Origin of the sequence: Aquimarina callyspongiae (assembly GCF_034322225.1) — a bacterium.
GTDB lineage: Bacteria > Bacteroidota > Bacteroidia > Flavobacteriales > Flavobacteriaceae > Aquimarina.
Genome location: NZ_JAXLPA010000009.1, coordinates 1 through 57,671 on the forward strand (window position 1 = coordinate 1; position 57,671 = coordinate 57,671).

General features: G+C 33.8%; 51 protein-coding genes (1 of these 51 running past the window's edge). 31 read left to right on the forward strand and 20 right to left on the reverse strand.

Annotated elements, in window-relative coordinates; all coding sequences use genetic code 11:
• The 6 genes from U0D62_RS24365 to U0D62_RS24390 form a co-directional block, all read left to right on the forward strand.
• The coding region (locus tag U0D62_RS24365; RefSeq protein ID WP_322289975.1) for a hypothetical protein at positions 1 to 1,167 on the forward strand (1,167 nt) is incomplete at its 5' end.
• A 90-nt stretch (positions 1,168 to 1,257) separates the two neighbouring features.
• Positions 1,258 to 2,325: a hypothetical protein gene (locus U0D62_RS24370; protein ID WP_322289976.1), complete on the forward strand. Its 1,068-nt coding sequence runs from the start codon at positions 1,258 to 1,260 to the stop codon at positions 2,323 to 2,325.
• Positions 2,326 to 2,339: 14 nt separating this feature from the next.
• The gene (locus tag U0D62_RS24375) at positions 2,340 to 6,770 is read left to right on the forward strand and encodes a beta strand repeat-containing protein (protein WP_322289977.1); all 4,431 of its coding nucleotides are present in this window, start codon (positions 2,340 to 2,342) and stop codon (positions 6,768 to 6,770) included.
• A 437-nt stretch (positions 6,771 to 7,207) separates the two neighbouring features.
• Positions 7,208 to 8,392, forward strand: a complete 1,185-nt coding sequence (locus U0D62_RS24380; RefSeq protein WP_322289978.1) for a gliding motility-associated C-terminal domain-containing protein — start codon at positions 7,208 to 7,210, stop codon at positions 8,390 to 8,392.
• 538 nt (positions 8,393 to 8,930) lie between these two features.
• Positions 8,931 to 9,545 (forward strand): matrixin family metalloprotease, encoded by a 615-nt coding sequence (locus tag U0D62_RS24385; protein ID WP_322289979.1) that lies wholly within the window; start codon positions 8,931 to 8,933, stop codon positions 9,543 to 9,545.
• Positions 9,546 to 9,839: 294 nt separating this feature from the next.
• Positions 9,840 to 11,285, forward strand: coding sequence for a hypothetical protein (locus U0D62_RS24390; protein ID WP_322289980.1), 1,446 nt, complete (start codon positions 9,840 to 9,842; stop codon positions 11,283 to 11,285).
• A gap of 2 nt (positions 11,286 to 11,287) precedes the next feature.
• Here the strand turns inward: U0D62_RS24390 and U0D62_RS24395 are convergent, their stop codons facing one another.
• Entirely contained in the window at positions 11,288 to 11,713 is a 426-nt protein-coding gene (locus U0D62_RS24395; protein WP_322289981.1) for a GNAT family N-acetyltransferase, read from the reverse strand.
• Positions 11,714 to 11,848: 135 nt separating this feature from the next.
• Between U0D62_RS24395 and U0D62_RS24400 the strand changes: the two genes are divergently transcribed.
• The 4 genes from U0D62_RS24400 to U0D62_RS24415 all read left to right on the forward strand — a co-directional run bounded on the left by U0D62_RS24400 (position 11,849) and on the right by U0D62_RS24415 (position 14,604).
• On the forward strand, positions 11,849 to 12,397 hold the full coding sequence (locus tag U0D62_RS24400; protein ID WP_322289982.1) for a ClpP family protease: 549 nt from the start codon (positions 11,849 to 11,851) through the stop codon (positions 12,395 to 12,397).
• A 40-nt stretch (positions 12,398 to 12,437) separates the two neighbouring features.
• Entirely contained in the window at positions 12,438 to 13,163 is a 726-nt protein-coding gene (locus U0D62_RS24405) for a M15 family metallopeptidase (protein ID WP_322289983.1), read from the forward strand.
• A gap of 59 nt (positions 13,164 to 13,222) precedes the next feature.
• Positions 13,223 to 13,687 carry a CAP domain-containing protein gene (locus U0D62_RS24410; RefSeq protein WP_322289984.1) on the forward strand — a complete coding sequence of 155 codons (465 nt, stop codon included), beginning with the start codon at positions 13,223 to 13,225 and terminating at the stop codon, positions 13,685 to 13,687.
• Positions 13,688 to 13,836: 149 nt separating this feature from the next.
• Positions 13,837 to 14,604, forward strand: a complete 768-nt coding sequence (locus U0D62_RS24415) for a M48 family metalloprotease (RefSeq protein WP_322289985.1) — start codon at positions 13,837 to 13,839, stop codon at positions 14,602 to 14,604.
• Positions 14,605 to 14,683: 79 nt separating this feature from the next.
• Here U0D62_RS24415 and U0D62_RS24420 read toward each other — a convergent pair whose 3' ends face one another.
• The gene (locus U0D62_RS24420; protein WP_322289986.1) at positions 14,684 to 15,067 is read right to left on the reverse strand and encodes an ankyrin repeat domain-containing protein; all 384 of its coding nucleotides are present in this window, start codon (positions 15,065 to 15,067) and stop codon (positions 14,684 to 14,686) included.
• Positions 15,068 to 15,610: 543 nt separating this feature from the next.
• On the opposite strand from U0D62_RS24420, the gene gpmI reads away from it, so the two are divergent.
• From gpmI to U0D62_RS24435, 3 genes are all read left to right on the forward strand, one after another.
• Positions 15,611 to 17,125 carry a 2,3-bisphosphoglycerate-independent phosphoglycerate mutase gene (gene gpmI, locus U0D62_RS24425; protein WP_322289987.1) on the forward strand — a complete coding sequence of 505 codons (1,515 nt, stop codon included), beginning with the start codon at positions 15,611 to 15,613 and terminating at the stop codon, positions 17,123 to 17,125.
• 502 nt (positions 17,126 to 17,627) lie between these two features.
• Positions 17,628 to 18,446, forward strand: coding sequence for a type I methionyl aminopeptidase (gene map, locus U0D62_RS24430; RefSeq protein ID WP_322289988.1), 819 nt, complete (start codon positions 17,628 to 17,630; stop codon positions 18,444 to 18,446).
• 96 nt (positions 18,447 to 18,542) lie between these two features.
• Positions 18,543 to 19,310, forward strand: a complete 768-nt coding sequence (locus U0D62_RS24435; RefSeq protein WP_322289989.1) for a class I SAM-dependent methyltransferase — start codon at positions 18,543 to 18,545, stop codon at positions 19,308 to 19,310.
• Positions 19,311 to 19,429: 119 nt separating this feature from the next.
• Here U0D62_RS24435 and U0D62_RS24440 read toward each other — a convergent pair whose 3' ends face one another.
• The 9 genes from U0D62_RS24440 to U0D62_RS24480 all read right to left on the reverse strand — a co-directional run bounded on the left by U0D62_RS24440 (position 19,430) and on the right by U0D62_RS24480 (position 28,001).
• Complete coding sequence (locus U0D62_RS24440) at positions 19,430 to 20,425, reverse strand: FAD:protein FMN transferase (protein ID WP_322289990.1); 996 nt, start codon at positions 20,423 to 20,425, stop codon at positions 19,430 to 19,432.
• Between the two features lie 7 nt (positions 20,426 to 20,432).
• Entirely contained in the window at positions 20,433 to 20,810 is a 378-nt protein-coding gene (locus U0D62_RS24445; RefSeq protein ID WP_322289991.1) for a Na(+)-translocating NADH-quinone reductase subunit F, read from the reverse strand.
• 52 nt (positions 20,811 to 20,862) lie between these two features.
• Positions 20,863 to 21,741 (reverse strand): DUF4846 domain-containing protein, encoded by an 879-nt coding sequence (locus U0D62_RS24450; RefSeq protein ID WP_322289992.1) that lies wholly within the window; start codon positions 21,739 to 21,741, stop codon positions 20,863 to 20,865.
• A 112-nt stretch (positions 21,742 to 21,853) separates the two neighbouring features.
• Positions 21,854 to 23,161, reverse strand: coding sequence for an NADH:ubiquinone reductase (Na(+)-transporting) subunit F (nqrF, locus tag U0D62_RS24455; protein ID WP_322289993.1), 1,308 nt, complete (start codon positions 23,159 to 23,161; stop codon positions 21,854 to 21,856).
• Position 23,162: 1 nt separating this feature from the next.
• Positions 23,163 to 23,882, reverse strand: coding sequence for an NADH:ubiquinone reductase (Na(+)-transporting) subunit E (nqrE, locus tag U0D62_RS24460; RefSeq protein ID WP_322289994.1), 720 nt, complete (start codon positions 23,880 to 23,882; stop codon positions 23,163 to 23,165).
• 79 nt (positions 23,883 to 23,961) lie between these two features.
• Positions 23,962 to 24,654: an NADH:ubiquinone reductase (Na(+)-transporting) subunit D gene (locus U0D62_RS24465; protein WP_322289995.1), complete on the reverse strand. Its 693-nt coding sequence runs from the start codon at positions 24,652 to 24,654 to the stop codon at positions 23,962 to 23,964.
• 3 nt (positions 24,655 to 24,657) lie between these two features.
• Positions 24,658 to 25,413 carry a Na(+)-translocating NADH-quinone reductase subunit C gene (locus U0D62_RS24470; RefSeq protein ID WP_322289996.1) on the reverse strand — a complete coding sequence of 252 codons (756 nt, stop codon included), beginning with the start codon at positions 25,411 to 25,413 and terminating at the stop codon, positions 24,658 to 24,660.
• 2 nt (positions 25,414 to 25,415) lie between these two features.
• Positions 25,416 to 26,642, reverse strand: coding sequence for an NADH:ubiquinone reductase (Na(+)-transporting) subunit B (locus tag U0D62_RS24475; protein WP_322289997.1), 1,227 nt, complete (start codon positions 26,640 to 26,642; stop codon positions 25,416 to 25,418).
• A 3-nt stretch (positions 26,643 to 26,645) separates the two neighbouring features.
• Positions 26,646 to 28,001 (reverse strand): Na(+)-translocating NADH-quinone reductase subunit A, encoded by a 1,356-nt coding sequence (locus U0D62_RS24480; RefSeq protein ID WP_322289998.1) that lies wholly within the window; start codon positions 27,999 to 28,001, stop codon positions 26,646 to 26,648.
• Between the two features lie 189 nt (positions 28,002 to 28,190).
• Between U0D62_RS24480 and U0D62_RS24485 the strand changes: the two genes are divergently transcribed.
• From U0D62_RS24485 to apaG, 3 genes are all read left to right on the forward strand, one after another.
• Positions 28,191 to 29,456 carry a type IX secretion system plug protein gene (locus U0D62_RS24485; RefSeq protein ID WP_322289999.1) on the forward strand — a complete coding sequence of 422 codons (1,266 nt, stop codon included), beginning with the start codon at positions 28,191 to 28,193 and terminating at the stop codon, positions 29,454 to 29,456.
• Between the two features lie 81 nt (positions 29,457 to 29,537).
• A complete protein-coding gene (locus U0D62_RS24490; protein WP_322290000.1) occupies positions 29,538 to 30,620 on the forward strand; it encodes a DUF3667 domain-containing protein in 1,083 nt (360 codons plus the stop codon).
• A gap of 1 nt (position 30,621) precedes the next feature.
• Positions 30,622 to 31,008 carry a Co2+/Mg2+ efflux protein ApaG gene (gene apaG / locus U0D62_RS24495; RefSeq protein ID WP_322290001.1) on the forward strand — a complete coding sequence of 129 codons (387 nt, stop codon included), beginning with the start codon at positions 30,622 to 30,624 and terminating at the stop codon, positions 31,006 to 31,008.
• Here the strand turns inward: apaG and U0D62_RS24500 are convergent.
• Positions 31,001 to 32,017, reverse strand: a complete 1,017-nt coding sequence (locus tag U0D62_RS24500) for a DUF6695 family protein (protein WP_322290002.1) — start codon at positions 32,015 to 32,017, stop codon at positions 31,001 to 31,003. The genes apaG and U0D62_RS24500 overlap by 8 nt on opposite strands.
• A gap of 75 nt (positions 32,018 to 32,092) precedes the next feature.
• A complete protein-coding gene (locus U0D62_RS24505; RefSeq protein ID WP_322290003.1) occupies positions 32,093 to 32,809 on the reverse strand; it encodes an NRDE family protein in 717 nt (238 codons plus the stop codon).
• A 179-nt stretch (positions 32,810 to 32,988) separates the two neighbouring features.
• Between U0D62_RS24505 and pruA the strand changes: the two genes are divergently transcribed.
• Positions 32,989 to 34,617 carry an L-glutamate gamma-semialdehyde dehydrogenase gene (gene pruA, locus U0D62_RS24510; protein WP_322290004.1) on the forward strand — a complete coding sequence of 543 codons (1,629 nt, stop codon included), beginning with the start codon at positions 32,989 to 32,991 and terminating at the stop codon, positions 34,615 to 34,617.
• Between the two features lie 213 nt (positions 34,618 to 34,830).
• On the forward strand, positions 34,831 to 35,292 hold the full coding sequence (locus U0D62_RS24515) for a GNAT family N-acetyltransferase (protein WP_322290005.1): 462 nt from the start codon (positions 34,831 to 34,833) through the stop codon (positions 35,290 to 35,292).
• Here U0D62_RS24515 and rsmG read toward each other — a convergent pair.
• Positions 35,289 to 35,918, reverse strand: a complete 630-nt coding sequence (gene rsmG / locus U0D62_RS24520; protein WP_322290006.1) for a 16S rRNA (guanine(527)-N(7))-methyltransferase RsmG — start codon at positions 35,916 to 35,918, stop codon at positions 35,289 to 35,291. The two genes, U0D62_RS24515 and rsmG, sit on opposite strands and share 4 nt — an antisense overlap.
• 138 nt (positions 35,919 to 36,056) lie before the next feature.
• Between rsmG and U0D62_RS24525 the strand changes: the two genes are divergently transcribed.
• From U0D62_RS24525 to U0D62_RS24535, 3 genes are all read left to right on the forward strand, one after another.
• Positions 36,057 to 37,160, forward strand: a complete 1,104-nt coding sequence (locus U0D62_RS24525) for a fatty acid desaturase family protein (protein WP_322290007.1) — start codon at positions 36,057 to 36,059, stop codon at positions 37,158 to 37,160.
• 20 nt (positions 37,161 to 37,180) lie between these two features.
• Positions 37,181 to 38,395, forward strand: coding sequence for a pyridoxal phosphate-dependent aminotransferase (locus tag U0D62_RS24530; RefSeq protein ID WP_322290008.1), 1,215 nt, complete (start codon positions 37,181 to 37,183; stop codon positions 38,393 to 38,395).
• Positions 38,396 to 38,875: 480 nt separating this feature from the next.
• On the forward strand, positions 38,876 to 39,157 hold the full coding sequence (locus U0D62_RS24535) for a hypothetical protein (RefSeq protein ID WP_322290009.1): 282 nt from the start codon (positions 38,876 to 38,878) through the stop codon (positions 39,155 to 39,157).
• Between the two features lie 13 nt (positions 39,158 to 39,170).
• Here U0D62_RS24535 and U0D62_RS24540 read toward each other — a convergent pair whose 3' ends face one another.
• Together U0D62_RS24540 and trkA are read right to left on the reverse strand one after the other, a co-directional pair.
• On the reverse strand, positions 39,171 to 40,667 hold the full coding sequence (locus U0D62_RS24540) for a TrkH family potassium uptake protein (protein ID WP_322290010.1): 1,497 nt from the start codon (positions 40,665 to 40,667) through the stop codon (positions 39,171 to 39,173).
• A 2-nt stretch (positions 40,668 to 40,669) separates the two neighbouring features.
• Positions 40,670 to 42,019, reverse strand: a complete 1,350-nt coding sequence (gene trkA, locus U0D62_RS24545; protein ID WP_322290011.1) for a Trk system potassium transporter TrkA — start codon at positions 42,017 to 42,019, stop codon at positions 40,670 to 40,672.
• 210 nt (positions 42,020 to 42,229) lie between these two features.
• Between trkA and ubiE the strand changes: the two genes are divergently transcribed.
• On the forward strand, positions 42,230 to 42,958 hold the full coding sequence (ubiE, locus tag U0D62_RS24550; RefSeq protein ID WP_322290012.1) for a bifunctional demethylmenaquinone methyltransferase/2-methoxy-6-polyprenyl-1,4-benzoquinol methylase UbiE: 729 nt from the start codon (positions 42,230 to 42,232) through the stop codon (positions 42,956 to 42,958).
• Between the two features lie 19 nt (positions 42,959 to 42,977).
• The gene (gene porT, locus U0D62_RS24555; protein ID WP_322290013.1) at positions 42,978 to 43,697 is read left to right on the forward strand and encodes a type IX secretion/gliding motility protein PorT/SprT; all 720 of its coding nucleotides are present in this window, start codon (positions 42,978 to 42,980) and stop codon (positions 43,695 to 43,697) included.
• Positions 43,698 to 43,699: 2 nt separating this feature from the next.
• Here the strand turns inward: porT and U0D62_RS24560 are convergent, their stop codons facing one another.
• Positions 43,700 to 44,434 (reverse strand): TrmH family RNA methyltransferase, encoded by a 735-nt coding sequence (locus U0D62_RS24560; RefSeq protein WP_322290014.1) that lies wholly within the window; start codon positions 44,432 to 44,434, stop codon positions 43,700 to 43,702.
• A gap of 37 nt (positions 44,435 to 44,471) precedes the next feature.
• Between U0D62_RS24560 and tamL the strand changes: the two genes are divergently transcribed.
• From tamL to U0D62_RS24580, 4 genes are all read left to right on the forward strand, one after another.
• Positions 44,472 to 47,051, forward strand: coding sequence for a translocation and assembly module lipoprotein TamL (gene tamL / locus U0D62_RS24565; protein ID WP_322290015.1), 2,580 nt, complete (start codon positions 44,472 to 44,474; stop codon positions 47,049 to 47,051).
• A 205-nt stretch (positions 47,052 to 47,256) separates the two neighbouring features.
• On the forward strand, positions 47,257 to 48,324 hold the full coding sequence (gene fbaA / locus U0D62_RS24570; protein WP_322290016.1) for a class II fructose-bisphosphate aldolase: 1,068 nt from the start codon (positions 47,257 to 47,259) through the stop codon (positions 48,322 to 48,324).
• A 65-nt stretch (positions 48,325 to 48,389) separates the two neighbouring features.
• A complete protein-coding gene (gene accD, locus U0D62_RS24575) occupies positions 48,390 to 49,247 on the forward strand; it encodes an acetyl-CoA carboxylase, carboxyltransferase subunit beta (protein WP_322290017.1) in 858 nt (285 codons plus the stop codon).
• Positions 49,248 to 49,527: 280 nt separating this feature from the next.
• Positions 49,528 to 50,523: an endonuclease/exonuclease/phosphatase family protein gene (locus U0D62_RS24580; protein ID WP_322290018.1), complete on the forward strand. Its 996-nt coding sequence runs from the start codon at positions 49,528 to 49,530 to the stop codon at positions 50,521 to 50,523.
• A gap of 76 nt (positions 50,524 to 50,599) precedes the next feature.
• Here U0D62_RS24580 and U0D62_RS24585 read toward each other — a convergent pair whose 3' ends face one another.
• Positions 50,600 to 51,424, reverse strand: a complete 825-nt coding sequence (locus U0D62_RS24585; RefSeq protein WP_322290019.1) for a hypothetical protein — start codon at positions 51,422 to 51,424, stop codon at positions 50,600 to 50,602.
• A gap of 165 nt (positions 51,425 to 51,589) precedes the next feature.
• On the opposite strand from U0D62_RS24585, the gene rpsO reads away from it, so the two are divergent.
• Complete coding sequence (gene rpsO / locus U0D62_RS24590) at positions 51,590 to 51,859, forward strand: 30S ribosomal protein S15 (RefSeq protein WP_034241373.1); 270 nt, start codon at positions 51,590 to 51,592, stop codon at positions 51,857 to 51,859.
• A gap of 230 nt (positions 51,860 to 52,089) precedes the next feature.
• Entirely contained in the window at positions 52,090 to 54,270 is a 2,181-nt protein-coding gene (locus U0D62_RS24595) for a polyribonucleotide nucleotidyltransferase (RefSeq protein ID WP_322290020.1), read from the forward strand.
• Positions 54,271 to 54,364: 94 nt separating this feature from the next.
• Here U0D62_RS24595 and U0D62_RS24600 read toward each other — a convergent pair whose 3' ends face one another.
• Positions 54,365 to 54,793, reverse strand: a complete 429-nt coding sequence (locus U0D62_RS24600; RefSeq protein ID WP_322290021.1) for a hypothetical protein — start codon at positions 54,791 to 54,793, stop codon at positions 54,365 to 54,367.
• 105 nt (positions 54,794 to 54,898) lie between these two features.
• On the reverse strand, positions 54,899 to 55,597 hold the full coding sequence (locus U0D62_RS24605) for an LA_2272 family surface repeat-containing protein (RefSeq protein ID WP_322290022.1): 699 nt from the start codon (positions 55,595 to 55,597) through the stop codon (positions 54,899 to 54,901).
• Positions 55,598 to 55,762: 165 nt separating this feature from the next.
• Here U0D62_RS24605 and U0D62_RS24610 point away from each other — a divergent pair, with 165 nt between their 5' ends.
• Positions 55,763 to 56,731 carry a helix-turn-helix domain-containing protein gene (locus tag U0D62_RS24610; protein ID WP_322290023.1) on the forward strand — a complete coding sequence of 323 codons (969 nt, stop codon included), beginning with the start codon at positions 55,763 to 55,765 and terminating at the stop codon, positions 56,729 to 56,731.
• Between the two features lie 171 nt (positions 56,732 to 56,902).
• A protein-coding gene (locus U0D62_RS24615; RefSeq protein ID WP_024772554.1) for a sigma-70 family RNA polymerase sigma factor crosses the window boundary here: on the forward strand, positions 56,903 to 57,671 show its 5' portion. It continues 95 nt past the right edge of the window; the window shows 769 of its 864 coding nt (coding positions 1-769); it begins with the start codon at positions 56,903 to 56,905; the stop codon falls past the right edge of the window.

The following is a 57,671-nucleotide window of genomic DNA, read 5'->3' on the forward strand; positions in this document are numbered from 1 at the left end:
ACGGGTGCAACCGGAGCAGCAGGTGCTGATGGAACTAACGGAACAAATGGTACTGATGGAGCGACCGGGGCAACCGGAGCTACTGGACCAACAGGCGCTACTGGAGCAACGGGTGCAACCGGAGCAGCAGGTGCTGATGGAACTAACGGAACAAATGGTACTGACGGAGCGACCGGGGCAACCGGAGCTACTGGACCAACAGGTGCTACTGGAGCAACGGGTGCAACCGGAGCTACAGGTGCTGATGGAACTAACGGAACAAATGGTACTGATGGAGCGACCGGGGCAACCGGAGCTACTGGACCAACAGGTGCTACGGGTGCAACGGGTGCAACCGGAGCAGCAGGTGCTGATGGAACTAACGGAACAAATGGTACTGATGGAGTGACCGGGGCAACCGGAGCTACTGGACCAACAGGCGCTACGGGTGCAACCGGAGCAGCAGGTGCTGATGGAACTAACGGAACAAATGGTACTGATGGAGCGACCGGGGCAACCGGAGCTACTGGACCAACAGGTGCTACTGGACCAACAGGTGCTACTGGAGCAACGGGTGCAACCGGAGCAGCAGGTGCTGATGGAACTAACGGAACAAATGGTACTGATGGAGCGACCGGAGCTACTGGACCAACAGGTGCTACTGGACCAACAGGTGCTACTGGAGCAACGGGTGCAACCGGAGCACAAGGTGACCCTGCAACGGATGATCAAACACTTTCTACCGATGGAACCCCTGGAAATGTTTCTATAAGTGGAGGAAATACTGTAAATCTAAATGTAGTAAGCACCGATGCTAATAATGAAATTACTGCTGGTACTGATAACGGAGCTTTCTTCGTTAGCCCTGTTAAATCAATGGGGAAAGTTTCAGGTAATGGAACTGCATTAAAAATATTAAACGCTACGGTTTCAAGATTAAACGAAGGAGATTATCAAGTTACATTTACTTCAGCAATGCCTGATGCAAACTACATTATCCAATTATCTATCACAGATTGTAATGGAGATTGTCCTGGGAATACTGGTGCTAATTATGATGATCCTGGTATAACTTATTACAACCAAACAACCACAGGATTTAGAGTTAATATTGGTGATAGTGATAATGGAACTAATCAAAAAGATGATATTGATTTAGAATTCATGTTTACAGTATTTGATTTTTAATTTATAAGAAATATTATATCACTTATCTTTTATTAATTCTATCAAATCAAATATTCAAAAATTGGAAGGGAAAAAGTAGAACATATCAAAATGAAAAGAATTTTAATTGGCATAGTAAGTCTTATTATTTCATTCTCCGGATATTCTCAAATTGATGCTAATTCATTAATGGGATTACCTACGGCTGCAGATTTAACAGAGATAAATGCTATTGTTAGCCCAAATATAGGATCCGTTGTATTTAATTTAAATGACAACGAAATATACCGATTTACTAGTACTGGATGGCAACTAAGCACGGATAATCAAACGCTTTCTCTCTCTGGTAGCACTTTATCTATTTCAGGGGGAAACAGTGTGGTTCTTCCCAATGTTACTACATTTTATACTGCTGATGGTACTTTGACAGGAACGCGAACCGTAAATGGAGGAGGAAATTCTTTAACTTTTAATAATTTAAACGCATTACAACTTAATGCTACAAATATTCAGGCATTTAGCAATCAAGCTTTTCAGTTAGGTTCTATAGGAAATGTAACTCAAATATCGGGTGCATCAGGCATACAGCTTCAAGATGATACTGCCGTCCAAGGAAATATTAGCGTAACAGGTAGTTTTACAGATAGTAGCGGTGATGCTGGTTCATTAAACCAAGTACTTTCTTCAACTGTTACGGGAACGAACTGGGTTGACGGATCAAGCTTCGATACAGATGATCAAACTGCTTCAGAAGTTAATTCTGATACTCCTATAGATGTAGATGGAGACGGTGCTACAGAAGCGACCGTTGAAGATGTTATACAGGATATTGCTCCTATAACTTCCAAAGCTGCTAGGATATTCTACCCTCCATCAATTGCTATCGATGCATCAACAATTGGGAATAACAGAACGGTAGATCTTTATCAAGAATATATTACTCAGTTTGGAACGCCAACTGCAGCAAGTAATGGAGCTCCAGCAGCGATACCGACTTATTCCAGAAGTGAATTATATTACTACGTGACTTTTGCAGATCCCGTAGTTTTTGGGCCTCCTGCCAATATTTCTATTGGAGGAACTGGAGATGGTGCTAATGAAGGTGTTATGACATATGATATTATTGCAACTCCTCCAGATTTTAATACTTTAATCAATGTTGTATTTGTTGTTAAATAATTAAGGTATTCCACATGAAAAACCCACGTTTTTTGACATATCGCATTCTTTTTCTTTTTGTTTTTATACCTCTACCCTTTATTAATGCTCAAGATACCTATTCTGATACTTTTAGTACTGTAGCTTATAATAATAGTGACGGAAATCAAGCCTGGACCACAAGTTGGATTGAAAGTGGAGATGATGGGACTCCTTTTGGAGGTAGAATATTTGTAAGTGGTTTCAATGATCTCGAAATTTTTAATATGGATGGACGCAGTATTAGTAGAACCATTGATTTATCTGCTTATTCCTCCGTTACTCTTTCTGTACAATATTTTTTAATTGCCGGAAATGAAGTAGTTGATATCGATTTATTTAATAATACTACAGGATTATGGGAAACTGTGTTAACCACTGGAAATGGATTTGGCACAACACTTACTCATACACTAACTGCTTCTCAAATCTCGTCAGGCTCTGCTATTCGGTTTATCTCTGGAAGTGGAAATTGGCAAAATTTTGAAACGGTAGCAATGGACAATGTTTTATTTACTGGAACTATTGCCAATCCTCAACTTTCGATTAGTGATGTTACTGTAAATGAAAATGCAGGCACTGCTAATCTAACAGTTAGTCATACAGGTTCAAGTACTTCTGGTAGTTTTACTGTAGAATACTCTACAGCCAACAATACAGCTACTCAACCAGGAGATTATACTGCAACGGGAGCTCCTGCTCCAACAATCACTTTTTCTGGAACAAGCCCTGAAAATCAAACGTTGACAGTACCCATATCAATTATTGATGATAATTTTGCAGAACCTACAGAATCCTTTTTCGTAAATCTTGCTAATGTTAGTGATCCTTCTGTTACCATTACAGATGGACAAGGAGAGATCACCATTACTGATGATGATAATGCTTCTATTGCAATCAATGATATAACAGTTAACGAAGCAGATGGAACAGCCACTCTAACGGTTACTCTATCTGGGGCTAGTGTTTCTGGTGGGTTTACCCTACCCTTTACTTTTGCTAATGGCTCTGCTACAGATCCAGCCGACTATACTGCTGCTGGTGCTACTGGTTCTCCTTTAACATTTACAGGAACTATTAATGAAACACAACAAATTACTATTCCTATAGTAGATGATACTGATGTAGAAGCAGATCATAACTTCTTTATTAATTTAGGAACTCCTAGTAATACCATAGTAACTGTAAGTGATAATCAAGGTGAAGTAACCATTCAAGATAATGATTCTGCTATAACTATTGATGATGTTTCGGTTAACGAAGCTATAGGAACCATGACATTTACGGTTTCTCATACAGGTTCGAATGCAGCTGGAAGTTTTACTGTAAATTTTGCCACTGCTGATAACTCTGCCTTAAATGGTCCTGACTATGTTGCTACAACAGGAACACTTTCTTTTTCAGGAACTGCTCCTGAAACAAGAACTATAACCGTCTCTATAGTTGTGGATGCTCTTGCAGAACCAACAGAAACATTTTTTGTGAATTTAAGCGGTATAAGTGATCCGTCGGTTGTTATTACTGACGCGCAAGGAATAGGAACTATTACTGATGTTATACCTGTAAATCAACCTTTAACCCTTTTTGATGAATTTAATGGTAGATACGACTATGCACTAACTGGAGGAACATTGAGAGACAGTGATGCTAATACTTGTTCTATTACTACCTCATCATCAAACACATTAACTACTACTATTCCAGGTACTGCAACAATAGAAAGAGCTTTATTATTTTGGGCGCATTCTGGTGCTACTCCTGACGTAAACGTCACTTTTGAAGGGCAAGCAATTACAGCTAACATTGTAAATCAAGCAACTTTCGGTACTCAACCATATTTTGGAATGGTTAGCGATGTAACCACTTTAATACAAGGTATTGCAAACCCATCTACTAATACTTATGATTTTTCAGGACTTACAGTGGATAATACAAATAACACCTTTTTTTATTGTGGAGGAAATACTACTTTAGGTGGTTGGAGTTTAATGATCTTTTATGAAGAGCTTAGTTTGCCCGCTGTTAGTATTAATTTGTACAATGGTTTTGATGGAGAACAAAATGCCACTACCAACTACACGCTAAGTGGATTCTTTGCGATAGGCTCTGTTGGTTCTAAAACTTCGATACTTTCCTGGGAAGGAGATCCTGGAACAGATAACAATGAAATACTATCACTTACAACAGGTTCTGGGACTAATATATTAAATGGAGATGGTGATAATGATGGAACTCCGAATAACCCATTTAATTCAACAATTTTTGATAATACCGTTGCTCCCATTGTTAATAATGTAAATGGTAGAGGAATAGATCTTGATACTTATGACATTTCATCCTTTATTGCTCAAGGAGAATCTACAGCTACTACTAACATTCAAGTAGGTGGAGATTTTGTTATTCTTAATGCTGTAGTTCTTAAAGTGCCAAGTAACCTTATGACAGGTACTGTTTTTGAAGATATTAATTACCCTGGTGGAGCTGGTAGAGATCTAGTTACTTCTTCGGGAGCAGGCGTTCAAGGAGTAACTGTAGAACTTTATAATAACTCTGGAGTTCTTGAAGATTCTGATGTTACTGATATCAATGGTCAATATAATATTGGAGGGATGGCCAATGGTGATTATAGCCTTAGAGTTGTAAACAACACCATTAATTCTACACGTGGCGGAGGTTCTACCTGTGTCTCTTGTTTACCAGTACAAACTTTTAGAAAAAATTTTAGTTCAAGTACCTTATCTAATGTTACCAATGAAATTGGTGGAGCAAATCCTTCAGCAGAAGATGTTGCTGCTGGTATATTGACAGGAGCTCAAACCATATCTAGTGTTTCTATTCTTGCAGAAGGAGCTGTAGATTTAGATTTTGGTTTTAACTTTAATACAATTGTTAATACCAATTCTGATGGACAAGGTTCCTTAGGGCAGTTTATTATTAATGCAAACGCTCTAGACGAAACAGGACTAGACATAGAAGCTAATAGTATTTTTAATCCAGCAGCTGGAGAAGATACTTCTATATTTATGATCCCTCCAACAGGAGACCCTCTAGGAAGGACAGCTGATACTAATTTTGGAAGTGGCTTTTTTGATATTAATCTTCCGAACAGCACACCTTTGAATGCCATCACGGGAGATGCCACTCACATAGATGGTAGAACTCAAACGGCTTATTCTGGAGACACTAATATAGGAACGGTTGGATCTGGAGGAACCACTGTAGGAACATCTGCTACTACTCTACCTAACTATAACCTTCCTGAAATCCAAGTTAGAAGTGATTTTGGAGATGTATTGCAATTGCAAGCCTCAAATGTAGTTTTACGTAATCTAGCCGTTTATGGTGGCAATAGAAGAGCCATTAGACAAGATTCTGGCACAGACAATCTAATAACTCAAAACCTAATGGGTGTTAATGCGTTAGGTGTTGTTGGGACTGTTGGTGTAGGTGGTTATGTAGATGATGGTTTTGAAATTAATGGAGGTGGTGTAACTTTGGATGGAAATTATATAGCATCCAATACAGATTTCGGAATCTCTATAAACGGCGGAACTTCAACAATTATTCAAAACAATCAAATTTCAAATAATGGTTTTAGAAATTGTGAATATAACATACGTGCAGTTAATGGAAGTGGTATTGTAATACAAAACAATCTTATTGATGGATCAGCTGCTTTAGGTATATTTGACGATCAAGGAAATATTACTATTACTGAAAATACTATAACTACAGCCGGTAGTGATAATAGCTGTACAGAAACCAGTGGAGTTCTATTAAATAATAGCAACACATCAGTTACTAACAATATCATTAATAATAATGGAGGCTCTGGGATCAATTTGACAGGGGGAAACACTTCTGGAAATCTTATTTCTCAAAATTCCATTTTTGCTAATGGAACCATTACACCATCATTAGGTATTGATATAAATAACGATGGCGTTACTATTAATGATAATGGCGATATTGATAACGGTCCTAACGGAAGTACTAATTTTCCTGTTTTTGAAACTGCTACAATTTCAGGAACATCCCTAAGAGTTGTTGGTTGGGCAAGACCAGGCGCTACTATTGAGTTTTTTGTGACTGATATAAGTCAAGGTACGGCTACGGCAGGTGATAATCAATTAGGTTTATCCCAGGATTATGGTGAAGGGCAAATTTATTTAGGCTCTGCTATCGAAGGGAGTGCTTCTGACGGTGACGCTACAGTATCAAATTATATTGACGCCGATGGTAATACCGATAATACTAATAGATTTGATTTTAGCATTACTTTACCCTCCAGAATACCTGTAGGTAGTATCATCACCACAACAGCGACAATATCCAATTCTACATCAGAATTTGGGAATTCATTCTCTTTAAGGGCGGCAACAGTAATTACCAATAGAAAGATTACTTACAGAGTAAACAGAAATTAAGGCGACTCGATTTTATTTCTTGTTTTTTAAAGAGTGCTATGTAACTTATTTAAAAACTCTCTTAATCCATAAAAAATCTCTACTATTTTACGCTCTCTATTCCTAATTGCCTGTGTTAAAGGTTTATCCAAGTAAATATCTCTAAAATTTAGCATAAATTATTAGCATAATTGTTATTTTATTCATTATTTTTCGTCTCAATACTGGAAATATCAATTTGAGCACCCAACAAATTGCATTTTTTATAAAAAAAGAATGAAATTTCCCGTAATTACTATAAACACATTATTTTGAATCGTAAACACAAAAACACCTTTCGTCGTCAAAAACAGGTCATTCACCGACATAAAACGTAATTCTTCTGAAAAAAACGCGTTTTGTTTTGTTTTTTTTAACTATATTAGCCGTATAAAAAATACTGTAAAACCATAATTGCAATGTTACCCCAAAATATCTCTTTTAAAAACCTATCCACATTTTTGTTACTGATTTCCAGTATAACCCTAATGTCACAAGAAGCTTTCCATAATTTTGGAAGTGTACAAATCCACGATCAAGGTCAAATCGGATTTCATGTTGACGTAATTAATGATGGAGATTTTGATCAAAATGTAGGATTAGCTGGTTTCTACAACCCAACTCAGAATATTACTGTTTCAGGTACTAACAGACCAATTTTTCATGATATGGAAGTTGATGTTCCTAATGATCTTATATTAGAAGTTGGAGTTGGAGTAAATAACTTTCAAGAATTTATTAATGGTAGAGTTCAAACGCCTAGAAATGATCTTAATGTATCTTTAGACTATATTAATGATGCTCCGTATTTGGGAGCAAACGATGATCGATTTGTTGACGGGTACGCATCTACAACTGGTGTATTAGATTTTACTTTTCCAGTTGGAGATGATTTTAGGTTAAGACCTATGCGAGTTGAAAACAATGCGGCAGTTAATACCGCTAAAGGAGCCTATTTCTTTGAAAACCCAAATTCACCTAATTACTTTTCTGGAAGTTTTGATACTAACAATTTTGGTGACTTACTATTTGGTATCAGTATATTTGAGTTTTGGGATTTAAATGGTGATGTAGAAACTTCAGTGACCCTAACCTGGGATGATAACAGTAATATCCCAACTCTAGTAGATGATCTAAGTGATCTAAGAGTTGTAGGTTGGGATGAAAATCTTGGTCAATGGGTTAATTTAGGAAACATTAGTACCACTGGAGATCTTAATAATGGAGAGATTACTTCATTACCTTTTGTTCCAGATAATTATGTAGTATTAACATTTGGTACTTCTAGTTCATTATTAGATGGTGATTTAGAAATATTTACAGCAATTTCTCCTAATGATGATGGTCTTAATGATACTTTCATTATTCAAGGATTAGCTCAATTTCCAGATAACGAAGTATTTATTTACAACAGATGGGGAGTTTTAGTATATCAACAAGATAAATACCACGAAGTACAAGATACATCTAGAGGATTTAGAGGAGTATCTGAAGGTAGAGTTACTATAGCTAAAAACGAAGAGTTACCAGTTGGAACTTATTATTATATATTAAAAATAAGAGGAGAAAAAGATAGAGCTGGCTACGTTTACATCAACAGATAAAACACTAATACACAGATAATAAGAAATTACTAGGATAAAAAAACAATGTTTTGTTTATCATTTTTTGATAAATACTAAACAGTTATTAATAAAATCCAAAAAAGGCGGAAAAAATATGTTAATTAACATGCTTTTCTCGCCTTTTTTGGGTTACATTAAGTAAATTAACTATATAAATATCAGGTACATATCCTCACCCCACATTGTATACCTGTCGCCCCAAAGTGAACCAATAAACATTTCTTTATTAATCACTTCTCTAGTATTATTTCGTAAGAAATCAATACATCTTTAAAGGTTATTAGACGTACGGCAATATCCTCGAAAGCTTACTACAATCGTCAATTTAAAGACACTTAGAAATAAGTATGTACTCTTATTCATTTGATTAAGGCCTCAAGTCGCATGCTACATCTAATATTAAAGAATCTATTATTCTTTAAATGAACTATTATTTACTTAAATCAACAATTTGTTTACTCATTATTTAGAATAAATTAAGAGACAGTACTCTGTAGAACCAATTCCCAAATTACCTATGAAACCGACTATATTATTAGCTTTGGCATGGCTTTTTATTGCCTGTGCCGCAGAAGATGACTACATCCCTTTAAACATCGAACAAGTATTTGTTGATGCTCCAGAAAAAACAATTCTCGTAGACATCATTTATGTTTTACCTTCTCACAATCCAAATCAAAATATTTATCAATTAAATGAACAGGAATTCATTAAAACTCTTAATGGTTCTTATTTTCATAGAAATGATATCGGTCTTGTTCTAGGAAATACTCTAAATCTTGTTAGTGATGAACTTTATGATTTAAAAGACAACAGAAATAATGAGTTAAGTACCTTTTTATCAGAAACCCAGAGTTCTTATCGTCCCGACAGATTAAATATATATATTATGAAAAGATCTAATACTATAGCTCTAGCAGGTTTGGGAAGTAATAAACGAGTACTAATAACAGACGAGCATATTCATAAAACAACCAGTCCTCACGAAATTGGCCACTCTCTTGGCCTACATCATACATCTACAGAAAGCAACATAATGTGTTTGGTTAATCCATATTTAAGAAGAAATTTTAATCCTTCACAAGTTGCACAAATGAAAAACCGCATCACTGAAATAAACGAAGCAGATTAGCCCCTTAATAATGTAACACCCGAACCTTAATTTTAATCAGCAAAGATTATAGGTTTTGGGTGTTATTTTTTTTTATTAAGACACTATACTACATCGATTTACATATAATTATTTATATCTATTAAACCTTCTTTATCAAGAATCTTTCTTCAATTAGATTTAAATAATTTAACAACACTTCAAAATCTATATATTCCCTCAAAAAAACCGTACAACGTTATTAAACAATGAATTAAATCGTCTTTTGCTAACTATTTTAACAAATAATTAGTAAATTCAAGAAAAAATACGTGTATGAAAAGATTATTACCCCTAATTTTAACCTTATTTTTTTCTAATATTTACGCTCAACTAGATGTCAATTCGGTTCTAGGTCTCCCCACAGCAGCTACCACTGTAGAAATGAACAGTGTTACCGGTGCTTCTACAGGATCTCTTCTTTACAACCTAGAGGTTGGAGGTATATTTGTTTTTGACGGCACAAATTGGGTCGGCGCTAGTAATGATAATTGGTTAGTAACTGGTAACAACGGACTACCAACTACTTCTTTTTTAGGTCACACCGATGATGTTGCCATGGAAATCAGGTCAAATAACTTACCTATACTACAATTCGGAAGAAGGCAAACACTTGGATTAGTTCAGGGTTTCCCTGATTATACTGATAATGATCAACCACTGGTACATGTAAATGGAAACGGTAGTACTTCAGCCCTTCAATTTGCTTCTTCAGGAGCATCCTTTTACAAGCCTATGTTTTTTACAACTACCAATGGAAGCTTTAGACTAAAAGGAAGTTCTGGAGGTACTGATTTATTCGAAATTGGATCGGCTGGTCCAGCAAATGATGGGCGATTAGAGTTTATTGTTGGAGATGATGGTCCTGAACCTATTATATTTAAACGTTATGATTATCGACGCGGGCAATTTAACCGTGAGTTTTTTAGAGTTCAAGGAAGTAATAATACTGCAGATGCCACAACCAGGTTTGGTATTAACTTAAACCCTCAAGAAGTACCTGTAGATAGTGATTATGATGACTCTTCTGTAGGTTTTAATATTGCCAATTCTACTCTGCAACTTGAAGGTTCTTTTTCTACTTCTATATTTAGTACTACAGGAAATTTAACTTTAACAGAAGATCACCATACTATTCTAATAACCGGAACTCATAACATCACCTTGCCAAATGCTAATACTTGTGAAGGAAGAGTTTATGTAATAAAAAACAGTACCAATAATAATAGAACAATTAGTACGTATGTCGATGTCACCAATACAAACCAAACAACAATTAATGCTCAGACCATATTACGCATTAAAAGTGATGGTACCAATTGGGAACAAGTTAATAATTCTGGTGGATCAGGAGCAGTTACTGTAGTAAGTACTGATGCTAATAATAGTATTACCTCAGGTACGGATAGCGGAGCGTTTTTTGAAAATCCAATAAAGGCTATGGGTAAGGTTGCGACAAATGGAACGCCCCTAAGAATACAAGGAGCTTCAGTTGTTAGAAATGGTGTAGGCAATTATACTGTTACTCTCAATACCGCACGAAGTACTGATGATTATATTATCCAATTAACGGTAAATGACCCAAGTGTTTTTCAGTCATCAATGCAAGTTACTGCACAAACCACTACAACATTCACTGTGCAAGCTTATGTAAGACTTAATTTCAATACTACTCTATTTATAGATGATGTAGATTGGTATTTTACTGTTACGGATTTTTAAATTTAAAGCTTTTTCACAAAGTGATGCGCCCATATTTCATATCCTTCATTAAGATAAAACTTATGTGAAGGATAATTAACCACATAACTATTTAACTCTGAAGTTTCACACCCTTTGCTTTTCGCATAGTCATATATCCAGGTAAACACCTTCTTCCCTATTCCTTTACCACGATGATCATCTTCAATATAAACATGATCAGGTTCGCAAGATCGTCCAGCATAATGTCTAGTCATAAACCATAATCCAAAAACACCAATCAACTTATCTTCAGAATACACTCCCCAACATTCATAATTCTGATCAAACATTTCATCAAAACGCTCAATTAATATTTCATCAGTAAGCTGATGATTCATTAATTTCTGAATCAAGGGTAATGCTTTAGGAAAATCTTGTTTTAAAATTTTGTGAAATGCTAAATCCATATGGTGATTTTCTGCAAAAATAATTATACATTTATCTCTACTATCAAAAGAATTCATAAAAATTAAAAAAGTGCAAAACATTAATATTTTAAGAAGTTTTCTACTTTTAAAATTATACTAATTAAAACCATTACAATGAAAGACAAATCAGGAAAAACACAAGATCTGATTGATAAAAAATTTCTAGAAGAACGCAGTGTTTTTCTATGGGGTCAAGTCGATGATAAATCTGCAAAACACGTAATCGATAGATTAATGTATCTAGACATGATCAATGACAATGAAATTAAACTATATATAAACAGCCCAGGAGGTTATGTTACTTCAGGATTTGCTATGTATGATACCATAAAAGCATTAAAAAGTCCGGTTTCAACCATCTGTACAGGTTTAGCCGCCTCTATGGGTTCTATTCTTTTAAGTGCCGGTGAAAAAGGAAAAAGATTTATTCAGCCTCACGCTAAAGTAATGATTCATCAACCTAGTGGTGGTGCAAGAGGACAAGCTTCTAATATAGAAATACAAGCTACAGAAATTCTTAAAACCAAAGAATTGAGTGCTCAGATACTTGCTGATAATTGTGGCCAGGATATAGAAAAAGTATTGAAAGATTTTAATCGGGATTACTGGATGGATGCACAAGAATCTCTTGATTATGGTATTATAGATGGAATACTTGAATAGGTAATTTCAACTAAAAGTAAAATCATTACTTTCGGTTAATATGTTAAGACGAAATTTTATAAAAATTAATGCTTTTGGGTTTATTGGCCTCTCTATGTCTTCTTTTTCATTATTTCAATCTCAATTTTCTAAAGATGATCTAATGGGAAAAAGTAATCCTACTCTTTATGGAGAAGGATATAAATTACGAAAAGAGGCCTTCGAAGCTTTTATAAAAATGAAAACCGAAGCTGCCAAAAATGGATTTAAGATTAAAGTCGTCTCCAGTTATCGCAATTATGCGCATCAAAATAGGATATGGGAACGTAAGTATAAAAAATTTACAGCAAATGGGTTATCTCCTATACAAACTATAAAAAAAATAATAGAATACTCTACAATTCCTGGCACATCCCGCCATCATTGGGGTACTGATATTGATATAGTAGATGGTAATCCTCCTCAACCTAAAGGGTTATTATTAGCAGAAAACTTTGAAAGCGATGGTCCATTTTGTAAGTTCAAAGAATGGTTAGATGCTAATGCTAATCACTATGGCTTTTATTTGGTATATACCGACAAAAAAGAAAGAAAAGGTTTCAAATATGAACCTTGGCACTATTCATATGCACCACTTTCAAAACCCTTATTGAAGTCTTATCAAAAACTCGATATTCAAACCGAGTTACAGAAGGCAGATCTAATGGGAAGTAATCATTTTACTAAGGATTTTATCCATAAATATATTGATGAAAACATATCTGACATCAACCCAAAATTATTATAATACATACTAAATTCGCTATATTTAAGTTAATATAAAGCAAACCCCAATTCAAAAATATAATGCTAAAAAGGTATTTCTTAGTGATAGTTTCCTGTTTGACAGTACTATCCTGCTCAAAATCCGATGATTCGGATACAATAGAATTTGTAAATGAAATTTCAGTGGCTGATGAAATTTTAAGATTAGTAAACGAACATAGGCAAGGTTTAGGTTTATCGGCCTTAGCAAAAAATCAAACCGCAGAAAATCTGGCAGTAGATCATACAAATTATATGATTTCAAAAGATCAAATTAGCCATGATCATTTGAGCTCGAGAGGAGAAGAATTAAGTAGTAAAGAAAATGCTACTGCTGTTGCAGAAAATGTTGCCAGCTCCTATCCTACCGCTGCTGCTGTTTTTGAAGGATGGCTTAACAGTTCTGGTCATAGAACAAATATTGAAGGTAACTATACCCATATAGGTATAGCCGCTATAAAGAATGGGCAAGGAAAATATTTCTATACTCAATTATTTTATCGCTAACCATGCATGCTTAACTATGCTTGTTAGCACTTTGCAGGTTTATTAAACCTACAATACCTCTAGTAGTTGCTTACTATAAGTGTTTCATACATTTTATTAGTAAGCAACTTTTTTATTTAGTAACTTTAAAAAGTAAAAAACAAGAATAAATGAGACGTGGTGGTTTAAAAATCAGGATTTTAATAGGACTGGCTATAGTTGCTTTTGCATTTATAAAAAAATGTAACAATAAAACCTTAAATCCATATACTCAACGAGTACAGAATATAAACATGACCAGCGATCAGGAAATCGCTATTGGATTACAAAGTGCTCCCGAAATGGCTCAACAGCATGGTGGATTATATCAGGATCAAAAGTTACAAGGTTATATCGATCAAATAGGATATAGGTTAGTGAGTTCAAGTATGGCAAAAAACACTCCTTATCGTTATGAGTTTCATTTATTAGCTGATCCCAACACAATAAATGCTTTTGCACTACCAGGTGGTCAAATATTTATCACATATGCCTTATATTCAAAATTGCAAAATGAGGATCAAATAGCAGGAGTTTTGGGTCACGAAATAGGTCATGTTTTAGGACGACACTCTGCAGAACGAATTGCAGAACACGAGTTCTGGAAAACTATATCAACAGGGGCATCAGTAGGTGCTGATGCAGGCGGAATTGTAGGTAGTATCGGTCAAAATGTATTATTAGGCAACGGACGTGATGATGAACTTGAAAGTGACAAGCTTGGAGTTCAATTTATGATCAATGCCAATTATAACCCAGAAGAAATGATTGGTGTAATGAAAATTTTGAAAGATGCTGCTGGTCCCAATAGAACCCCAGAATTTCAAAGTACACATCCTGATCCCGATAATCGTATAGAAAAAATTAGAGAAGCTATTAGAGAATATAAAGGACAATAAAAAAACTCTGTTTATGCGATCACAAACAGAGTTTACATACATCTAATGTTAAACCTGATATAAAATCAGGGATAAATTGCTATGACAATTCCTTAAGTAATGCCATTGCTTCTTTTGCGTTAGATAATTTTGCAAATTTCATTGCATTGTATCCTTGGCCATCTTTCGCTTTAATATTAGCTCCTTTCTTCACTAATAACTTGATAATATCAACACGATTATAACGAGCAGCATACATTAAAGGTGTCATACCTCTAGATTTCTCGTTTACATCGCTACCAAGTTCAATCATTTTTTTTACAGTGACTACATCCCCTTTTACTATTGCCATACAAAAGGTATTTACTTTTTGTACAGTTAGATCATAATTATGACTTTTAGAAGTCACCTTTGCTTCAGCATTTACACTAAACAAAGAAATACACATAACCATGGCTATCATGGCTAAAGCAGTTTTTTTCATAATACTCTTAATTTTACGGGTTAACTTATTGGCTTACTATAATAAAAGACTACACTACCCCAACTTTCGTTACCTTCAAAAATCCAAATAACAGAACTTTAACCTTTTCTAACATAATATTTTCATAAATCTGCAACAGATCTGGTATTACAAAAAAAAATCCATCTACCAATAGTTTGATAGATGGACTTTCGATTGATGACTAATTCTAAAAAGGAGTCATTTTTTTAAACTCCTTTCAAGAGAACATTTTTTATGTTTAATGATTAATAAATTGATATAACAAATGAATTACATTTTTATCACATAAAGCCAAAAAAAATCCAACAATAACTCATTTTTAACCTTATAAACGTATTAAAGTTAAGGATTTCACAAAATAAGTATCATAAAACTAAATGTAATCGCTTCAAATTAAAGGAGACACCTCATAACTTTTTTGGGTGCTTGTATACTATATTGTAATTTTGCCACTTGCTTTTTTGCATTAGGGGTATTAATCCTGTTGCCAACCAACCAAAAATTTTAAATTTCAGAAACATAATGAATAAAAAAGTTATACTAATGATACTTGACGGATGGGGCACTTCTCCAGATCCTAAAGTATCTGCAATTGATCACGCCAATACACCTTTTATTGATAGTCTATATAACACCTACCCAAATGCTTCATTAAGAACAGACGGTTTACACGTAGGATTACCAGAGGGACAAATGGGTAATAGCGAAGTAGGTCATATGAATTTAGGAGCAGGAAGAATTGTATATCAAGATCTTGCCAAAATTAATATGGCAATTAAAAATGACACTTTAAAAAACGAATCTGCATTAATTGATGCTTTTACCTATGCCAGGGATAACAATAAAAATGTTCATTTATTAGGATTAGTAAGTGATGGAGGCGTTCATTCTCATATTAATCATATAAAAGGATTGTTAGATGCTGCCAGTGCTTCTGGATTACAAAACGTATTTCTTCACGCTTTTACTGATGGACGAGACGTAGATCCCAAATCAGGAAAAGGTCATATCGAAGATATCCAAAACCACATGTCACAATCCACAGGAAAACTGGCATCTATTGTTGGAAGGTATTATGCAATGGATAGAGATAAACGATGGGAACGTGTAAAGCTTGCATATGATTTAATCGTTAATGGAGTTGGTGAAACTAGTAATGATGCTTCAAAAAGTATTCAAACAAGTTATGATAATGATATCACAGATGAGTTTATCAAGCCTATTATCATGCAAGAAAATGGAGTGCCAGTTGCAACGATAAAAGAAGGTGATGTAATTATATTTTTTAATTTTAGAACAGATCGTGGTAGAGAACTTACAGAGATGCTATCTCAAAACGATATGCACGAGTATAATACACATAAACTGCCTTTGTATTATGTTACCATGACCAATTATGATGAAAATTTTAAAGGTATACATGTAATCTATGATAAGGATAATATTACAGAAACCATTGGCGAAGTATTATCTAGAGCTGGTAAAACACAGATCAGAATTGCTGAAACAGAAAAATATCCGCATGTTACTTTCTTTTTCTCTGGAGGACAGGAAGAACCTTTCGAAGGTGAATCCAGAATTCTGCGTAATTCGCCAAAAGTGGCTACTTATGATTTAAAACCAGAAATGAGCGCTTATGAATTACGAGATGCTTTGGTACCTGAATTAGAAAAAGGAGAAGCTGATTTTGTATGCCTTAACTTTGCTAATGGAGATATGGTAGGACATACTGGAGTTATGGAAGCTGCTATAAAAGCATGTGAAGCAGTGGATATTTGCGTAAAAGATGTTATTACAAGTGGATTAGAAAATGGCTATTCTACCATTTTGATTGCAGATCACGGAAATTGTGAAACTATGGTTAATCCCGATGGATCTCCACATACTGCTCACACTACAAACCCTGTTCCTGTAATTCTAATTGATAACGATCAAATACAGATCAAAGATGGAGTATTGGGTGATATAGCTCCCACAATTCTAAAACTTATAGGAGTAAAACAGCCAGTTGCTATGACCCAGCATTCATTAATTTAATGAAAAACCTTTTTTAAATAAAAAAAGAGCAGTATCAAATGAAGATTGATTACTGCTCTTTCCTGCTCAACTTAACCATAAAAATCAATATAAAATAAACCAACTCTACCTTATATTTTACCTATATATAGCATAACTAGATGCTCTGGGGAGTTCTTTTAAAAAATTAATACAAATTCTAAAGTTCATTACTAAAATGGGGTATAAAAATTTCATGACATCTTGATTTTAAATTATATACACAAATTTATAGGTTAGATACACCTTTTTTTAAATTATTCGATAGGTAAATCGTTTTTGTTGTTGAAATGACTATTAGTGTAGATAAATAAATTTGCCTTTACATTGATTTATCAAAGAGTCTCTATAAAAATATGTTAACTATAGTTTCTGGAACACCTTATAAACATTCTTATGAGGATTAATACCATCCATTAGATTGAATCCTATATATTCTTTGTAAATTTGCTTTTCTTTAAAAAAGGAATAGTTTATTACGCCTATGATTATTACTAAAACACGTGAAGAAATAGAATTAATGCGAGAGAGTGCATTAATTGTATCCAAGACATTAGGAATGTTAGCTGCAGAAGTTAAACCTGGTGTAACTACATTACAATTAGACAAATTAGCAGAAGAGTTCATCAGGGACCATGGAGCTATTCCCGGTTTTTTAGGGTTATACGATTTCCCTAATACATTGTGTATGAGTCCTAACGCACAAGTAGTTCATGGGATTCCTAATGACACTCCACTAGTAGAAGGTGATATAATATCTATTGATTGCGGTGCTATTAAGAATGATTTTTATGGTGATCACGCTTATACTTTTGCGGTTGGTGAAATAGATCCTGAAGTAGAACGATTACTTAAAATCACAAAAGAATCTTTATATGTTGGAATTGCTGAATTCAAGGTTGGAAAACGTGTAGGTGATGTTGGATATGCTATTCAAAAATTTACAGAAGATGCTGGCTATGGAGTTGTAAGAGAATTGGTAGGTCATGGTTTAGGTAGAAAAATGCACGAAGATCCTGAGATGCCTAATTATGGTCGTCGTGGTAGAGGTAAAAAATTCATAGAAGGTATGGTAGTTGCTATCGAGCCGATGACCAATATGGGTACACATCGTATCAAACAACTACAAGACGGATGGACTATTCTTACGGCAGATGGCAAACCTAGTGCGCATTTTGAACATGATGTAGCGATTATTGATGGTAAACCAGAGATTCTTTCTACGTTTAAGTACATATATCAGGCACTTGGTATAGAGAGTGATGAAGAAGATGCTTTTAGACAAGAATTACTAGCTGTGTAACGTATCGTTTTCACAAAAGTTATTATATAAGAATGGATGTATTAACTCATCTATGTAAACTTTGCACTTACTAAGCATAATTGCCTTTAACAGTAAATGAAAAAACTCTTTAAATTCATATTAAATACAATACCGAGGCCGTTATTAATTCGATTAAGCTATGTTATCAGGCCTGTTATTGCTATTTTTTTAAGAGGAAAGAAGTTTACAGATCCTATTGATAATAGAAGTTTCTCCAGATTTTTGCCTTATGGCTACGGAAAACAACGTGATAACGTTTTATCTCCTTCAACACTTTCATTAGAAAGACACCGATTATTATGGCTTTATTTACAAAATGAAACCAGTTTTTTTAGTTCTCCTTCAAAAGTTTTACACTTTGCTCCAGAACAAGCATTTTATAAGCGTTTTAGAAAGCTAGATCATCTGGATTACACTACTACTGATCTCAATTCTCCATTAGCCGATGTTAAAGCAGATATTTGTAATCTCCCATTTAACTCAAATGAATATGATGTCATTTTTTGCAATCACGTATTAGAACATATTCCTAATGATACAAAAGCAATGCAGGAAATTTTTCGGGTTTTAAAACCTGGCGGTATGGCAATTCTGCAAATTCCGCAAGATTTAAATCGAAAACTCACTTTTGAAGATGACAGCATAACTGATCCTACCGAGCGAGCCAAAATTTTTGGACAATATGACCATGTAAGAGTATACGGAAGGGATTATTTTGAAAAATTGCGATCTATAGGTTTTAAGGTCGAAGAGGTCGATTATACCCACACATTATCTGAGAAAGATGTTACCCGATATTGCCTGGCACCTGGCGAGATACTTCCGGTGTGCTATAAACCTTAAAAACACTGTACGCAAAAGCTTAGGCATACGCAAAAGCATAAGAGTATACTTCTTTTATCGGTTTTGGTTTTATAATCTGTGTGATATAAATTATAGCCTAGACATAAGTGTCTAAAAAATTATTCCTCAGGAAAAGCATTGATTGCAAGTGTTTGCAGTTCTTTTTTATCGTCCTCATAAATAAAATATACTTTAAATTCGGGATGGTTTTTTAAAAACTGCTTTGAGCCTTCTAATCCCATAGACATAAATGCCGTTGCATAAGCGTCAGCTTCCATACACGTATTGGCCAATACAGATACACTTAACAGATTCGATTTATGAGGATATCCAGTTTTTGTATCAATGATATGTGCATATCGATTACCATTTTCATCTAGTTTAAACTTTCTATAACTCCCTGATGTAGCCATTGCTTCGTCTTGAAGCGAAATTATTTTACTATAGGATTGCGTATCATCAAAATTAGGATCCTCTACCCCAATCTTCCAAGGTTTCTTCTTAACAAGGTTACTTCCTTTACCTCGGATCTCTCCACCGATCTCTACCAAATAGTTTTCAAATCCTTTTTCTTCTATAAAATCAGCAAATACATCTACTGCATATCCTTTTGCCAAAGCATTAAAATCTATAAAAGTATTGGGGTTGTCTTTTACAATTGTACCATCTGTTAATCTTACTTTATCTAAACCAACAGAAACTAACAAACTATCGATTTTAAGACTGTCTAAAGACACTACTCTACCTTTGGGACCAAAATCCCATGCATTTACCAAAACACCAATTGTGGGATCAAAAGCACCCTGAGTTTGCTCATAGATCTTTTTTGAGGTTGTAAAAACATTCTTAAAATGATGATCGATTGTTATGGTCGTATCTCCCTGGTTTATTCTGGAAATATCAGAATCTTTAATATAAGTAGACATTGAAGCATTGATAACAGTGATCAAACTATCATACGACTTAGAAAAGTCTTTTTTTTCATTATCTATAAACTGAATAGAAAAAGTAGTTCCAAATGCCTCTCCATCCGCATAATTTAGTTGTAACTCGGGATCAGGTTTACAAGAAATTAAAAAACCTAATAATACAAACACTGTAATTCTTCCTATCATTCTCTTATTAATTAAGATGCGTTTCTATTGTTTGTAATCCAGCGTATTCAAGAATATATTCTTCATTCAAAAAAACCGGTTTATTGGGGTTTTCTGCATTTTGTAACCCTACTCCTGCATAATAAACTTTAGCTTCTTGCTCTCTTGCGTGTTTTTTAAACGATTCCATCCAGATCATATCATAATTGTGTGGATTGTCTGGATATGCAATTGCCTTTACCACAACAAAATACCGTTGATTGGATTTGTCAACACATACAAATTGAGGATGTTTTCCCAACTTGCTATTGATTGCAATAAATTCGAAACCTTTTTTTTCTAACTCTTGCCCAACGATGTTCATCGCCAGATTATGTAGTTCTTGTTTGTTAAGTATCCGTGTCATACGGCTGCAAAGATAATATCTTAATATTGAAATATGAATTGGTAATTATCAATTATTTAAACCTAATAAATAGTGCTTTATCAAAATAATAACTAGGTGTGTATATAGGTTCATTTTCTTCAAACCTATACCAGGGTGAGATTGCAGTATCTTCGAAGTTTTTTAATACACAAACATTTTGGGCAGGAGTATTTCCTTGAGCTAATACATACATTTTTTGTCCAGTATTATTAACAATTTCATCTACAATAATCTCTATATGTCCGGGAGATCCAGGTTTAACCAACATATCCCCTATTCTGACATCTGAGACTGGTACTTTTTGTAATTCATGATGTAATGACAAAGTACCTGCATACGTGTAGATTAAATTGAGGTATTTATAAAAGTTGTTTTTAGAGGGGTTAGGCGTTGTGGTTTTGTGAAAGGTCACTTTATTCCCTTTTATTTTTGGTCTAAAACCGGCTGCATATTTATTCCAGGAACAATAATGCCCTGAAGTAAAGTTAAATCCTATTTCTGATTTACGGTTTCGATCCCATAGATATTCGGCGCGAATTCGCATTAGCGCATCTGCACATTGTTGTAGTCCATTTTTAGGTACTGGCACTTCCAAAATTGCTTCGTGCCAGTTTTGCGCAAAATATTCACTATCATCATAATTAATGATTTTACTACCGTAAGGTTTTAATTTATACTGACGAAGATATTCTTGAAAAGAATCTGATGGATATACAACTCTTTTATATCCCTCCGGAACTATTATTCTTGTTGAAATCGAATCTCCTTCTTTATTAATATAATCAGGACTAGAAATAATCGTAGTAGCTACTCCTTTTATATGGTTTGTAACCATCTTTCCTTTAGAAGTATTTCTAAAAATGAATACCAAAACAAAAGCCACAATAATAACAACAATAACTTTTTTCATATACTTAATTTATTCCACATCTTATACAAAACTAAAAAACCGATACAATTAGTATCGGTTTCTTATATAAAATCATATTTATACTCTCTTACATCATAAGATGAGAATCATTTTATCCTCCAAAGTCATCAAATCTGATATTCTCATCTGGGATACCAAAATCCTCTCCCATTTTCTGAACGGCTTTGTTCATTAATGGTGGTCCACAGAAATATAACTCAATATCTTCTGGAGCTTCGTGATGATTAAGGTAGTTATCTATTACACAATTATGAATAAACCCTACGAATCCATCACCTTCTGCATCAATATCACTTTTTACTTTCCAGTTATCTTCTTCTAAAGGCTCTGATAATGCCAAATAGAATTTAAAGTTAGGAAAGTTCTTTTCTAGGTCATAGAAGTGTTCTAGATAAAATAACTCACGCTTAGAACGTCCTCCATACCAATAAGTAACTTTACGACCAGTTTGAAGTGTTTTGAACAAGTGATATAAATGAGAACGCATTGGCGCCATTCCTGCTCCACCACCTACATATAACATCTCAGCCTCGGACTCATTAATAAAGAATTCTCCATAAGGTCCAGAGATAGTTACTTTATCTCCTGGTTTTTGTGCAAAAATATATGAAGATGCAACACCAGGGTTTACATCCATCCATCCATTTTTATTTCTATCCCATGGTGGAGTCGCAATACGAACATTCAACATAATCTCTCTTCCTTCTGCAGGATAAGAAGCCATAGAATATGCTCTCTCTACAGTGTCTGTATTCTTCATTACCAGCGGCCAAAGACCAAACTTATCCCACTCTGCTTGGAATTTATCTGGAGTCTCATGTTCTTCTGGGTGTGCTGTAATATCGATATCAGAATATTTAATTTCACATTCTGGAATTTCGATCTGAATATATCCTCCAGCTTTATAGCCCATATCTTCAGGAATACGAACTACAAATTCTTTAATAAAAGAAGCTACATTATAGTTACGTACTACTTCAGCTTCCCACTTTTTGATTCCGAATACTTCTTCCGGAATCTGGATATTCATATCTTGTTTTACTTTTACCTGACAAGCCAGACGTGCACCGTGTTGTAATTCTTTACGAGAAAAATGAGGTGTTTCTGTAGGTAAAGCTTCTCCTCCTCCTTCTAATACGTGGCACTCACATTGGATACAAGTTCCACCTCCACCACAAGCAGATGGCAAAAATATTTTCTCGTTACCTAATGTAGATAATAATGTTCCTCCAGAACCAACTTCTATTTCCTTTTCTCCATTGATTGTAATCTTTACAGGTCCTGATGGCAGTAATTTATCTTTTGCAAATAATAAAATCCCTACTAAAACCAACGTTAGAACCAAAAATGAAATAATGGTGATAACGATTGTTCCAACTGTTGACGCTAAAAATATCATATTACTTAATTATTGATACGTTAGTATTTTCTGCTACTTCTTTAGCAGTTTCTTCTTTTGTTTCTACGACTGTCTTTTCTTCTTTCTTACCTTCTTCTTCATCACCGCCAGTCAACATACCTCCAAAACTCATAAACCCAATAGCCATAAGTCCTGTAAGGATAAAAGTAATTCCTAACCCTCTTAATGGAGCTGGAACATTAGAGTATCTGATTTTTTCACGGATAGCAGCAATAGCCAAGATAGCTAAAAACCAACCAATCCCAGATCCAACACCGTATACTGCAGCATGAGAAATTGTAGCAAATTCTTTTTGTTGCATAAATAATGACCCTCCTAAGATTGCACAGTTTACTGCGATCAATGGTAAGAAAATACCTAAAGAGTTATATAATGATGGTGAAAACTTTTCAACAATTATCTCTACTAATTGTACCATAGTAGCAATCGTAGCTATAAATAGGATGAATGTTAAGAAACTCAGGTCATAATCAGCATACTCAGGTCCTAACCACACCAATGCTCCTTCTCTAAGAATATATTTATCCAATAAGAAGTTTAATGGTACTGTGATCGCTAAAACGAATATTACAGCTGCTCCAAGACCAACTGCAGTTGACACCTTTTTAGATACGGCAAGGTAAGAACACATCCCTAAGAAGAATGCAAATACCATATTATCTATAAAGATTGATTTTAAAAATAATTCTAAATATTCCATATTATATTTTGTTATTCGTTACTTGTTATTGCTTTTTAGTTTTGAGAACTATCAACGTTTAACAAATAACATTCAACTACTAATGATCTTCAATTAATGCTTTATTCTTACTTCTCTGAATCCAAATAATAATTCCTACGGTAATCAAAGCCATTGGCGCTAATACCATAAAACCATTATTTTCATAACCCATTGCATATAATCCAGTCTTTTCGATTGGATCTCCTAACACTTTTGCTCCAAACAAAGTTCCTGATCCTAATAATTCTCTAAAGAAAGCCACAATAATTAATAGTACTCCATATCCAGCTGCGTTACCTATTCCATCAAGGAAAGATTTCCAAGGTCCGTTTCCTAAAGCAAATGCTTCAAAACGTCCCATAATAATACAGTTTGTAATAATAAGGCCAATAAATACTGATAACTCTTTACTCAAGGTATAAGCAAATGCTTTTAAGACCTGATCCACGATAATTACCAAGGCAGCCACAACTACCAACTGAACGATAATTCTAATTTTTGATGGTATAATGTTTCTCATTAATGAGATTACCACGTTTCCGATTCCTAATACAAAAATTACAGAAATTGCCATTACTATAGAAGGCTTAAGCTGAGCTGTAATTGCCAATGCAGAACAAATACCTAATACTTGTATTGTAATTGGGTTATTGTCAGTAAGCGGATCTGATAATAATTTTTTGTTTTTCTTAGAAAATAAAGGCTCTTTTGGCTCTTTTACTTTTGCTTTTTCTTCAGTTACTTCAGCCATTTGTTAATTCTTTAAAGTTTCGAAATAAGGTTGATACATTTTGATTCCTTTCTTTACCATTGCTGTCACACCATCTCCTGTGATCGTTGCTCCAGCCATCGCATCAACTTCATTATCATTTTTATCCACATTTTTAGGATCTGCATTACCTTTCTTTACAGTGATACCTTTATAATTACCAGCTGCATCAAGAATACTTTCTCCTATAAAATCATCTCTAAAATAAGCCTCTTTGATATTAGCTCCCAATCCAGGAGTTTCTCCTTTATGATCAAAAAATGCTCCTTTTACAATTTTAAACTCTTTGTCTAAAGAAACATATCCCCAAATTGCATCCCATAATCCATTACCTCTCATTGGGACGATATAAAACTCTTCTCCATCTTTCTTACCAATGAATAGAGGCATCTTTCTTTGATAATTAGAGTCTTGCTTTAGTTTATCATTTTCTTTCTTTACCTCGATATCAAAAGCATCTTCTGTCTTCTTAGCAACATTACCTGTGATAATGTACTTTTCATCACCAACATATTTATTAAAAAGCTCCTCTGCCTGTTCTGCAGGCACAAACTCATTCGGATCTTCAGTATCTGCAACTCCCATTGCAAATAAAATATTCTGTTGTTTTTCTGTTCGTTTATTAGCATCAATTTTACCTTTCAGAGATGATGCAGTAAACGCCAATAAGAAACCTACTACAGCCACCATAGCTATCGCAAAGATGATTGTATATGAATTTTTATCTGTATTTATCGCCATCGTTAAGCTGTTTTAACTTTTAAACGTTTCATTCTTTTCTTGATATTTCCTTGAACCACATAGTGGTCAATCGTAGGAGCAAAAACATTCATTAATAGAATAGCTAACATTACTCCTTCTGGATATGCCGGGTTGAATACTCTAATTAATATTGAGATAAATCCAATTAGGAATCCATAGATCCATTTCCCTTTATTGGTTTGAGAAGCTGTAACTGGATCTGTAGCCATAAACACTACTCCAAAAGCAAAACCTCCAATAATTAAATGATGCCAGAACTCTGTACTCATTAGGCTATAAAACTTACTTCCTTCACCAATCCATCCTGCATCTACTACTCCGTTAAAGATTAATCCCATTGCTAAGGCTCCTAATGTAGCACTTAACATTATTCTCCAACTTCCAATTTTAGTATATATAAGGAATAATGCACCTAGTAAGATTAATATAGTAGAAGTTTCTCCTACAGAACCCGGTATAAATCCAAGAAACATATCAGAAACTGAATATGTAAGTTCTTTTCCTTGTGCTAACCCACCTAAAACAGTCTCTCCTGATATCGCATCCAACTGAGCTCCTCCTGCAATTTCATTTGCTCTTTCTACTGCTCCGTGTACCCAAACTTTATCTCCAGACATCCAAGTTGGATATGCGAAGAATAAAAATGCTCTAATAGTTAATGCAGGGTTAAGAATATTCATTCCTGTCCCTCCAAATACTTCTTTACCGATTACTACACCAAAGATTACTGCTACAGCTAACATCCATAATGGAGTATCAACAGGTACAATAAGTGGTACAAGCATTCCTGTAACAAGATATCCTTCTTCAACTTCGTGACCTTTAATTACTGCAAACAAGAATTCTACACCTAATCCAACTCCATAAGAAATAATAACTAATGGTAAAATCTTCCATAAACCAACGGTAAAATTATCTAGTGTCCAGAATCCGGCACTAAAAAAACCATTTGTTACTGCTTCTATTTCACCTGCTGCTAAATGATGCTGATAACCAGCATTAAACATCCCAAAAAGCAAACATGGCACCATAGCCATTATCACAGTATTCATGGTACGCTTTAAATCATCAGCTCCACGAACGTGTGATCCTGAATGTGTAGTTTCATTCGGCAAATACAAAAAAGTATGGATTGCATTAAATGCAGGAGCCATCTTTTTACCTTTATACTTAAGTTTTAAGTTATGTAATTTACTTTTTAAACCCATGACTTATCCTATTTCTTTTAACATTAAATCTAGTCCCTCTCTGATGATCTCCTGATGTGGCTGCTTAGACACACAAATAAATTCTGTCAATGCAAAATCTTCTGGTGCAACTTCATACATTCCTAATTGCTCCATTGCATCAAGATCATTTACTGCACAAGCTTTTAATAGCTGTAATGGGTAAATATCAAATGGAAAAACCTCTTCATAATTACCGGTTACTACAAATGCTCTATGTTCTCCATTAGTATTTGTGTTTAGGTCATATTTCTTATTAGGGAATAACCAAGAAAATGTTAGTGCTCTTGAAGGTGAAATCTTATTAAATATAGGCTTGTTCCATCCAAATAATTCGTAATCATCTCCTTCAGGAATTACTGAAATGATATTATGATAATATCCTATAAATCCATCAGGTTTTACGTTTTCTCCGGTAAGAACATCACCACTTATTACCCTGATGTTTCCTTCATCATTTACTCCAGAATCATAGACAACAGATGAAACCTGAGCTCCAATCATTGTTCTATAATATTTAGGATTCTTTACAGAAGAACCTGCTAATGCCACTAATCGTTCTGCATTAAATTTCCCTGTCAATAACAGTTCTCCTATAACTACTAAGTCCTGCGGGGTTACAGTCCATACAACTTCTCCTTTATTAATAGGATCAATTTTGGCTATTTGAACACTTACATTCCCTACCGGATGCGGTCCGGAAATCTTATGTAATGTAATATTGTTCAATCCCTCTAAAGGCGAATTACCTTTCTTACTTACTGATACGTGCACCTGACCTTCAGTCAACCTACTAAGTGCAGTAACGGCTGTTTGTAGTTCTTGTTCTTTACCTGCTAGTACGTGGTCATAATCCGCTGCAAGTGGCGCTGTTGCATATCCTGAAATAAAGATAGCCTTTGGAGCTACATCAGGATTAGCAATCACGTCATAAGGTCTTTGTTTTATAAAAGGCCAGCATCCTGATGCCAGAAGATGTGATTTAATATCATCTCCTCCCATTGCATTTACATCCTTAACACCAAAGTCAACTTGTTGTTGTTCTTTATCTGCAAGAATCTTAAATGCTAAAATTTTTCTTTTGGCTCCGCGAATAATTTCCACAACCTCTCCACTTACCGGAGAAGGAAAAAGCATATTTTCATTTGATTTAGAGTGGAAAAGGGGTTCGCCGGCTTTTACCTCTGTACCTTGTTTGGCAATAACCTTAGGTACTATACCGTGAAAATCGTCAGGCTTAATTGCGTAAACATTACTTCTCGTTGCATCTACAGTTATCTTTTCTGCTTCGCCAACAAGCTTAATGTCTAAGCCCTTTCTGATACGAATGTCTTTTGACATATTTGTAGTCTATGTTAATTAACTAAAAAAATCGTGCAAATTTACTAATTAAAACACGTAAGTGAAAGCTGGTAGTAGTATAAGATTTTATTTATACTCTTTCTAAATAAGGGTTTTTTCCTTAAAAAACGCCTTATTCTCCTTTGGGCATACATTTTGTTTATATTTATCCCGTTAATTAAAATATTAATGATAAAAATACTCAAACATAGTATACTTGCAATTGGACTTTTTTCTAATTCCTTTGGAATTCTTCATTCGCAGGGATCTGAAGAAATCTCTCCTCCAGAACACATCAAAACAATACAATTGTTTGGTGACACAGAACATTCTGGAATTCCGATCATTAAGTTAAGAGAACCCCTTCGTATTACTTTTGATGATATCAATGGAGATGAAGCTGATTATTATTATAAAATTACTCATCACAACTTTGACTGGTCACCTTCGTCGTTATATAAAAATGAATATTTAGATGGTTTTGACGATATCAGAATTTTAAATTATGAAAACTCATTCAATACACTTCAAATGTATAGCAATTATTCATTAACCATACCAAACGAGGACACCAGAGGTTTTAAGGTTAGTGGTAATTATATTATTGAAGTTTATGATGCAGATGATGAAATTGTTTTTTCAAGAAAATTTATAGTATACGAGAACCTTTCGACGGTTAAGGTTTATATCAAAAGGTCTAGAAATCTTAAATACATAGACTCAAAACAATCAGTTCAATTCGAAATTAATTCACCATCACAAATTCTTAGAGATCCTAAACGAACTGTAAAAACCCTGGTGATTCAAAACAACGACCTTAATACAGCTATAACAAATTTGAAACCTCAATTTACCATTTCGAACACTTTGGTATATAAATATGATCAAGAGTCTAGCTTCTGGGGCAATAACGAATTCTTATTTTTTGATAATAAAGAAGTACGTTCTGCTACAGTTAACATCAAGCAGATTGATTTACAAGATATTTATCATAACTATTTATACGCAGATGTTGTTAGAGCCAATCGTAGATATACCTACAACCCCGACGTAAACGGAAATTTTGTTGTAAGAAATCTACGTGCCGAAAATAGCAACACAGAAGCTGATTATGTCTGGATGCATTTTGCTCTAGAGTGCTACGAACCTCTTGGCAATGGTGAAATTCATATTTATGGTAGTTTTAATAATTATAAAATTGATGATTCTACAAAACTTAACTACGATAAAGAAAGTGGTTTGTTTTTTGGGAAAAGAATATTCAAACAAGGTTTTTATAACTATAAATATGTTTTAGTACAACCTGAAGGTATTATAGACCCCAGTTTTATCAGTGGTAGCTTTGATGAAACAGAAAATGAATATACTGTTGTACCTTATTATAGAGCTCCCGGAGCCCGTTATGATCGTGTTATTGGAAAAGGCACAGGAAACTCAGCGGTCATAACCAACTAAGATAATTTACATCTATTTTTTAGAATCTAACAAAATACTCTTATTTTAGTCCGGTAAGGAAAACTATCACACTAGCCAAGAATGAAAGAAACCGGAAGATTCTTAAAAGAGTATCGGGGTAACGAATGTTTAAATTGTGGAGTACCACTTGATGTTATAGACAGATATTGTCATAGCTGTGGTCAAGCAAATTCTACAAAAAAACTATCTTTCAACGACTTCTTTAGCGAGTTTTTTTCGAGCATTTTCTCATACGACTCTAGGCTTAGACACACGATACTCGCATTATTATTCAGGCCTGGTAAAATTTCTAAAGATTATATTGAAGGCAAAAGGGTTAAATACTCCAACCCCTTTAGGTTTTATCTTAGTGTATCCATTATCTTTTTTATTATTAACGGTCTTTTTATAGATTTTGAGGGAATGTTCAATCAATTTGAAAACAAAGGACAAATAGATCAAAAAGCTGTTAAGGTTTGGACTGATTCTACAGATCAAAGTACTAAAGAAAATAAACTTGCTTCGGATTCTTTAATTACTCAACCAGAAAAGAAAATATCAAAAGAAAAAGACCCAATATATTATACAGAATCGCAAATTGACACCATGGGAGTCTTTATAGCTGCCTTTAATCGATGGGAAACATACAGAGAACATTACAAGAAGACAAAGCAAAAATCATCAGACATTGCTCTTGACAGCCTACATCACAAAAAGAACTGGTATACCAAATACATCTATAAAAGAAGTATGAAAACCAATAAATTAAGTGACAACCCAACTGAATACATCAAATTCATATTCAACAATTTACCGTTTATTATATTTTTCTTTCTTCCATTTTTCGCCTTAGCTATTTGGTTGCTATACCTAAGACGTCCTTTTACATATATGGAACATTTAGTATTTACATTTCATAATCAAACCATGTTCTTCATCCTTATGGGAATCTCTATGCTAATAGACAAAAGTATTGGAAGTGATACGGCTACAAATATTGCAATGTTTATATTTTTATTTTACGTTTATAAGGCAATGCGAAAGTTCTATGCGCAAAAAAGGGGCAAAACTATTGTTAAATTCCTGTTAGTGAATATATTATTTTTTATCTTAGCAGGCATAGGCTCTGTCTTAACAATGGTAGGGTCAGTATTTATATTTTAATATGGTTCAGCAAATCACAAGAGGCATAAAAATTTCTGTGGATACCACATTTGAAGGGACGTTCTATAAGAACTATAAAATTCATTTTGCCTTTGGTTATCGAATTACAATCGAAAACCAAAGTAAAGATTGTGTACAACTTACTTCTCGTTTCTGGAAAATAAAAGATGCTTTAAACAATACCGAAGTTGTTGAAGGAGAAGGTGTAATTGGCAAAAAACCTGTTCTTAAACCTGGAGAATCACACACTTATAACAGTGGTTGCCTACTGAGTTCTCCTTTTGGAGCTATGAAAGGTCATTACAATATGGTCAACTTTACTTCTACCCGAAAATTTAAAGTTGTTATCCCTGATTTTAAATTAAGCGCTCCTTTTGCTCTTAATTAATAATTCTTTTGACTAGATCAAATCTGATTTTTCTACCATCTTGTTCTATATGACAATATTTACAATTAGAATCATATATGAATTGATAGTCTTTTGAACTATCAAATTCTTGAGAACCAATCTCAAACAATCCTCTAAAATCTTCCTCTCCTATTTCTGTATATCTACTAATCTCAAACAAAGATTCTTCTTGAGACTGCTCTAACATAAAATAAGCACTACTCCCGGTACCAGAGAGATAATGCGCATTTTTTAAATATTCAGGTATACCTTTATCCGTATCACTTTGAATAGTTGGTACATTTTTATCAAAATAATTAGTCATATTCTCCTTAAATGCAGATCCTTCATACACTTTAACAATCCCTTTTTTTACTTCATAAATTGGATTATTTGTAGCTGCTTTTTCAACATTACCAACAGTACTTGGTGTAAAAAGTTTATTACGCAGCAAAGGTTTTATTATTTTCTTCTGATCTGTTCCAGCTAAAATCGTATCTGTAACAATGCGTGAGCAGTTACTCCCTTCTTTTCCAAAGGCTTTATAAGGAATACTTCCTTTTTCCTGCATAGCTACTACAAATGCTCGTGCTTCATCATAAAAAACCTGATCACAAACCGAAGCTACCAAACGACCACTGCCATGAGTTTTTTGAGGGTTATCTTCAAGCCATAATAGAAATTCTTCTATATTATCCAACGCTCCATCATTAGACATTAAAGCCTTAAAAGGTATCTCGAGTTCTACATCAGTAACAGCACTTCGTACTCTACCGTGCCCTTCAGGCGTTATATACCGTCCAAAGTCATAATATTCTGCATTTCCCGTGCTATTTTCAATAAGTACAAAAGCAGCGTGACCGGCTTTTATAAATCTGTTTTTTCCTAAACCAAATAATGGCAATAAATTCAAAACAGATTCATCAGAAAACCGAACAAAAGTATCTGGAAAAGCAAGTGATATTATCTTGCCCGTATAATCTGACTGTGTATTTCTAATGGTATTCAATGGTGTAATAGAATTTGCTAATAAAAAGATATACTAACAAGATAGGTTTAAGAAAAGAGTATTTTTAGCAATTTGTTATGCGATAATAGCTTCAAAAACAACAGTATTCACCTCTTCATTTTGAAGGTTTTCATACCTCATAGAAAGCTCTTCTTCATTTTTAACAATCTGTGTTATACTTCTTGTTTTTAAAAACCCTCTATCTATTTGTAAATCTATATCCTTGTTTCCTATTCCTGCATTTTTATGAAAGTCTAATAATGATTCAGCAGTAAGAACCTGCTCATCCTCATAAGACTCAAACCATCCCTTACGAACACTCTTCATTTCTTCTGTATACAAAGTTGAAGATGACCATATATGAGTTCTCTTTTCTAATTGTCTAAAATGTTTCTTTCTCCCATCCCAAACCATTTCAAAAAACTCTAAATCTGATTGCCAATTTGCCGCAACAATAGTAAAAGGTTCCACTCCTGAACAATCGTATGCCAAAATAGCTTTTTCTAAATGATCTGCTTCTAATAAATCTTTAACAACTACTCCTCTGCTCATACGATAAGAAGCCAATCTTTCGTGGGTTTTAAAACCACCATTAAGCAAACAGATCATAGTATTCTTATCACTAAGTCCTATCCAGGTTCCACCAGCTACCGCATCTTTAGGAAATAACATCCTGGTTTGATTTATCTGGTAAAACTCTGGTAAAAGAGTCTTTCTATTTACTGCCTCATCACGATTAGAGGTAAGAATAAAATTATTTTCTTGAGTTGGAATTAACGTAACTGTACACATAGAATCTGGGTCGGCTTAATATCGCACAACTTACAAAAAAAAAATTACACGTCATTTCTTGATTATAAAAGGTTAAAATAAATATTAGCCTGTATAATTTTCTATCTTTGCTCTCCAACAAACTAACTCATTAAATTAATACATTTTACTAATCAAAATTAACATTAACACATTAAATCATGGGAAAAGGTTTTTTTCAAGTTCCTACTGCAGTAAATGAGCCGGTAAAATCTTATGCTCCCGGAACTCCTGAAAGAGAAGAAGTACTGGCAGCATACAAAACATTGTATAATTCTACTGTAGATGTACCTCTATATATTAATGGTGAAGAAATTAAAACAGGAGATACGGGTACAATGGCCCCTCCACACGACCATCAACATATTTTAGGTACATATCATAAAGCAGAAAAACAACACGTACAAAAAGCTATTGACACAGCTCTAGAAGCTCGAAAAAAATGGGCTGATCTAGCGTGGGAGCAACGTGCAGCAGTATTTTTAAGAGCCGCAGAATTAATTGCCGGTCCTTATCGCGCAAAAATAAATGCTGCTACAATGTTAGCGCAATCAAAAAATATTTTTCAAGCAGAGATAGATGCCGCTTGTGAATTCATAGATTTCTTACGATTTAACGTAGAGTTCATGACTCAAATCTATGAAGATCAACCTGATTCTACTTCTGATGCCTGGAATAGATTAGAATATCGTCCTCTTGAAGGTTTTGTATACGCAATAACACCATTTAACTTTACAGCCATTTCAGGAAATCTTCCTGCCAGTGCTGCTTTAATGGGAAATACCGTAGTATGGAAACCTAGCGACAGTCAAATCTATTCTGCCAAAGTAATAGTTGATATTTTTAAAGAAGCTGGTGTTCCTGATGGAGTTATCAACGTGGTATACGGAGATCCTGTAATGATTACAGATACCGTATTAGCGAGTCCTGATTTTGCAGGAATCCACTTTACCGGAAGTACTCATGTATTTAAGGATATCTGGGCAAAGATCGGAACTAATATCCATAACTATAAAACATATCCTAGAATCGTTGGAGAAACGGGAGGTAAAGATTTTATCATTGCCCATCCAAGTGCCAATGCAAAGCAAGTAGCTACAGGAATCTCTCGTGGAGCTTTTGAATTCCAAGGACAGAAATGTAGTGCAGCTTCAAGAGCTTATATTCCTAAAAGTTTATGGAGTGATGTAGAAAAATATTTAAAAGAAGATATTAAGTCCTTCAAAATGGGATCTCCTGAAGATATGGGTAACTTTATTACTGCCGTAATTCATGAAGGTTCATTTGACAAACTTGCAAAATACATTGATCAGGCAAAAAATGATAGTGGGGTAGAAATTATTGCTGGTGGTAACTATGACAAATCAAAAGGATATTTTATAGAACCAACTGTAATTCTTGCTGAAGATCCTAAATACACAACTATGTGTACTGAACTTTTTGGTCCTGTAATTACAATTTATGTATACGAAGATGCAAAGTGGTCAGAAACATTGAAGCTAGTTGACGAAACAAGTGAATATGCATTAACTGGAGCCATTTTCTCAACTGATCGCTATGCAGCTGCAGAAGCTACAAAAGCATTAGAAGATAATGCAGGTAACTTCTACATTAATGATAAATGTACTGGAGCTGTAGTCGGACAACAACCATTTGGTGGTGCCAGAGCCTCTGGAACCAATGATAAAGCAGGTTCTTACTTAAACTTATTACGCTGGGTTTCTCCGCGTATGATAAAAGAAACTTTTGTTTCTCCTGCAGATTATAGATATCCATTCTTAGGAGAATAGTACTTTATTCTCATAAGTATTATAAAATGTAAACCGCATATCATCTTATGGATTTTGTTTTCATATATGATATGCGGTTTTTTATTGAATGAGAAATCATTATTTTTTTGTTAATCTTATTCCATCAAGTATCGTTTTTACTAATTTTAACAATCAATTTATCCGATACTTGATAAACAGATAATAACATTACAAATCCAATACAGATCAAAAATGATTATTCGTCCAGCAAAAATAGAAGAACTACCAATCCTACTTGACTTTGAACAACAACTCATTGAAGCAGAACGTCCAATGGATATCACCTTAATAACTGATGAAAAAATCAGTTATTATGATATCGGAGCATATATCAAATCTGATCATACCGAGGTAGTTGTTGCTGAAATCGAAGGAGAAATTGTCGGCAGTGGTTATGGTCAAATAAGAAATCGGCAAGACTTCTTTAAACAAAAACAACTAGGATATATTGGCTTTATGTTTGTAAAAGAGGAACATCGAGGCAAAGGGATTAGCAAAAAAATAATTCAACACTTATGTGATTGGTTTAAAACCAAAAATCTAGAAGAGGTTCGACTTACTGTTTATGAAAAAAATCCCAGTGCCATTAGAGCATATGAAAAAGTTGGCATGGAAAAACATCTCATCGAAATGAGATTAAATCTAAATGATTAAAGCTTATATTTCACAGGCAAATACACTACTTTTTTAGTTTCATAAAATTCCTCTTCAAAATAATCTGATAAATCGTATTGAACAGCTTTTGGAAAAGCAGCTAATTCTTCAGTAAGATCACCTCCTTTGAGATATAAAATCCCATTTTGTAATTCGTTTCGACTCTTTTTTGCAATATTTTTACGAATCCATTTTACAAAATCAGGCATATTGGTTACCGCTCGACTAACTATAAAATCAAATCGATCATCAAAAGTACCTGCCCTACGCTGTTCTGCTTTAATATTTTTAAGTTCTAAAGCACTAGCTACTTCATTAACCACTTTTATTTTTTTAGCAATAACATCTATCAGGTAAAACCTAGTATCAGGAAACAAAATGGCTAGAGGAATCCCAGGAAAACCTCCTCCAGTACCCACATCCAATACTTGCGTACCTTCTTTAAATTTCATGGTTTTTGCAATTCCTAAAGAATGTAACACATGTCTTTCATAAAGTGATTCGATATCTTTACGAGAAATCACATTAATTTTTGCGTTCCATTCTGTATACAAGTTTTTCAATTTTGAAAATTGTGATTTCTGTTCTTCGGTAAGATCAGGAAAATATTTTAGTAGAATATCCATCAATATATTGTTAAAGTGCAAAAATACATGTTACCCTGATATATTTTGCCTCTTTTTAATAAGTTAGGAAAATATAAATACCTAACTTTACCGAATATTTTATGATTATCAACGTTCTGTCATAAAAGCTCTACAATCATGAATACACCCAACATACGATTTAGCACGGTAGACTCCGCAAAATTTTTTAGAACGCTTAATAAACGCGTTAATCAATACTTTAAAGAAAATAATATTAAGAGAACTGGTAACTGGAAATTACACCTTAAGACCATTGTTATGTTCTCTATTTTCCTAACACCATATTTCTTAATACTTACTCTTAATATTTCACAATGGTGGATGCTATTACTCACAGTAATTATGGGTATAGGAATGGCTGGAGTAGGAATGAATGTTATGCACGATGGTAACCATGGATCTTATTCTTCAAAAAAATGGATCAATAATTTAATGGGAAGCAGTATGTATATCCTTGCAGGAAATGTATACAATTGGCAAGTCCAACATAATGTGCTACATCATACATACACCAATATTCATGGTCATGATGAAGATATGGATGCCGGAAGAGTCATTCGTTTCACAAAACATGCTCAATGGATGTATTTTCATAAGTTTCAGCATTATTATTCGATATTTCTTTATGGTTTATTGACTTTTAACTGGGCTCTAGTTACAGATTTTAAACAATCAAAAAGATACTTAGCTCGTAAATTATCTTATGGAAAATTACCAAGCCCGGTAAAGCAATGGAGCACTGTAGTTATCACTAAGATCATTTATATGATGATATGGATCGTTATACCAATGCTTATAATGTCAATAGCCTGGTGGAAAATCTTAATAGGTTTTTTCATTATGCATTACGTTGCAGGACTTATATTGAGTGTGGTTTTCCAGCTTGCGCACATGGTTGAAGGTGCAGAAATGCCAATGCCAGATGATACCGGTAATATGAAAAATACCTGGGCTATTCATCAATTATTTACAACAGTTAATTTTTCAACAAAAAACAGAATTGTAAATTGGTTTACAGGAGGGTTGAATCACCAGGTAGAACACCATATTTTTCCAAACATAAGTCATATTCATTATACTAAAATCTCTAAAATAGTTAAACAAACTGCTTTAGAATTTAATCTACCTTATAACGAATACAAAACAACAAGAAAGGCTATTATTGCACATTTCAAACATTTAAAAGAAATGGGAATGAAGCCAGCGGCGATCCAATCATAATTTTTTTATTACCAATTAATATGAGCACTCAAGTATCGGAAATGAGCACACAATTACAATTATCAGACAAAATTAACAATCTAGCTGCATCTGCCACACTAGCAATGGCTGCCAAAGCTCGTGAGCTTAGAGCTGAAGGAAAAGACATCATTGGTCTTAGCTTGGGAGAACCTGATTTTAACACTCCTGATTTTATTAAAGAAGCAGCTATTCAAGCTGTCAATGATAATTACAATTCTTATACTCCTGTAGATGGATATGTAGAATTAAAAGACGCTATTATTACTAAGTTTAAACGTGATAATGATCTTACCTATGACCGATCTCAAATTGTAGTATCAACGGGTGCAAAACAAGCATTATATAATATTGCACAGGTTTATATTAATCCCGGTGACGAAGTTATTTTACCTTGTCCATATTGGGTAAGCTATAGCGATATAATAAAACTATCCGGAGGAATTCCAGTAGAAGTAAAAACATCTATTGACACTGATTTTAAGATGACCGCTGAACAGCTTGAAAAGGCAATTACACCAAAAACCAAGATGTTATGGTACAGCTCTCCTTGTAACCCTAGCGGGTCTATTTATAGCAAAGAAGAATTGAGAGCTTTGGCTGATGTTTTGCAAAAATACCCTAACATCGTAGTTGTAAGTGATGAAATATACGAACACATTAATTATGTTGGTGGTCATGCTTCTATGGCACAGTTTGGTGATATGTATGATAGAACCGTTACTGTAAATGGAGTAGCAAAAGCATTTGCTATGACAGGATGGAGAATCGGTTATATTGGAGCACCTGCTACGATCGCCCGAGCTTGTAATAAAATGCAAGGACAAGTAACTAGTGGTGCTAATTGTATTGCACAACGAGCGGTAATCACTGCATTAGAAGCTCCTGTAAGTAACATCCAATACATGGTGGATGAGTTTAAAGAACGAAGAAAACTAATTTTAGATCTGTTAGGAGATATTGAAGGATTTGAGTGTAATGAGCCAGAAGGTGCTTTTTATGTTTTCCCGGATATTTCTTATTACTTTGGAAAAACTATTCAAGGTACAAAAATCGAAAATGCTACAGATTTCTCAATGTATTTATTAGAAAAAGCAAATGTAGCCACGGTTACGGGTATAGCTTTTGGAAATCCAAATTGTATAAGAATATCATATGCAGCAAGCTCAGAACAAATCAAGGAAGCTATTAAAAGAATTAAAGGAGTAGTAAGCTAAAACTTTAGTTTTTTTCTAAATAAAGAATCTAAATACCACCCTAAATGGGTGGTGTTTTTTTTCTTAAAACGGTAAATTTACAACCACAATTAATGTAATCATTTAATAAAATCAATTCAAGTCGCACTCTTAACTTTAATCCTTTTTTTATTAGCATAAAAAAAGAACAAACAACTTTTAAAACTGATTTTATAATCAAACTTCTAATTTGCAAAATATAGATGAAAGCTATTTTTTAAAACTAACATTTTTGTATTTAATTTAATTCATAGCTACATATCAGTATCAAATCCTTAAAATCATTACGTTTTTTTTACATATCTTAATACTTGTATAATGCACAAAACAACTACATTTGTAAATAATAAACTGTCCAGCACTACCCCTGCATCAATTTTCAGTATTTGAAAATTAATATTTAAGAATTTAATTCGGCGATTTTTCATTAGGCTTTATTAAAAACCTTGAAACCTTAACGTTATGGATATTTTAGAAAAAGAACGCATTGTCAAAAAAAATATAATTGAAATTTTCAAAGAACATTTCAATAACTTCAGTAGTGATGAAGAAATATTAAACATTACTCCTGAGAGGGAATTTGATTCGAACTATATCAAATATTACGAATCTATTCTTGATATTTTTTTCATTGAACAAGAACACCTAGGGTCAATTACAGGAAAAGTAAAACACACCATTAAAAAGGTAGCTGAATTATGGAATAATACTCCCCATTCTTTTACACCCTGGGAATTTCAATAATTAACTAAAAGGCTTATCGATTTCTCCAGAAAAACGGAGTAAGCAAAATAAGAACTGTAAAGAGTTCTAATCTACCTATCAGCATTAGAAAGGAACACCACCATTTTCCAAAATCAGGAAGTACATCAAAGTTATTAACGGGGCTTAATTTCCCAAAAGCGGGTCCAACATTACCTAAAGAAGAAGCTGCACCTCCAATAGCGGTTTCAAAATCCAGTCCCAAAGCCCCCAAAACTACAGACCCTATAATAAAGGACAGCATATATAATATAAAGAATGCTAAAATATTAAAAACAATCTCCTTAGAAACCGCTTTTGTATTATATCGCACCGGTAAAATAGCATGTGGATGTAATGTTCTTTTAAATTCTAAAATTCCGTTACGAATGGTAATTAAATGTCGCACTACTTTCATTCCTCCAGAAGTTGATCCCGCGGACCCACCTAAGAACATTATTCCGAAGAAAAAAACTGTTAGAAACGGAGTCCACATAGTAAAATCTGCTGTCACAAAACCTGTGGTTGTCACAACGGCTAACACCTGGAACAGTGCATGACGAAAAGCACTTTCTGCTTCTCCCCAAACCATCGGATGATCAATCGAAGAAATAGAAGTATCTGCTTTATAATATATAATTAACGTAGCAATTATTGTAAAAGCAACAACAAATAAAGTATACAATTTAAATTCTTCGTCCTTAATAATCTTCTGTACTTTTCCTTTAAACCCAAAATAGCTCAACACAAAATTCATCCCCGCCAGGAACATAAACAACATAATAATATATTGAATAATAGGCTGATCATTCCAGTAAGCTACACTTGCATTTTTTGTAGAAAACCCTCCTGTTGACAATGTACTTAAAGCATGGTTTATAGCGTCAAAAAAGTTCATTCCTGCCAATTGCAATAAAATGGTCTCTGCAGCAGTGTATCCAAAATAGATCAACCATAATCTCTTTGCGGTATCTGTAATTCTAGGATGCAACTTATCTGCGTTAGGACCAGGAGCTTCTGCAGCAAATAACTGCATCCCTCCAATTCCTAAAAGCGGTAGGATTGCAATAGCCAATACAATAATCCCCATACCACCAATCCAGTGTGTCAAACTACGCCAAAACAATATTCCTTTAGGGATAATTTCAATTTCATTAAGAATTGAAGCACCTGTAGTAGTATAGCCAGACATGGTTTCAAAAAAGGCATTTGTAAAAGTAGGAATTGCTCCAGAAAACAGGTACGGTAATGTTCCGCTCAAGGACATAAATATCCAGCCAAATGTCACTACAATATATCCTTCTCTTTTATTTATTTCTTTTCGATGCTCACGAGTCAAAAACATCAATACAACACCAATAAACATGGTGGCTAATGAAGCCATCATAATATCTACTGTTACGCCATCCTTATAGATAAAACTAATCATCGTAGCTAATAGCATAAAACCTCCATTACAGAGCAACAAAAGCCCCATAATATGCGAAATGATCTTGTAGTTTAGTTTAGACATTTTTACAAGAAGAGCTTTTCTATTTTCTTAATGGACTTTGGGAGACAACAAACGACAACCCTATCACCGGCTTGTATGTAAAAATCTCCTAATGGAATCATACCTTCTTCATCCCGAATTACTCCAGCGATAATAGCTGAACGAGGAAAATCAAGGTCTTTAATAAAGTTATCACTAACTTCTGAAGTTGGCTTCACTACAAACTCTAACAACTCTGCATTCATGTTATTAAGTTTGGTCATAGCAACAACCTCTCCTTTTCTAATAAATCTAAAAATATTATTAGCAGCCAATAACTTCTTATTGATCAACGTGTCTATACCTATTGAGTGTGATAACTGAAAATAATCCATGTTTTCTACCAAAGCAATCGTTTTACGTACTCCTTTGGATTTTGCAACTAAACACGACATTATATTAGTTTCAGAATTACCGGTTACCGCTATAAATGCATCCATATCACTAATACTTTCTTCGTTTAGCAATTCTACATTACGCCCGTCTCCATTAATAATGAGTGCTGCAGGAAGCTCATCTGCTAAATCAAAAGCTTTATCCCTATCCTTTTCGATAAGTTTTACTCTAAACTTATGATCACAAAGATCTCTAGAAGTTTTGTACCCAATCTTACTTCCTCCCAGAATCATTACTTTTTTGATCTGTTCTTTTACCTTGGCGGTTAATTTGTATAACTCTTCAACACCTCCTTGAGAAGTAACAAAATACACCTGATCTCCTTCTTTAAACTTTGTATCTCCTCTTGGAATTATTGTATACTGCGTTCCAGAACGTTGAATTGCAATAGGCATAAAGTGCAATTCAGGAAATATCTCTGCTGCTTGTCTTACTGTTTTATCTACAAATAAAGCTTCTTTTGACAAAGTAGTTCCAACCATTGTTAGTGCTCCTTCTTCAAACTCATAACTATCATGAAAAGCAGATTGATTTAGCAACAATTCAATTTCACTTGCTGCTAACGCTTCTGGAGAAATCAATTCATCTATACCAAACTTTATAAAACCTACCTCCTCTTTATTTTCTATAAATTCTGTATTAGAAATTCTGGCAATAGTGCGTTTTGCACCCAATTGTTTTGCCAAAACACATACGGTAATATTGGTAGTTTCACTAGAGGTAACACTAATAACCATATCCACATTATGCACTCTGGCATCTTTTAAAATACCAATAGAAGTGGCGTCGCCTTTAATAACACGAATATCTAAATGAGTATCTGCATAATTAAGGCATTCTTTATCTGTATCTATAAGGGTAATATCTTGAGACTCAAATGAGAGTAACTTTGCCAAATGAAATCCCACCTCACCGGCTCCGGCAATAATGATCTTCATCTGTTTTGTTTATTGTTTTTCATCTAAACATAAAATCAAACCAAGCTATAATATTCTATCTTTTTTGTAGAAATATTTTATGCTTAGTATATAAAAGCGTACAAAGATAGTGCAAATTGAATAACTGGTAAAATCTGATTGTACACAACTATATGTTATTCTATTCTTACGATCCATATCAAAAATGTATATTTGCCTAAATTTTTTTTAATGTCGGAAAAAATAACGCCATATAATGATAATTCCCGCTCAAAGAAGGAACAAGTTGCCGAGATGTTTGATACCATATCAGGAAACTATGATGGCCTTAATCGAGTGATCTCTTTTGGTATTGATGTGAAATGGCGAAAGAAAGTTGTTGCATTAGTAGGAAAAAACAATCCTAAAACAATTCTTGATGTAGCTACAGGAACTGGAGACCTAGCTATTAACCTATCAAAAACAGGAGCTTCAGAAATCATAGGACTAGATATTTCTTCTGGAATGTTAGAAGTAGGTAAGAATAAAATTAATGCAAAAAATCTTGACAAAGTAATTAGTATGGTACAAGGTGATAGTGAGAACTTACCTTATACTGATAATTATTTTGATGCAATTACAGTTGCATTTGGAGTACGAAATTTTGAAAACTTAGAAAAAGGACTTTCAGAAATTTTTCGTGTTCTAAAACCTGGAGGTCTTTTTGTCGTTTTAGAGACTTCAAACCCAACAAAAACCCCTTATAGACAAGGTTACAAGTTTTATTGCAATACGATATTACCGATTATCGGAAAGATATTTTCAAAGGATAAATCTGCATATTCGTATCTAAGTGAAAGTGCTGCAGCATTTCCTTATGGTGAGGCGTTCAACAATATTTTGAAAAAAATTGGGTTTATAGACATTAAAGATAAGCCACAAACTTTTGGGGTTGCAACAATTTATACAGCCACAAAATAAATTTATATTTCGACCGGATATGAAAAGACTTTTTATCGTAATCGCTATTTTAGTAGGTGTTCAGGATATGAATGCACAATTATTTAGCAAAGAGCGTGTTCAGAATCTGCAAAATTTTGATAAACCCAGGTTAAGTTGGGGTTATATTTTAGGATTCAACAGTTACGATTTTAATTTTGATTATGCTCCGGTTGATGCAAATGGTAATTTTGAGACTGATATCATTGTAAAAAGTTCTTTAGGATTTAATGTTGGACTTTTAGGAAATATGAGAATCAATGAATATTTGGATTTAAGATTAGAACCTATGGTTACTTTTAGTCAAAGAAATCTAACATTTGTAGGCTCTGATTTTACCACTTCATCAGAATCTTTAAGAGAAGTAAAGTCTACATATATCCATATCCCACTATTGTTAAAAATATCCACAAAACGACTCAACAATTTCAAACCTTTTGTTGTCGGCGGGATATCTACCTCTATTAATTTATCTAGTAATGAAGATAATCCAGACGACAATAGTGCTGGAGAATTTAGAATGAAAACCAATACTAATTATTACGAAATAGGTTTTGGAATAGATTTTTACTTACAATATTTCAAATTCACTCCATCAATTCGTGGAATATTTGCAATGTCTGATGAACTGGTAAGAGATAACGATCCTAATAGTCCTTACACCTCAACTATTGATAAAATGTCTACAAGAGGGATTTTTATTAATTTCACTTTTCAATAGAGTTACGTAGAACGCTTAAATTCACTTAACACTATCGATGTAGCAGTAGCTACATTAAGGCTTTCTGTTTTTTGTACGACTCCAAATCTAGGTATCGTTATTCTTTCATTGATCAGCTTTTCTATATTCTCAGAAATCCCATTAGCCTCATTACCCATAACAATTACTCCTTTTTCTGGTAAGTTACTCGTGTAAATATTACTCCCATTCATAAAAGTTCCAAAAATATCCGAACCAGATACTTCGCTCTTTAAAAACTCTTCTAAATTAACATAGTTAATATTCACTCTGGTTATAGACCCCATTGTTGCCTGAATCACTTTAGGATTATAACAATCCACTGTTTGTTCAGAACACACTAAATTTTGTATCCCAAACCAATCACATAATCGAATTATAGTTCCCAAATTGCCAGGATCCCTGATATCATCCAAAGCAAGAATTAATCCATCTGTGTTAATTTTTTCTGCTTCGGGAATATAAAATATTGCCAAGGCCAATTGTGCCGTCGTCAAAAAACTAATTTGTTTTAGTTCATTTTCTGAAACTATATGTATAAATTCGTCATCAGTTTCAAAAAAAGTAACATCAGTGGTAAAAAGGGAATGAAGCCCTATTCCAGCTTCTAATAATTCATTTATTACTTTTTTTCCTTCAGCAACGAATAAACCATGTTGTTTTCGGTACTTTTTTTGATATAAACTTTTTATTAGTTTCTTTTGGTTTTTGCTAACCATACAAATAGTGTATTTTTGACTCAATAATGAATCCGGATTGAAATACTTTCTGACAAAAATATTATTTATTACCCTAATCACAACCTTTTTAGTTTCGTGTAATGCGGTCAAAAGAGTGCCTGAAAATGATTATCTACTAGAAAAAAACCAAATTTTTGTTGATAGCACCAAGTCCAAAGACCCTAAACTTTATAATCAATTATACCAAAAACCTAATACCAAACTATTAGGAATACCCTTTAGACTACACTTATTCAACTTAACCACAGTAAACAAGGATTCTACATATCAAGCTTGGTTAAAAAGAAAACCCAATCGTGAAAAACGAATGATCAACCTTTTTTCAAAAAAGCAAGTAGATAGATTGGGAGTAGGTTTATCAGGAATAAATGAATGGATAAAAAAAGCGGGAGAGCCACCATCGATTGTTGATGAATCAAAAATAAAGCGCTCTATAAAAAGATTACAAGCGTATTATTGGCATAACGGTTGGTTTAATATTGATATTGATTATAAGCTACGTCCTGAAGATGGTAAAAGAGCTACTGTAGATTATTATGTTTCTCCTTTCAAACCTTACTTTATTGATTCTATAATTACCAAAATAGATTCTAGAGTTGCTGATTCTATATATCAAAAAAACACTCAAAACTCAACCATAATATCTGGAAAACAATACAAAACCTTAGATATTGATGCAGAGAGAGAACGTCTTACTTCTTTGTTCAGAAATTCTGGACTATATCACTTTGAAAAAGAGTATATAAAATTTAATGCGGATACGGTAAATACTGATCATAAAGTAAACCTTAATTTACTAATTAAAGACAGGCAGATTACCAACGGAGATTCTACAGCGCGAATACCTTTTAAGGTTCATAGTATAAGTAAAGTAAATATTTTTACAGATTATTCATTTCTAAATAGAAATAAAAAACCTGCAGATAGTATTTTTTATAAAGGATATAACATTTATAGTTATGATCGATTAAAATATACTCGCAAAGCGATTACAAATTCAATTTTAATTACTCCTGGTGAGATTTTCAGAGATCGAGATCGTACGCTCACATACAATCAAATTAATAATTTAAAAGTATTTAAATATCCTAATATCAGGTATGATGTTGATCCTAATGATCCAACGGGTAAAGATTTAATAGCCAATGTCCTGCTTACACCCAGAAAAAAATATAGCGCTAATGTTCAGTTTGACGTATCCACCTCTAACATTCAGGCATTTGGGGTTGGTTTTGGAGGATCATTATTAATACGTAATGTTTTTAGAGGTGCAGAACTGTTAGAAATCTCGGCTAGAGGAAGTATTGGCTCTTCAAAAGATGCTGTTGATGGAAGTGGAGAATTCTTTGATATTTCTGAAGTAGGTGTAGATTTTAAACTTTCTTTTCCTAAGATTATATTTCCTATAAACACCAACAAAATAATTCCAAAATATATGTCACCGACCTCTAATATTATTTTTGGAATAAATGCTCAGCAAAATATAGGACTGGATAAACAAAATGCCTCAGGTATATTTAATTATCAATGGAAACCTAGTAACACTTTTACTCACCAAATAGACATTATAAATGCACAATATGTTAGAAATTTAAATACCGGTAATTATTTTAACGTATATCAAAATTCTTTTGCCCAATTAAATGATATTGCAAGAGAAGTTCTTGACCCTCAATCACCGTTTTTTGTCCAACCAGGCGGTAGTGTCCCAAATATTGGAGAAGCAACTCTAATCATTCCAGGAGGGGCTAATGGTTTTATACAACAGTCTTTAGGAACCCAACCAGATCCTGATTTAACAACAGCTCAAACACAGGAGATTCAAACCATTAATGAACGAAGAGTTCGATTAACAGAAGACAACCTGATTTTTGGATCCAACTATACATTTACAAAAAACAATAAAGAAAGTCTTTATGACGAAGAATATTCAAGGTTTAGTGTCAAGTTAGAGCTAACCGGTAACATATTAAACGCAATATCTAACCTTACTGGACTTAATAAGAATTCTAATGATCGTTTTGAAGTTTTTGGTGTAGAATTTTCACAATATGTTAAAACAGAATTAAACTATGTAAAACATTGGGATTTAGGAAGAAAAAATGTACTTGCCTTTAGAGCAACTGGAGGAATTGCAATTCCTTATGGCAATGCTAACAACATTCCATTTGCACGAAGTTTTTTTGGAGGAGGTCCTAATGACAATAGAGCTTGGTCAGCATATGATCTTGGACCAGGAAGTAGTGGTAGCAAAGATGAATTTAATGAAGCTAACATGAAAATTGCATTCAATATGGAATACCGATATAATATCCTGGGTTCTCTTAATGGTGCTTTTTTTATTGACGCAGGTAATATCTGGAATGTTTTGGACAATGTAGAGGATGAAGCTGCAGTATTCTCTAGAATCGATGACATACAAGAGATTGCTGTAGGAAGTGGATTAGGGTTACGATATGATTTTGATTTTTTCATACTTCGATTAGATGTCGGATTCAAAACTTTCAACCCAGCTAATAACAAAGATCAAAGATGGTTCAAAGGGTATAATTTTTCAGAAGCCGTGTATAATGTAGGTATCAACTATCCTTTTTAACACCACCTCATTGCATCTCAGAACCCATCATCACTACAATACAAGCTTTTTTTGCCTAAAATAGCCCTTTATAATAATTGTATTATCACGACTATATTTTCATAAATAACGTTAACCTTTTTATAGGAGTTAAAGATCATTTTTTATGATGCAGGTTTCCACATAATTTTACTATTTTTGTAAGCTTATAAACCAATACTAAATTATGAGTCACAACATCAAACCAGGAGTTGCTACTGGAGACGAAGTCCAAGCAATTTTTAACTATGCAAAAGAAAAAGCTTTTGCATTACCTGCTGTTAATGTAATTGGTTCTAACTCGATTAATGCTGTTTTAGAAACCGCAGCAGAGTTGAACTCTCCTGTAATTATTCAGTTCTCCAATGGAGGAGCACAATTTAATTCAGGAAAAGGCCTTTCTAATGAAGATCAAAAATCTGCTATTGCAGGTGCTACTGCTGGAGCCAGACACGTACACCTAATGGCAGAAGCTTATGGAGTACCAGTAATTTTGCATACTGACCACTGTGCAAAAAAACTACTTCCTTGGATCGATGGATTATTAGATGCCGGAGAAGCATTTTACAAAGAAACAGGAAAACCTCTTTATAGCTCACATATGATTGATTTATCAGAAGAGCCTATCGAGGAAAACATAGAAATTTGTAAGGAGTATTTAGCTCGTATGAGCAAAATGGGAATGACCCTTGAAATAGAGTTAGGAATTACCGGAGGTGAAGAAGACGGTGTAGACAATAGTGATGTAGATGATTCTAAGCTATACACTCAACCAGAAGAAGTAGCATATGCTTATGAAGAGTTAAGCAAAGTAAGCGATAAATTCACTGTTGCCGCTGCTTTTGGAAATGTACACGGAGTATATAAACCAGGAAATGTAAAACTAACACCTAAAATTCTTAAAAATTCTCAAGAATTTATCTCAGAAAAATATGGAGTCGAACATAACCACATCGATTTTGTATTTCACGGAGGAAGCGGTTCTTCTTTAGAAGAAATTAGAGAAGCTATAGGGTATGGTGTAATTAAAATGAATATTGATACAGATCTTCAATTTGCATTTAATGAAGGTATTCGTGATTATATGACCACTAAAATCGAATATCTAAAAACGCAGATTGGTAATCCTGAAGGTTCAGAAGAACCAAATAAAAAATATTATGATCCAAGAAAATGGTTACGAGAAGGAGAAATCACCTTTAAGAGCCGCCTTAAAAAGGCATTCGAAGATTTAAATAATGTAAACACATTATAAAGACTGAAAACCAAGCTGAGACTTATTTTTTTTGTAAGTTTCAGCTTTTTTAATACAACAACTTTATGGCTTGGTTTAAGAGAACACAAAAAGGTATACAAACAGCTACAGAAGATAAAAAAGATGTCCCTAAAGGACTCTGGTATAAATCTCCTACAGGAAAAATTGTAGATGCGGAGCAATTAGAAAAAAACTTTTATGTAAGTCCGGAAGATGGCTATCATGTTAGAATAGGCAGCAAAGAATATTTTGAAATATTATTCGACAAAGGTGATTTTAAAGAATTAGATAAAAATCTTTCATCAAAAGATCCTCTTAAATTCGAAGACAAGAAAAAGTATGTTGATCGTTTAAAGGATGCTGAAGAAAAAACTAATTTAAAAGATGCTGTACGAACTGCAGTAGGAAAATCAAACGGAAATGATCTCGTTATCGCCTGTATGGATTTTTCTTTTATTGGTGGTTCAATGGGTAGTGTTGTTGGTGAAAAAATTGCCAGAGCGGCAGATTACTCATTAAAACACAACATACCATTTATGATTATCTCCAAATCAGGAGGTGCCCGTATGATGGAAGCAGCATTATCTTTAATGCAATTAGCCAAAACTTCTGCTAAACTTGCACAACTAGCTGATGCAGGTATTCCGTACATATCATTATGTACAGATCCTACTACAGGAGGTACTACCGCTTCCTTTGCTATGTTAGGTGATATCAATATTGCAGAGCCCGGTGCTTTAATAGGTTTTGCAGGACCACGTGTAGTGAGAGATACAACCGGAAAAGAATTACCAGAAGGGTTTCAAACATCCGAATTCTTGTTAGATCACGGGTTTTTAGATTTTATCACTGCTCGACAAAACCTAAAACAAAATATCAATCTATATTTAGATTTAATTCTTAATAGACCATTAGCTAATTAAAATAGCTATATCCACAAATAGAAAAAGCGAGCTGAATCTAATTTAGTTCGCTTTTTCTATTTATTTATTATTCCATCAAACATTAATTGTTTTTTTTCTAAACAACAATAAGTTATACACCCTATAAAAAAGGGGTTTATACCGCTTACATATCTAAATCTCCCTTTGTAGTTTTACATTGCAATAGACATATCTATTCCCTTATCATCCAAACTTAGCATTATTATGCATTGCACGTCCCATTTCTTAAAAAAATGAAATTCGATGTAAAACTAATGTGATGAAATTAAAAATAGCAGTATATAATGTAGAGTGGATGCGTAGGTTATTCCATAAAGACGGAACTCCTATCACAACTGGAGATGAAGAAAAACGAAGCCAACAATTAGCACGTATTATCAAAGCGATAAACCCTGATTTTCTTGGAATAGTAGAAGGACCTGACACACTTGCCAATGGCAGTAAAACGGCTTCAATTCAACTCGAAAACTGGGCAATACAGTATGGTTTAAATTCTAATTTCAAAGGAGTACACGGTTACCCATCTAATGGTCAACAGGAGCTATGCGCTTTATATGATAGTTCTAAAATAAAAACAACTTTCACTCCTACTACAGATCCGAAAAATCAATTTAACGAGCCGTTTTTGGTTGACACTACCAATAAGTTAATTAAAGAACAATATAAACACTATAGACCACCATTAGAACTTACGATTAAGAATGTAAATGAAAATCACTTTTCAAAAGTCATAATAGCACATACCAAATCAAAAGGGATATTTGCTCCTGTTGACTATGCCAAATTTGAACAAATTTCAGAACGTGACAGAATGAGACTATATGCTGAATGTATGTCTATCAGGAAAAAGTGTGATGATTATCTTAATGACGGATCAAATGCAATAGTAATGGGTGATATTAATGATGGTATAGGAATGGATTTTTATGAAAACAGATTTAGTAAAAGTGCTGTTGAAATTTTATTGGGCGATGTCTGGGATCCTGACCTTATTCTTAGATCGGTATTACCTAAACCCAAATGGACCAGTAATGGCTGGAAACCTTCATCAAGCAGATATAGAGATCGAATAACCGAAGATTACATTAATGTATTAATAGATCATTTATTAATTAGTAAAAATCTTACTTCTACAAATGCCAAAGTATGGAACCCTTATCTAGAAAAGGAAGACTCACTTATTCAATCAGTTAGTAAAGAACTTAAAGCTGCCTCTGATCATTTTCCTATTGTTGCAGAAGTTGAACAAATATAAAAGAGGATTTAAAAGTGATAACATTATTAATCTATCACTCTTAATCCTCTTTTCAATCATCAACTCAAAAACTTTTTTATAACCTTATCTCAGTTTCTTCTCCATCTTCGTTTGTAAAAATTGCCAGATTATCACAAGATCCATCTCCATAGTTTAATGAACCACTAAAATTAGTACGTACAAGATCCAACTCTCCACTCACTAAAAATCGACAGCTTGCCTCACGTCGCAGTGCCTCTGTTATAGTAGTACTATGTGTGTTTCCGTTTACAAAATTGGTTTCCCAGGCACCAGTAATTAAAAAGACATTGTCTCCCCAATTTCCATTAAACGCTCCTTCTATCCATTCTCTGGTTTTGGTTCCAATTCTGGACGCTTGTGTACCATCAGAAAAAGTCACCGTAAAATCCAAATTCATTGAATATTGAGGATTACCATTTTCATTTGCCTTTTGTCGTGTCACTGTTTTTGATCCCGAAAACTGAACATCATCAACAAAAAGATCTTCTAGCGTATAATTAATCACCAGCACCATCGCATCAGGATCCGCATCGTACGACATAATTATCTTTCCTTTAATTAAATGCCCCCTAACTTCACATCCTTCAGAACCAAAATCAACCGTTACTGTTTTAGAGGTATCCGTTATTTCAACAGTAATCGTTACACACTCTGGTAAGAAAGGATGAATAGCACTCTTATTAGCGCTTTCTTCAAATTCATACACCTGCAAAAATGTATCACTCAATACTTCTGTAGAATTATCAAGTTTTGCAGTAAGCGCTGCTTCTTCCTGGTCAAAAGATTCTACTATTTGATCAGCAGATTCATTGTTATCACACCCAACCCAAACCACTGATAAGAATGCAATCAAACTAAATTTTAAAAAGTTGTTCTTCATCGTATTTAATTTTTATGTTACTATCCTAAGACTAAATATTTTAGATAAGGTTTAATCCAAAAGTATTTTTTTACATAAAAAGCAATTCTAACTCAAAAAGTATTATATTTGCACGCTGATAGCAGAATGCTATTTATACATAAAAATCATTTAAATAATATTGGAATGTATTTAACAAAAGAAGTTAAAGAAGAAATCTTCGCAAAACACGGAAAAGGAAAAAATGATTCCGGTTCTGCAGAAGGACAGATTGCATTGTTTACACACAGAATTACTCATTTAACTGAGCACTTAAAAAAGAATCGTAAAGATTTTAACACAGAGCGTTCTTTGGTAAAGCTAGTAGGTAAGCGTAGAGATTTACTAGATTATCTTAAGAAAAAAGATATTATGAGATATCGTGCAATTGTAAAAGAATTAGGATTAAGAAAATAATAAAAGAGAGGCTTCGTGCCTCTTTTTTTAATTATAACTATTATTTTTAAGAAAAACATTCGAACCCATTGGTAAGAATGACGCCTTAGTTTTTCATTGGTCGACATAAACTACAACAACAACACAACCTTGTCCGTCCAAGCAAGACGGAAACCAATGTTTAATTAAGCCTGTCGCTGGTATGCTTATTATTAAAGTCCCAGTATGCGCAGGCTAGAATCAAAAAAATTATGATTCCACAAGTTTATAAAGAGGTTATCGACTTAGGTGATGGAAGACAAATCACCCTCGAAACCGGAAAATTAGCAAAACAAGCTCACGGGTCTGTTGTTGTTCAATCTGGCAAGTGTATGTTATTATGTACAGTTGTTTCAAACTACAAGCAAAGCGATGTAGATTTTTTACCTTTAACCGTTGATTATCGTGAAAAATTTGCTGCATCTGGTCGTTATCCTGGCGGTTTTTTCAAAAGAGAAGCAAGACCAAGTGATGGTGAAGTTTTAACAATGAGATTAGTAGATCGTGTATTACGTCCACTTTTCCCTAAAGATTATCATGCAGAAACTCAGGTAATGATCCAGTTAATGTCTCATGACGAAGATGTTATGCCTGATGCAATGGCAGGACTAGCTGCATCTGCAGCTATACAACTGTCTGATTTCCCTTTTGAATGCGCTATCTCAGAAGCTCGTGTAGGTCGAGTAAATGGCGAATTTATTATCAACCCAACCAGAGCGCAATTAGACGAATCTGATATCGATATGATGATTGGTGCTTCAGCAGATTCTGTAATGATGGTTGAAGGAGAGATGAAAGAAATCAGTGAAGAAGAAATGGTTGAAGCCATTAAATTTGCTCACGAACACATAAAAATACAATGTGCTGCTCAAATTAAATTAGCAGAGGCTTTTGGAAAAAAAGAAGTTAGAGAGTACGAACCTGAAAGAGAAGATGAAGAGTTAGCTCAAAAGATTCAAGATATGGCGTATGATAAAGTATACGCTATTGCAAAAGCAGGTTCTTCTAAAAAAGAACGTGGTTTAGCTTTTTCAGAAATAAAAGAAGAAATTACTGCTACATTCTCTGAAGAAGAATTAGAAGATTTTGGAGATTTAGTAGCCAAATACTTAAGCAAAGCAGAAAAAGCTGCTATTCGTGATCTTACTTTAAATGAAGGGTTACGTCTTGATGGTCGTAAGACTGATGAGATACGACCTATCTGGTGTGAAGTTGATTACCTACCTTCTACACATGGTTCTTCTATATTTACCAGAGGAGAGACACAAGCTTTAGCAACTGTAACTCTAGGTACTTCAAGAGAAGCAAATCAAATAGATATGCCATCTTATGAAGGTGAAGAAACATTCTATTTACATTATAACTTCCCTCCTTTCTGTACAGGTGAAGCAAGACCTATTAGAGGTACTTCTCGTAGAGAAATAGGACACGGAAACCTAGCACAACGTGCATTAAAAGGTATGATCCCAGAAGATTGTCCTTATACTGTACGTGTGGTATCAGAAGTATTAGAATCCAATGGATCTTCTTCTATGGCTACAGTTTGTTCAGGAACTATGGCATTGATGGATGCTGGTGTACAAATGGTAAAACCAGTTTCTGGTATAGCTATGGGATTAATTTCTGATGGTGATTCAGGAAAATACGCGGTTTTATCAGACATTTTAGGTGATGAAGATCATTTAGGAGATATGGATTTTAAAGTAACTGGTACATCAGATGGTATTACTGCTTGTCAAATGGATATTAAAGTAAAAGGTCTTTCTTATGAAATTCTTGTAAATGCTTTAAAACAAGCTGCCGATGGTCGTTTACATATTCTTGAAAAATTAACAGATACTATAGCAACACCAAATGCAGATGTAAAACCACACGCTCCAAAAATGGTAACCAGAACAATTCCTGGAGATTATATTGGTGCTTTGATTGGTCCTGGAGGAAAAGTAATTCAAGAATTACAAAAAGAAACTGGTACTACTATCGTTATTAATGAAGTTGATGAACAAGGAGAAGTAGAAATTCTAGGTACTGATCAAGAAGGAATCAATGCCGTATTAGCAAAAATTGATGCTATTACTTTTAAACCAGAAGTAGGAAGCGTATACGAAGTTAAAGTAGTCAAAATGTTAGATTTTGGTGCTGTAGTAGAATACACAGATGCTCCTGGAAATGAAGTATTATTACACGTTTCTGAATTAGCTTGGGAACGAACAGAAAATGTTAGTGATGTTGTTAAAATGGGCGATATTATTGATGTAAAATACTTTGGAATTGATTCAAGAACTCGAAAAGAGAAAGTTTCTAGAAAAGCCTTACTCCCAAGACCACCAAGGCCAGAAGGAGATAAATCAAGAGGTGATAGAAAACCAAGACAAGAAAAAAAGGATAATTAATAATCTTTTTTCACATATAAAAAAGTCCGATAATAAGTTATCGGACTTTTTTTTATAGAAGCACATAAAGTCAAAAGTATTATTTCTTACATAATTAATTAGGGAATCTCAAATTTCCTATACTAGGGTTTATGCTCACCGAAGTTATAGCCAACGCAAAAAAACCAGTTAAAACCACCGGAATCGCCAAAGTTTTAACATAAGAAAACTTCCTTCTTCTAATCTCCTCTATTTCCGAGACAGGAATTTCTACTTTTGTTTTATCAATTACTGCAATGATTTCTGTTGCCGTAGCATCTTTAATGATCACCTTTTTCTTCTGATATTTTTTTGTAGTAATCTTATACTTTTTATTAAGTCGTATTTCGTCTGCCATTACATTCATACTTCGATAGCTATGACAGCTAATACAAAACATAACAATCCCCAAAAACAAGCAAACCTTTTTAAAAAAATACTTGTCTAGTTCTGCTTTTTTATTTCTTTTTTTAAAAATTGGAAAATCGTTTTTAAAATTTATCATAAGAATTGATTTTTATTGTTTAGTATCTCAAACCTACTTCTTATCGACTCAATAAAATCTCAAAAAATAAAGGAGAATAAATTATTATTTGTGATTATCACAAGATCAACCTTTAAATTGCCAGTTAATAAATGGCAGGGAGCGTTTCGAATTTCGATTCCAGAGTCCCAATTGAATCCCTCGTTGATCATTACTTTTATTAAACAACCCTATCTGAATTCCGTGTAATCGTTCAGAAACATTAGAAATCCCTAACTGAAGCCCATTACCTTTTACAGAAAAATTAGAAAGTGCTGCAATCTGGACGCCATTTGAAACCCCAGAACCGTTAAGTACAGGAGCTATTGATATTCCGTTTAACCTATTTGTTGCAGAAAAAACTGAAATATTCAACCCATTAAAATTAGTTCCATTCATAAAGCCTCCAACACTAAGATTTAATCCATTCATGGTTAATTGAGTAGTCTGATAATCATTTGAATCTAATATATGCATATCAGTACCATCTTTATAAGTTAACCCCATAAGAATGGATCTAAAAGGAATTTCAAGCCCAAAAGACATCAATAATAAAGGTGCGGGATGTAACACATCAATATTGATCCCGTTAATTTTTTGGTGATTTATTCTTTTGTTTTCGTAATGCCCTGCTCCTACTACCAATCCATTAACTTGTGTTATCTTGGAGTGTATTGGAGAAAAACTGAAAATTTTAGGAGGTTGTAATAAAGAATCCTTTTTCTTTTCCTGCCCAAAAACAGATACATAAACTAAGAGTATCAAAATAATCAATCGTGTTTTCATTTGTATAATTATTAAAATTCAACACGTCAAAACTATTGCGATAAAAGCAACCTTAAACTGGATTAGCACAAGTTGAGAAATAGTTTTTTGTGATTTTCGCAAAAATTACTTTATTTTTCTACTTTACTTTATGCCTTTTACCACTCTTATCACTAAATTTAAACAATGATTCAAGAAGCTTTTTTAGAACTAATCAAAGCCCAGCTTACTCAAAAAACTTCACTAATAGAAGAAGTCGCCACAGTTTTAGATATCAGTTATGACGCGGCACATCGAAGAGTAAGTAAAAAAAGTAAGTTATCACTTGATGAAGGAATTTCTCTAGCAAAGTATTTCGGAATCTCTATAGATCAATTATTCTCAAATGAAGAAGAGCATATTGTTGCTGTTAAAAAAACCGCTCCAGTAACAGATATAGAAAGTTTATTAGCTTATTATATCAATTCATACAACTCTCTTCTACCTCTTGTAAATGACACAAGTGTAGAAATGATTTATTCTGCAAAAGATTTACCAATATTTTATACCTCTGGAGATAACATTTTGACACGATTTAAAATGTATGCCTGGCTAAAGATACTGAGCCCAAATGTCCCTGAATTATCATTTAGTAATTTCAATCCTTCATTATCTTTGCTGGAAGCTGCCAAAAAACTCGGAAACCTTTATAATAACTTCAATTCGACTGAAATATGGGATATCACTACCATCAACAGCACATTAAAACAAATACATTTTTATTTTGAATCTCATTCTTTAACCTCAAAAGATGCGCTGGCCATCTGTGATGATTTACAGGAATTGATCTATAATATTTCTAAAAAAATTGTCTCTCAAAAAGATACTTTTAAATTTTATTACAACGAGTTACTTCTCATGAACAATAGAGTTTTGGTAAAATCTAAAAGCTTAAAATCACTCTATGTACCTTTTACCATTCTATCATATTATCGCACCAGTGATGTAAAAACATGTAACCAGGCTGAAGATTTTTTAAAAATACAAATGGAAGGCTCTAAACTGTTAAGTACCGCAGGAGAAAAAGAAAGAAATATGTTTTTTAATAAAATGAATAAAAAGATTGAAGCATTAAGAACACTTATTACCGCAAATAGTGTTTTAGAGTTCGAATAATTGTGTAATGAATATCACAATTATGCGACTAATAAGTAACAAGTGATATTTAATAAAAAGAGCAGATCAAAAAAAATATTTATCTTTTTTGTAACATTTTCATAACATTATACGTATAAGAAAATAAAAGCCCTAAATATTCACAAAATTAAATTTCAAGGAGATATATAAATGAGACAACTTAAAATTACGAAGCAGGTTACGAATCGTGAGACTGCATCGCTGGATAAGTATTTGCAGGAAATTGGTAAGGTAGACCTTATTACGGCAGATGAAGAAGTAGAATTAGCTCAAAGAATAAAAGCTGGTGATGAGAGAGCCCTTGAAAAATTAACAAAAGCAAATCTTAGATTCGTAGTTTCTGTTGCCAAGCAATATCAAAATCAAGGACTTACACTTCCTGATTTGATTAATGAAGGTAATTTAGGATTAATTAAAGCAGCTAAGCGTTTTGATGAAACTCGAGGATTTAAATTTATTTCGTATGCTGTATGGTGGATTCGTCAATCAATCTTACAAGCACTAGCAGAGCAATCTCGTATTGTTCGTTTACCACTAAATAAGATTGGATCCATTAATAAAATAAATAAAACATACGCTTTCTTAGAGCAATCTCATGAACGTCCGCCAAGTGCAGAAGAAATTGCAAAAGAATTAGATATGACAATTAATGACGTAAAAGAGTCTATGAAAAACTCTGGACGTCACGTAAGTATGGATGCACCTCTTGTAGAAGGAGAAGATTCTAACCTTTACGATGTACTTAACTCTGGAGAATCACCAAATCCAGACAGAACATTACTACACGAATCACTTCGTACAGAGATAGAACGTGCTTTAGAAACTCTTACTCCAAGAGAAGCTGATGTGATCAGATTATATTTTGGACTTGGAGATCAGCATCCTATGACACTTGAAGAAATTGGTGAAACTTTTGATC

Bases quoted from the DNA above. Each gene is read 5' to 3' on its own strand.
- U0D62_RS24370 (WP_322289976.1), top strand. From the start codon at position 1,258: ATGAAAAGAATTTTAATTGGCATAGTAAGTCTTATTATTTCATTCTCC.
- U0D62_RS24375 (WP_322289977.1), top strand. From the start codon at position 2,340: ATGAAAAACCCACGTTTTTTGACATATCGCATTCTTTTTCTTTTTGTT.
- U0D62_RS24380 (WP_322289978.1), top strand. From the start codon at position 7,208: ATGTTACCCCAAAATATCTCTTTTAAAAACCTATCCACATTTTTGTTA.
- U0D62_RS24385 (WP_322289979.1), top strand. From the start codon at position 8,931: ATGAAACCGACTATATTATTAGCTTTGGCATGGCTTTTTATTGCCTGT.
- U0D62_RS24390 (WP_322289980.1), top strand. From the start codon at position 9,840: ATGAAAAGATTATTACCCCTAATTTTAACCTTATTTTTTTCTAATATT.
- U0D62_RS24395 (WP_322289981.1), bottom strand. From the start codon at position 11,713: ATGGATTTAGCATTTCACAAAATTTTAAAACAAGATTTTCCTAAAGCA.
- U0D62_RS24400 (WP_322289982.1), top strand. From the start codon at position 11,849: ATGAAAGACAAATCAGGAAAAACACAAGATCTGATTGATAAAAAATTT.
- U0D62_RS24405 (WP_322289983.1), top strand. From the start codon at position 12,438: ATGTTAAGACGAAATTTTATAAAAATTAATGCTTTTGGGTTTATTGGC.
- U0D62_RS24410 (WP_322289984.1), top strand. From the start codon at position 13,223: ATGCTAAAAAGGTATTTCTTAGTGATAGTTTCCTGTTTGACAGTACTA.
- U0D62_RS24415 (WP_322289985.1), top strand. From the start codon at position 13,837: ATGAGACGTGGTGGTTTAAAAATCAGGATTTTAATAGGACTGGCTATA.
- U0D62_RS24420 (WP_322289986.1), bottom strand. From the start codon at position 15,067: ATGAAAAAAACTGCTTTAGCCATGATAGCCATGGTTATGTGTATTTCT.
- gpmI (WP_322289987.1), top strand. From the start codon at position 15,611: ATGAATAAAAAAGTTATACTAATGATACTTGACGGATGGGGCACTTCT.
- map (WP_322289988.1), top strand. From the start codon at position 17,628: ATGATTATTACTAAAACACGTGAAGAAATAGAATTAATGCGAGAGAGT.
- U0D62_RS24435 (WP_322289989.1), top strand. From the start codon at position 18,543: ATGAAAAAACTCTTTAAATTCATATTAAATACAATACCGAGGCCGTTA.
- U0D62_RS24440 (WP_322289990.1), bottom strand. From the start codon at position 20,425: ATGATAGGAAGAATTACAGTGTTTGTATTATTAGGTTTTTTAATTTCT.
- U0D62_RS24445 (WP_322289991.1), bottom strand. From the start codon at position 20,810: ATGACACGGATACTTAACAAACAAGAACTACATAATCTGGCGATGAAC.
- U0D62_RS24450 (WP_322289992.1), bottom strand. From the start codon at position 21,741: ATGAAAAAAGTTATTGTTGTTATTATTGTGGCTTTTGTTTTGGTATTC.
- nqrF (WP_322289993.1), bottom strand. From the start codon at position 23,161: ATGATATTTTTAGCGTCAACAGTTGGAACAATCGTTATCACCATTATT.
- nqrE (WP_322289994.1), bottom strand. From the start codon at position 23,882: ATGGAATATTTAGAATTATTTTTAAAATCAATCTTTATAGATAATATG.
- U0D62_RS24465 (WP_322289995.1), bottom strand. From the start codon at position 24,654: ATGGCTGAAGTAACTGAAGAAAAAGCAAAAGTAAAAGAGCCAAAAGAG.
- U0D62_RS24470 (WP_322289996.1), bottom strand. From the start codon at position 25,413: ATGGCGATAAATACAGATAAAAATTCATATACAATCATCTTTGCGATA.
- U0D62_RS24475 (WP_322289997.1), bottom strand. From the start codon at position 26,642: ATGGGTTTAAAAAGTAAATTACATAACTTAAAACTTAAGTATAAAGGT.
- U0D62_RS24480 (WP_322289998.1), bottom strand. From the start codon at position 28,001: ATGTCAAAAGACATTCGTATCAGAAAGGGCTTAGACATTAAGCTTGTT.
- U0D62_RS24485 (WP_322289999.1), top strand. From the start codon at position 28,191: ATGATAAAAATACTCAAACATAGTATACTTGCAATTGGACTTTTTTCT.
- U0D62_RS24490 (WP_322290000.1), top strand. From the start codon at position 29,538: ATGAAAGAAACCGGAAGATTCTTAAAAGAGTATCGGGGTAACGAATGT.
- apaG (WP_322290001.1), top strand. From the start codon at position 30,622: ATGGTTCAGCAAATCACAAGAGGCATAAAAATTTCTGTGGATACCACA.
- U0D62_RS24505 (WP_322290003.1), bottom strand. From the start codon at position 32,809: ATGTGTACAGTTACGTTAATTCCAACTCAAGAAAATAATTTTATTCTT.
- pruA (WP_322290004.1), top strand. From the start codon at position 32,989: ATGGGAAAAGGTTTTTTTCAAGTTCCTACTGCAGTAAATGAGCCGGTA.
- U0D62_RS24515 (WP_322290005.1), top strand. From the start codon at position 34,831: ATGATTATTCGTCCAGCAAAAATAGAAGAACTACCAATCCTACTTGAC.
- rsmG (WP_322290006.1), bottom strand. From the start codon at position 35,918: ATGGATATTCTACTAAAATATTTTCCTGATCTTACCGAAGAACAGAAA.
- U0D62_RS24525 (WP_322290007.1), top strand. From the start codon at position 36,057: ATGAATACACCCAACATACGATTTAGCACGGTAGACTCCGCAAAATTT.
- U0D62_RS24530 (WP_322290008.1), top strand. From the start codon at position 37,181: ATGAGCACTCAAGTATCGGAAATGAGCACACAATTACAATTATCAGAC.
- U0D62_RS24535 (WP_322290009.1), top strand. From the start codon at position 38,876: ATGGATATTTTAGAAAAAGAACGCATTGTCAAAAAAAATATAATTGAA.
- U0D62_RS24540 (WP_322290010.1), bottom strand. From the start codon at position 40,667: ATGTCTAAACTAAACTACAAGATCATTTCGCATATTATGGGGCTTTTG.
- trkA (WP_322290011.1), bottom strand. From the start codon at position 42,019: ATGAAGATCATTATTGCCGGAGCCGGTGAGGTGGGATTTCATTTGGCA.
- ubiE (WP_322290012.1), top strand. From the start codon at position 42,230: ATGTCGGAAAAAATAACGCCATATAATGATAATTCCCGCTCAAAGAAG.
- porT (WP_322290013.1), top strand. From the start codon at position 42,978: ATGAAAAGACTTTTTATCGTAATCGCTATTTTAGTAGGTGTTCAGGAT.
- U0D62_RS24560 (WP_322290014.1), bottom strand. From the start codon at position 44,434: ATGGTTAGCAAAAACCAAAAGAAACTAATAAAAAGTTTATATCAAAAA.
- fbaA (WP_322290016.1), top strand. From the start codon at position 47,257: ATGAGTCACAACATCAAACCAGGAGTTGCTACTGGAGACGAAGTCCAA.
- accD (WP_322290017.1), top strand. From the start codon at position 48,390: ATGGCTTGGTTTAAGAGAACACAAAAAGGTATACAAACAGCTACAGAA.
- U0D62_RS24580 (WP_322290018.1), top strand. From the start codon at position 49,528: ATGAAATTAAAAATAGCAGTATATAATGTAGAGTGGATGCGTAGGTTA.
- U0D62_RS24585 (WP_322290019.1), bottom strand. From the start codon at position 51,424: ATGAAGAACAACTTTTTAAAATTTAGTTTGATTGCATTCTTATCAGTG.
- rpsO (WP_034241373.1), top strand. From the start codon at position 51,590: ATGTATTTAACAAAAGAAGTTAAAGAAGAAATCTTCGCAAAACACGGA.
- U0D62_RS24595 (WP_322290020.1), top strand. From the start codon at position 52,090: ATGATTCCACAAGTTTATAAAGAGGTTATCGACTTAGGTGATGGAAGA.
- U0D62_RS24600 (WP_322290021.1), bottom strand. From the start codon at position 54,793: ATGATAAATTTTAAAAACGATTTTCCAATTTTTAAAAAAAGAAATAAA.
- U0D62_RS24605 (WP_322290022.1), bottom strand. From the start codon at position 55,597: ATGAAAACACGATTGATTATTTTGATACTCTTAGTTTATGTATCTGTT.
- U0D62_RS24610 (WP_322290023.1), top strand. From the start codon at position 55,763: ATGATTCAAGAAGCTTTTTTAGAACTAATCAAAGCCCAGCTTACTCAA.